The organism is Eleftheria terrae, assembly GCF_030419005.1.
Classification (GTDB): Bacteria; Pseudomonadota; Gammaproteobacteria; order Burkholderiales; family Burkholderiaceae_C; genus Caldimonas; species Caldimonas terrae.
This window is the reverse complement of the sequence record NZ_CP106951.1, coordinates 4,517,103-4,574,156: the sequence shown is the minus strand read 5'-3', so window position 1 is coordinate 4,574,156 and position 57,054 is coordinate 4,517,103. Positions and strand designations below refer to the sequence as shown.

Annotated in this window: 46 protein-coding genes (2 of these 46 running past the window's edge); 17 read left to right on the top strand and 29 right to left on the bottom strand. The window is 69.8% G+C overall.

Going from position 1 to position 57,054, the window contains the following annotated elements; translation table 11 throughout:
- The 6 genes from ubiE to N7L95_RS20405 all read right to left on the bottom strand — a co-directional run.
- Nucleotides 1–494, bottom strand: partial view of a bifunctional demethylmenaquinone methyltransferase/2-methoxy-6-polyprenyl-1,4-benzoquinol methylase UbiE gene (gene ubiE / locus N7L95_RS20430; protein WP_301257083.1) — the 5' portion only. The gene continues 238 nt to the left of window position 1, outside the view; only the first 494 of its 732 coding nucleotides appear in the window; it begins with the start codon at nucleotides 492–494; its stop codon lies off the left edge, out of view.
- A 135-nt stretch (nucleotides 495–629) separates the two neighbouring features.
- Nucleotides 630–1,046 carry a gamma-butyrobetaine hydroxylase family protein gene (locus tag N7L95_RS20425; protein ID WP_301257082.1) on the bottom strand — a complete coding sequence of 139 codons (417 nt, stop codon included), beginning with the start codon at nucleotides 1,044–1,046 and terminating at the stop codon, nucleotides 630–632.
- Between the two features lie 33 nt (nucleotides 1,047–1,079).
- A complete protein-coding gene (locus tag N7L95_RS20420; protein ID WP_301257081.1) occupies nucleotides 1,080–2,723 on the bottom strand; it encodes a ShlB/FhaC/HecB family hemolysin secretion/activation protein in 1,644 nt (547 codons plus the stop codon).
- Between the two features lie 32 nt (nucleotides 2,724–2,755).
- A complete protein-coding gene (locus tag N7L95_RS20415) occupies nucleotides 2,756–4,153 on the bottom strand; it encodes a FecR family protein (protein WP_301257080.1) in 1,398 nt (465 codons plus the stop codon).
- Nucleotides 4,140–7,958, bottom strand: coding sequence for a two-partner secretion domain-containing protein (locus tag N7L95_RS20410; protein WP_301257079.1), 3,819 nt, complete (start codon nucleotides 7,956–7,958; stop codon nucleotides 4,140–4,142). Before N7L95_RS20410 ends, N7L95_RS20415 begins: the two co-directional genes overlap by 14 nt.
- 165 nt (nucleotides 7,959–8,123) lie before the next feature.
- Nucleotides 8,124–8,597: an HIT family protein gene (locus N7L95_RS20405; RefSeq protein ID WP_301257078.1), complete on the bottom strand. Its 474-nt coding sequence runs from the start codon at nucleotides 8,595–8,597 to the stop codon at nucleotides 8,124–8,126.
- A 117-nt stretch (nucleotides 8,598–8,714) separates the two neighbouring features.
- Between N7L95_RS20405 and N7L95_RS20400 the strand changes: the two genes are divergently transcribed.
- Nucleotides 8,715–10,388: an O-linked N-acetylglucosamine transferase, SPINDLY family protein gene (locus N7L95_RS20400; RefSeq protein ID WP_301257077.1), complete on the top strand. Its 1,674-nt coding sequence runs from the start codon at nucleotides 8,715–8,717 to the stop codon at nucleotides 10,386–10,388.
- 126 nt (nucleotides 10,389–10,514) lie between these two features.
- Here N7L95_RS20400 and N7L95_RS20395 read toward each other — a convergent pair whose 3' ends face one another.
- Nucleotides 10,515–14,414: a DUF3683 domain-containing protein gene (locus tag N7L95_RS20395; protein WP_435870033.1), complete on the bottom strand. Its 3,900-nt coding sequence runs from the start codon at nucleotides 14,412–14,414 to the stop codon at nucleotides 10,515–10,517.
- A gap of 389 nt (nucleotides 14,415–14,803) precedes the next feature.
- On the opposite strand from N7L95_RS20395, the gene N7L95_RS20390 reads away from it, so the two are divergent.
- The 9 genes from N7L95_RS20390 (at nucleotide 14,804) to ugpQ (ending at nucleotide 26,417) form a co-directional block, all read left to right on the top strand.
- Nucleotides 14,804–18,022: an alpha-1,6-glucosidase domain-containing protein gene (locus N7L95_RS20390; protein WP_301257076.1), complete on the top strand. Its 3,219-nt coding sequence runs from the start codon at nucleotides 14,804–14,806 to the stop codon at nucleotides 18,020–18,022.
- A gap of 88 nt (nucleotides 18,023–18,110) precedes the next feature.
- Nucleotides 18,111–19,448, top strand: coding sequence for an amidohydrolase (locus N7L95_RS20385; protein ID WP_301257075.1), 1,338 nt, complete (start codon nucleotides 18,111–18,113; stop codon nucleotides 19,446–19,448).
- A gap of 100 nt (nucleotides 19,449–19,548) precedes the next feature.
- On the top strand, nucleotides 19,549–20,055 hold the full coding sequence (locus tag N7L95_RS20380; protein WP_301257074.1) for a CinA family protein: 507 nt from the start codon (nucleotides 19,549–19,551) through the stop codon (nucleotides 20,053–20,055).
- A 37-nt stretch (nucleotides 20,056–20,092) separates the two neighbouring features.
- Nucleotides 20,093–20,944, top strand: coding sequence for an NAD(+) synthase (gene nadE / locus N7L95_RS20375; protein ID WP_301257073.1), 852 nt, complete (start codon nucleotides 20,093–20,095; stop codon nucleotides 20,942–20,944).
- 355 nt (nucleotides 20,945–21,299) lie between these two features.
- On the top strand, nucleotides 21,300–22,613 hold the full coding sequence (ugpB, locus tag N7L95_RS20370; RefSeq protein ID WP_301257072.1) for a sn-glycerol-3-phosphate ABC transporter substrate-binding protein UgpB: 1,314 nt from the start codon (nucleotides 21,300–21,302) through the stop codon (nucleotides 22,611–22,613).
- Between the two features lie 149 nt (nucleotides 22,614–22,762).
- A complete protein-coding gene (ugpA, locus tag N7L95_RS20365) occupies nucleotides 22,763–23,644 on the top strand; it encodes a sn-glycerol-3-phosphate ABC transporter permease UgpA (protein WP_301257071.1) in 882 nt (293 codons plus the stop codon).
- Between the two features lie 21 nt (nucleotides 23,645–23,665).
- Entirely contained in the window at nucleotides 23,666–24,520 is an 855-nt protein-coding gene (ugpE, locus tag N7L95_RS20360) for a sn-glycerol-3-phosphate ABC transporter permease UgpE (RefSeq protein ID WP_301257070.1), read from the top strand.
- A 44-nt stretch (nucleotides 24,521–24,564) separates the two neighbouring features.
- A complete protein-coding gene (locus tag N7L95_RS20355) occupies nucleotides 24,565–25,632 on the top strand; it encodes a sn-glycerol-3-phosphate import ATP-binding protein UgpC (RefSeq protein ID WP_301257069.1) in 1,068 nt (355 codons plus the stop codon).
- Nucleotides 25,629–26,417, top strand: a complete 789-nt coding sequence (gene ugpQ, locus N7L95_RS20350) for a glycerophosphodiester phosphodiesterase (RefSeq protein ID WP_301257068.1) — start codon at nucleotides 25,629–25,631, stop codon at nucleotides 26,415–26,417. The genes N7L95_RS20355 and ugpQ overlap by 4 nt, the downstream gene beginning before the upstream one ends.
- A 276-nt stretch (nucleotides 26,418–26,693) precedes the next feature.
- Here the strand turns inward: ugpQ and N7L95_RS20345 are convergent, their stop codons facing one another.
- Complete coding sequence (locus tag N7L95_RS20345) at nucleotides 26,694–27,164, bottom strand: YqaA family protein (RefSeq protein ID WP_301257067.1); 471 nt, start codon at nucleotides 27,162–27,164, stop codon at nucleotides 26,694–26,696.
- Between the two features lie 175 nt (nucleotides 27,165–27,339).
- Between N7L95_RS20345 and dusB the strand changes: the two genes are divergently transcribed.
- The 6 genes from dusB to ruvC all read left to right on the top strand — a co-directional run bounded on the left by dusB (nucleotide 27,340) and on the right by ruvC (nucleotide 32,521).
- A complete protein-coding gene (dusB, locus tag N7L95_RS20340) occupies nucleotides 27,340–28,389 on the top strand; it encodes a tRNA dihydrouridine synthase DusB (protein WP_301257066.1) in 1,050 nt (349 codons plus the stop codon).
- Complete coding sequence (locus tag N7L95_RS20335; protein WP_265402632.1) at nucleotides 28,386–28,622, top strand: Fis family transcriptional regulator; 237 nt, start codon at nucleotides 28,386–28,388, stop codon at nucleotides 28,620–28,622. Before dusB ends, N7L95_RS20335 begins: the two co-directional genes overlap by 4 nt.
- Nucleotides 28,623–28,681: 59 nt before the next feature.
- Nucleotides 28,682–30,256: a bifunctional phosphoribosylaminoimidazolecarboxamide formyltransferase/IMP cyclohydrolase gene (purH, locus tag N7L95_RS20330; RefSeq protein WP_301260200.1), complete on the top strand. Its 1,575-nt coding sequence runs from the start codon at nucleotides 28,682–28,684 to the stop codon at nucleotides 30,254–30,256.
- Between the two features lie 104 nt (nucleotides 30,257–30,360).
- Nucleotides 30,361–30,987, top strand: a complete 627-nt coding sequence (locus N7L95_RS20325) for a lysophospholipid acyltransferase family protein (RefSeq protein WP_301257065.1) — start codon at nucleotides 30,361–30,363, stop codon at nucleotides 30,985–30,987.
- Between the two features lie 8 nt (nucleotides 30,988–30,995).
- A complete protein-coding gene (locus N7L95_RS20320) occupies nucleotides 30,996–31,973 on the top strand; it encodes a phosphatidate cytidylyltransferase (protein ID WP_301260199.1) in 978 nt (325 codons plus the stop codon).
- Nucleotides 31,970–32,521 carry a crossover junction endodeoxyribonuclease RuvC gene (gene ruvC / locus N7L95_RS20315; protein ID WP_301257064.1) on the top strand — a complete coding sequence of 184 codons (552 nt, stop codon included), beginning with the start codon at nucleotides 31,970–31,972 and terminating at the stop codon, nucleotides 32,519–32,521. The genes N7L95_RS20320 and ruvC overlap by 4 nt, the downstream gene beginning before the upstream one ends.
- 97 nt (nucleotides 32,522–32,618) lie before the next feature.
- Here ruvC and N7L95_RS20310 read toward each other — a convergent pair whose 3' ends face one another.
- The 19 genes from N7L95_RS20310 to mraZ form a co-directional block, all read right to left on the bottom strand.
- Nucleotides 32,619–33,476, bottom strand: a complete 858-nt coding sequence (locus tag N7L95_RS20310) for a PEP-CTERM sorting domain-containing protein (RefSeq protein WP_301257063.1) — start codon at nucleotides 33,474–33,476, stop codon at nucleotides 32,619–32,621.
- Nucleotides 33,477–33,601: 125 nt separating this feature from the next.
- Entirely contained in the window at nucleotides 33,602–33,781 is a 180-nt protein-coding gene (locus N7L95_RS20305) for a hypothetical protein (RefSeq protein ID WP_301257062.1), read from the bottom strand.
- A gap of 17 nt (nucleotides 33,782–33,798) precedes the next feature.
- Nucleotides 33,799–33,990 carry a hypothetical protein gene (locus N7L95_RS20300; RefSeq protein ID WP_301257061.1) on the bottom strand — a complete coding sequence of 64 codons (192 nt, stop codon included), beginning with the start codon at nucleotides 33,988–33,990 and terminating at the stop codon, nucleotides 33,799–33,801.
- Nucleotides 33,991–34,008: 18 nt separating this feature from the next.
- Entirely contained in the window at nucleotides 34,009–34,944 is a 936-nt protein-coding gene (gene lpxC / locus N7L95_RS20295) for a UDP-3-O-acyl-N-acetylglucosamine deacetylase (protein ID WP_301257060.1), read from the bottom strand.
- A gap of 193 nt (nucleotides 34,945–35,137) precedes the next feature.
- Nucleotides 35,138–36,352: a cell division protein FtsZ gene (ftsZ, locus tag N7L95_RS20290; RefSeq protein WP_301257059.1), complete on the bottom strand. Its 1,215-nt coding sequence runs from the start codon at nucleotides 36,350–36,352 to the stop codon at nucleotides 35,138–35,140.
- A 73-nt stretch (nucleotides 36,353–36,425) separates the two neighbouring features.
- Nucleotides 36,426–37,655, bottom strand: coding sequence for a cell division protein FtsA (ftsA, locus tag N7L95_RS20285; protein WP_301257058.1), 1,230 nt, complete (start codon nucleotides 37,653–37,655; stop codon nucleotides 36,426–36,428).
- A 7-nt stretch (nucleotides 37,656–37,662) separates the two neighbouring features.
- A complete protein-coding gene (locus N7L95_RS20280) occupies nucleotides 37,663–38,430 on the bottom strand; it encodes a cell division protein FtsQ/DivIB (protein ID WP_301257057.1) in 768 nt (255 codons plus the stop codon).
- A 25-nt stretch (nucleotides 38,431–38,455) separates the two neighbouring features.
- The gene (locus N7L95_RS20275; RefSeq protein WP_301257056.1) at nucleotides 38,456–39,412 is read right to left on the bottom strand and encodes a D-alanine--D-alanine ligase; all 957 of its coding nucleotides are present in this window, start codon (nucleotides 39,410–39,412) and stop codon (nucleotides 38,456–38,458) included.
- Nucleotides 39,409–40,821 (bottom strand): UDP-N-acetylmuramate--L-alanine ligase, encoded by a 1,413-nt coding sequence (murC, locus tag N7L95_RS20270; RefSeq protein ID WP_301257055.1) that lies wholly within the window; start codon nucleotides 40,819–40,821, stop codon nucleotides 39,409–39,411. The genes N7L95_RS20275 and murC overlap by 4 nt, the downstream gene beginning before the upstream one ends.
- A complete protein-coding gene (gene murG / locus N7L95_RS20265; RefSeq protein WP_301257054.1) occupies nucleotides 40,818–41,921 on the bottom strand; it encodes an undecaprenyldiphospho-muramoylpentapeptide beta-N-acetylglucosaminyltransferase in 1,104 nt (367 codons plus the stop codon). Before murG ends, murC begins: the two co-directional genes overlap by 4 nt.
- Nucleotides 41,918–43,183 (bottom strand): putative lipid II flippase FtsW, encoded by a 1,266-nt coding sequence (ftsW, locus tag N7L95_RS20260; RefSeq protein ID WP_301257053.1) that lies wholly within the window; start codon nucleotides 43,181–43,183, stop codon nucleotides 41,918–41,920. The genes murG and ftsW overlap by 4 nt, the downstream gene beginning before the upstream one ends.
- Nucleotides 43,180–45,135: a UDP-N-acetylmuramoyl-L-alanine--D-glutamate ligase gene (murD, locus tag N7L95_RS20255; RefSeq protein ID WP_301257052.1), complete on the bottom strand. Its 1,956-nt coding sequence runs from the start codon at nucleotides 45,133–45,135 to the stop codon at nucleotides 43,180–43,182. The genes ftsW and murD overlap by 4 nt, the downstream gene beginning before the upstream one ends.
- A 31-nt stretch (nucleotides 45,136–45,166) precedes the next feature.
- Entirely contained in the window at nucleotides 45,167–46,345 is a 1,179-nt protein-coding gene (gene mraY, locus N7L95_RS20250) for a phospho-N-acetylmuramoyl-pentapeptide-transferase (protein WP_301257051.1), read from the bottom strand.
- Nucleotides 46,339–47,763, bottom strand: coding sequence for a UDP-N-acetylmuramoyl-tripeptide--D-alanyl-D-alanine ligase (locus tag N7L95_RS20245; RefSeq protein WP_435870107.1), 1,425 nt, complete (start codon nucleotides 47,761–47,763; stop codon nucleotides 46,339–46,341). Before N7L95_RS20245 ends, mraY begins: the two co-directional genes overlap by 7 nt.
- Entirely contained in the window at nucleotides 47,763–49,277 is a 1,515-nt protein-coding gene (locus N7L95_RS20240) for a UDP-N-acetylmuramoyl-L-alanyl-D-glutamate--2,6-diaminopimelate ligase (protein WP_301257050.1), read from the bottom strand. Before N7L95_RS20240 ends, N7L95_RS20245 begins: the two co-directional genes overlap by 1 nt.
- Before the next feature lies 1 nt (nucleotide 49,278).
- Nucleotides 49,279–51,060: a peptidoglycan D,D-transpeptidase FtsI family protein gene (locus tag N7L95_RS20235; RefSeq protein ID WP_301257049.1), complete on the bottom strand. Its 1,782-nt coding sequence runs from the start codon at nucleotides 51,058–51,060 to the stop codon at nucleotides 49,279–49,281.
- Between the two features lie 32 nt (nucleotides 51,061–51,092).
- Nucleotides 51,093–51,434, bottom strand: a complete 342-nt coding sequence (gene ftsL, locus N7L95_RS20230) for a cell division protein FtsL (RefSeq protein ID WP_301257048.1) — start codon at nucleotides 51,432–51,434, stop codon at nucleotides 51,093–51,095.
- Nucleotides 51,431–52,366, bottom strand: a complete 936-nt coding sequence (gene rsmH / locus N7L95_RS20225; RefSeq protein ID WP_301260197.1) for a 16S rRNA (cytosine(1402)-N(4))-methyltransferase RsmH — start codon at nucleotides 52,364–52,366, stop codon at nucleotides 51,431–51,433. Before rsmH ends, ftsL begins: the two co-directional genes overlap by 4 nt.
- A 4-nt stretch (nucleotides 52,367–52,370) precedes the next feature.
- Nucleotides 52,371–52,811 carry a division/cell wall cluster transcriptional repressor MraZ gene (gene mraZ, locus N7L95_RS20220; protein WP_301257047.1) on the bottom strand — a complete coding sequence of 147 codons (441 nt, stop codon included), beginning with the start codon at nucleotides 52,809–52,811 and terminating at the stop codon, nucleotides 52,371–52,373.
- A 699-nt stretch (nucleotides 52,812–53,510) separates the two neighbouring features.
- On the opposite strand from mraZ, the gene N7L95_RS20215 reads away from it, so the two are divergent.
- Nucleotides 53,511–55,649 carry a hybrid sensor histidine kinase/response regulator gene (locus N7L95_RS20215; RefSeq protein ID WP_301257046.1) on the top strand — a complete coding sequence of 713 codons (2,139 nt, stop codon included), beginning with the start codon at nucleotides 53,511–53,513 and terminating at the stop codon, nucleotides 55,647–55,649.
- Between the two features lie 87 nt (nucleotides 55,650–55,736).
- Here the strand turns inward: N7L95_RS20215 and N7L95_RS20210 are convergent, their stop codons facing one another.
- On the bottom strand, nucleotides 55,737–56,234 hold the full coding sequence (locus tag N7L95_RS20210) for a host attachment protein (RefSeq protein WP_301257045.1): 498 nt from the start codon (nucleotides 56,232–56,234) through the stop codon (nucleotides 55,737–55,739).
- A gap of 143 nt (nucleotides 56,235–56,377) precedes the next feature.
- Nucleotides 56,378–57,054, bottom strand: partial view of a PepSY-associated TM helix domain-containing protein gene (locus N7L95_RS20205; protein ID WP_301257044.1) — the 3' portion only. It continues 415 nt past the right edge of the window; only the last 677 of its 1,092 coding nucleotides appear in the window; its start codon lies beyond the right edge, outside the window; its stop codon occupies nucleotides 56,378–56,380.

Here is a 57,054-nt window from a genome sequence, read left to right as displayed (position 1 = left end):
GAGAACTCGAGCACGAGCAGCTTGCCACCCTGTTTCAGCACCCGGCACATCTCGGCAAGCGCCTTGTCCTTGTGCGTCATGTTGCGCAGGCCGAAAGCCACGCTGACGATGTCGAAGCTGTTCGATGCGAAGGGCAGGGTCTCGGCGTCGCAGATGGAAGTGGGCAGCACGACGCCCTTGTCGAGCAGGCGATCACGCCCGACCCGCAGCATCGCCTCGTTGATGTCGGTGTGCACCACGCAGCCGCTGGCACCCACCCGCTTGGCGAAGGCCGCTGCCAGGTCGCCGGTGCCGCCGGCAATGTCGAGCACCCGGTGGCCCTCGCGCACGCCCGAGGCGCTGATGGTGTAGGTCTTCCATGCGCGGTGCAGACCCATGGACATCAGGTCGTTCATCAAGTCGTACTTGGAGGCGACCGAGTCGAACACGCCGCGCACGCGCTTGGCTTTTTCCGACTCGTCGACGGTCTGATATCCGAAATGGGTGCTGCTCATGGTCAAGTGATCTTAGATGTGCCCTTGCTGCTTTTTGCCACAACCTCACCGAGGGCTGGGGCCAGGCACTGCAATTCGAGGACGGGATGAGGGGAAAAACCGACACCGGCTGCCCTGAGGCGGCAGCCTGGGGCTTCAGTGCCCGCTGGCGCAGCCAGGGCCGGCCTTGCCGGCCATGGGCGCGTCGCGGTCCAGGCCGGCGGCTGCCAGGCGGGCCTGGTAGTCGGCCCAGAAACGGTCTTGCTCGGCGCCCAGACGGTAAAGGTAGTCCCAGGAGAACAGGCCGGAGTCGTGGCCGTCGCTGAAGACCGGACGGACGGCGTAGTTGCCGATCGGCTCCAGTGCCGTCACCAGCACCTCCCGCTTGCCGGTCTGCAGCACTTCCTGCCCTGGCCCGTGCCCCTGCACTTCGGCCGACGGCGAGCAGACCCGCATCAACTCGAAGGGAATGCGGAAGCTGGCGCCATCGGAAAAACCGATCTCGAGCACGCGCGACGCCTGGTGCACGGTGATCGAGGTGGGCGTGGGAGTGTTCTTGTCGAGGCCGGCCATAAGGGACGGCCCGCGCTCGGCGGGCCGCTCGGGTCAGAAGGTGTAGGAAACGCTGACGTGGAACTTGTCGTCGCCCTTTTCGGGCACCGACGGGTTTTCAGTGCTGTCGGCCCGGCTGCCGGTCACCACGTATCCGTAGTCCGCGCTCAGGCTGGCGCCGCTGGTGTGAGCATAGCGCAGCCCCATGCCAACGCTCGCCAGACGGTCCTTGCGGCGGCGCTCGGGCCGGTCGGTGACATGGCTGCGGATTGCACCCGCATCGACAAACGCCGACGCACGCAAGCCGGGCACCCACTGGGGAGAAAACGCCTCCAGCGTGCCGGAGAGCCCGGAGTCACCGTACAGCACACGGTCCGGCACGCCGCGGACGGAGCCGACGCCACCCAGGCCGAAGCCTTCGCCAGCGATGAGCAGGTCGGGACTCCACTGGCCCTGCACCCGACCCAGCACTTGCCAGCCGCCCGGCAGCTCACGCAGCACCGAGGCACCGCCACGCACGGCTTTCCAGCGCACGGAATCGATGTCGGCGTTCTCGGTCCGGTAGTCGGCGACCCGGTTGGCGCCGCCTGTGGTGACGTTGACGGCCAGTTCGGCGTTGTAGGCAGTGCGTTGCCGCTCGGCTTCCCGCATGCCCAGGTAGGACAGCGTCAGCGGCCGCGAGCGCCGGTCCCGGTTCAGCGGCACGCCGTCGACCGTGGTGCCCTTGTAGAGCTTGTCTTCCCAGGCCACGGTGGCATACGAGCGGAAGCCGCCGTCGGCCACGAAATAGTGGGCATAGCCGATCTTGGCGGTGCGGCCCGCGGCGGTGCTCTTGAATATGCCGTACTCGGTGCCGCTGCCGGTGACACCGAAGGTGCCAATGACGTCGGAATCGGAGAAGCTGGCGAACAGCACACCGCCCAGCGCGTAGAGCGGCGCGCGGTAAGTCAGCCCGATCTGCTTCACGTGCGAAGGCCGGTCCAGCGAGGTGGTGTAGGCCACCCCCAGGACGTGGTCGCGGTTGAACAGGTTGTTGTAGCTGGCCGCCAGCGACAGGCGGTCGCGGCCGGTCTCATGCGTGCCGTTGTTGTTCCAGACCACGCCGGCCGACCAGGGCGCCTTTTCGGTCACCCGCACGGTGGCCTGAATGCTCTCGTCCTCTGGCACCTGCTTGAGCGACACCACCAGCTGGCGAGACGGGTTTTCGTTGGCGACCGCGGTCTCGCGCGCCAGCCGGCGCAGATTGGGCGACTCGCCTTCGCGCAGCTCCGGCAGGGCCGCGCGCACGTTGCTGTCGTCGAAATGCGGGCCGTTGCCCTGCAGTTGCACCTTGCCGATCGAGAAGCGCACGACATTGAGGGTCACGGTGTCGCTCAGGGCCTGCGGTGGCAGCACCACCCGGTAGAGCGAGTAGCCGCGATCCTGCAGCGCCTTCTCCAGCGCCGCGGTGGCCCGCTGCAGCACTTCCAGCGTGGCATCCGACCGCAGGAACGGCGCCAGCACCGCACTCGTCTCGCCGCTGCCCAGCGGGTTGTCGCCGCTGATCGCAAAGCCCTTGATCGAGAAGACCGCCTCCGGCTGGGGCGCCGGCATGGCGCCGCCGGGCGCCTGGGCGGACGCTGCCGCAGCAACGGCCAGCATCGCAGCGGCCACGGCTGCCTGGCGGGGCTGGACAGCGCGTCGGGATGTGAGTTTCATCAATACGTCCCCCTCGGGATGGCAGGGCCGCTTCAACGGCACACCTCGGTGCCGGGCAGCAGATCGCTCAGCAGGCTGTACAGGGCCGGGTTCTCGACGTCCGGCATCGGCGTGCGGTCGAACTCGATGAACAGCGGCAGCGCGCTCGGGCGGGTGGTGTCGCCGGCCGGCGTGGCGTAGCCGGCCTCGCCGCGGCCGAGGTGCAGCACCTCGGTGCCGGTCTGGATTTCGACATGGCCGTCGCGCACATAGACGTACAGGCCTTCCGGATCGGCGCCGATCGGCGCGCTGCCGAACAGGGCCTCGAAGTCGACCTGCACCTCGTCGGGACGCGGCGCGTCGACCGCTGGCGCGGCATCGACCCGCTTCACGCCGTCGGCGCCGACGAACAGGCCCTGGCCCTGGGGCACCAGTTCCTCGCCAGTGCCGCCCGGCGCCACGGCCACCGTGCCCTCCCAGGTGTAGAGCGTGAAGCCGCTGCCCGGCTTGCCGGCCTCTTCGGCGCAAGGGCCGGTGCAGGTCAGGTCGAAGCCGGTGCCGCGGATGCCGATGGTGGCCGTGGCGGTGGCGATGCCGACCCGGCTCGGGTTGGCCTTGCCGATGACGCCGGTGAGCGCGCGCATCGAGCCGCGGGCCAGGCGCACCAGGAAGGAACCCTCGGACGGCGTTTTCGGATCGAAGACAAAGTTCTCGATCTTCAGGCGGCTGTTGGAGCCCAGCGCGGTGCGGCTCTGGTCGCGGAAGGCCAGCAGCGCAAAGGCGCTGCTGCCGGTCTCCACCAGGTCGCCCGGGTAGACGGCGCCGCCGATGGACAGGCGGCGGCGGTTGCCGCTGCCGTCAGCGGCGAAGACATCGCCCTTCAACACCGCGAGCTTGGCGCTTGCCTGCACCGCATTGGGCCGGGTGGGCTGCGACACGCGGGACGATTCCTCGCGGCAGTCGTTGGCGCACAGCCGCGCATCGAAGTCGGTGCCGCGGATGCCGATGGTGGCGGTGGCCGTCTGCACGCTGGCCGCCGAGGGCGCGTTCTTGTTGATGAGTCCCGTGACGGCGCGGAAGCCGCCGCGGAAGAGCTGCATCACCATCGAGTTGTCGCTGGCGTTCTCGCGGTAGCGGTAGGTGCGCAGCACGAGGTCGGAGTTGGGCCGCAGGGTCATGCGGGTGCCGTCCTGCAGCCGCACGATGGCGAACGAGGCGGCACCGGTGCTCAGGCGGTCGCCCTCGTTCAGTGGCAGGCCCTTGCCTAGCGTGCGGGGCGCTTGGCCTTGCAGCTGGGCAAAGCCGACGCCCCGGGCGAAATCGACCTCGCCGACCCGTTGCTGGGCCAGCGCCGGCGTGCCAAGCCCCGCCACCAGCAGTGCGCAGGCGAGCCCGCGCGCCCAGCGCCGGGGAGCCGCGGCGGAGGCCGCGAGGAAATCAACGACAGACATTCTCAGCCTCCACGGCGACCTTGCCGAAATGCTCCGGCTCCAAGACCCGCTGCAGGGCCACCAGCACCTGCAGCACCGGCATGTCCACCTGGCTGCCGTCGTTGCCCGGAAGGCCCGAGGGCGGGGGGGGGGGCGGCGGCGGAGGCGGCGGCGGGGGTGGCGCCTCCATCAGGGCAAAGCCGCGGTTGGTGACACCGTTGCTCAGCGGATCCTCGCTACCGTAGTCGCGGTTGCAGCTGTCGTCGCACTGCACGTTGTTGAGCACCGGCGCGTTCTGGCTGGCAGAGGGGTAGACGACCGCATCGGCGTCCGCGCCCGTACCGCGTTCGAACCGCACCGCCCCGCCGCCTTGCGGCATGTTGAGGGTCAGCGCGTTGCCATAGCGGATGGCGGCATAGGCGCCGTCCCCGGCGCCGCCCCTGAGCGTCAGGCTGGCGGCGTTGATGGTCATGCTGGCGCTTTCGACATGGGCGGCGGCGCCCTGCCCCTCGACGAGCACCTGGCCACCGGCCTGGATGTTCAGGCTTTGCGTGCCTTCGACGCGGGCGCCGATATCACGCCCGTGCACCGTCACGTCGCGGCCAGCCTCGATGCTCAGCGCCTGGTCGGCGAGGACGCTGGTGCCGTTCGTCGGGACGGCGGCCACCGCGCGCAGCGTTTCGCGCAGCAGCACCGGCTCCGGCACATCGGCGCCGATGATCACGTCGCGCGCCGCCTTGAGCGAGACGTCACCCGCCTGCACCTGGGCGCCGGTGCTCACGCGCAGGTCGCTCTTCTCGGACTGCAGGCCCAGCGACTGGTAGCCGCCAAGCGACCGGTCGATGGTCAGCGTGTCGGTGGCGATCAGCACGCCGCGAGAGAAGGTGCTGTCAGAGCCCTCGCTGACCGGTGTGAAGTCGACGTGTGCCGAGCGTCCCGCGCCTTCGAGCCGCAGGCCGAAGTCGCCGCCCAGGAGGGTGGTGGCCTTGATCTGGTCGTCCGCGTCGGAATCGAGCCGCACCGTGATGGCCTGGCCCGCACCGATGCCACCGATGCTGTTGCTCGCCCGCAGCTGCACCGAGCCGGCACCGCCCTCGTAGGCGTGCAGGCTGCCCTGGCCGGAGCTGCCGTTGAGGATGTTGCGGCCGCTGCCGACGTCGATGCGGCGGCCGGAGACCGCGCCGTCCACCACCACGTCGGTGCCGCTGTTGAGCTCGATCGAGCCGCCGCCCTCGGTCTCGCCGCCGTTGGCGGTGCCACCGGCCACCCGCATCGTGGTGCCACTGCCGATGGCGACCCGGCCGTCATGGAAGCCGTTGGCCGCGGCAGTGAAACTGACGTTGTCGATGCGGTTCTGGGTGCTGAAGAGTTCGATCGAGCCCGCCTCCAGGCGCAGGTCGCGGGCGCCGATGTACCCGCCCTGGTTGAGGATCCTGCCGGCGCTCAGCAGTTCGACACGGCCAATGCGGCCGCCGTCGTCCAGGTCGACGAAGGTGGACGCAGAGGCGCCTTCGATGCGGATGTCGCCCGGTGCAGCATCGCCACCGCCGCTGTGGTTGTCGATCACAAGCGTCTTGGCCGTGATACGGGCCAGCTCGTCGGAATTGAGCTGCAGCACCCCTTCTCCATCCGGCCGGACCGCATGCGTGTCGGCGTTCAGCACCACGGTCCGGGAGAAGTTGTTGATGAAGCTCACCTGGTCAGCCTGCAGGCTGCCGTCGCCCGGCAGGCCTTCGGCGCTGCGGGCGATCTCGAAGGAGTTGAGGCCGATCAAGCGAGCCTCGCCCCCCGCCTGCACCGCACCGACCAGGGCAACGCCGTGGTTCTCCTGGCCGTCGACTTCCAGCTTGCCAGCGACCTCCAGGCCGCGGACCACCACGCTGCCGCTGCCCTGCACCTCGGCCCCCAGACCGACCAGGTTCGAGGCCGTGAGCGTGAGGTCGCCGCCCACCGTGCCCCAGACATTGCCGTCGAAGTAGCCCAGGCTCACGTGGCCGGTCGGCGACGAGGTCTGCACATGCAGGACACCCGCCGGGCCGAAGCCGCCCTCGACGTCGCCGGAGCGGGTTTGCACGCTGCTGGCCGAAATGGCGCCCACCGCCTGCAGCTGGACGTCGCCGCCGTCGCTGCTGAGGTCGTTCAACTTCAGCGTGGCCAGCTGCGGCCCGCGGCTGGTGTCGCCATCGTCGCCGGCGATCAGCGTGATGTTGCCCAGGTAGGTGGAACCGGAGACGAAGCTGTTGGTGAGGACACGCGACGGCCCGTCGGTGGCCAGGTCGATGCCGCAGGCCAGCCCGGCGGCACAGCTGCCGTCGGTCGTGCGCAGGTAGAGCGACACGCCGGAATTGAGCGACAGCTCGCCTTCGCCGCCCCAGCCTTCGGTGGCGATGGCACGGGTGGCTTCGATGCTCAGCGTGCTGCCGAAACTGCCGAAGCGCTCGATCTCGTCCTCGTAGACGACGGTGGTGCCGCCCGGGTTCTCGTCGATCGGGATGCTGCCGTCCGAGAGCGTCGAGGTGGAGTTGCCACCGGCGCGGATCACCACCGCCTCCGGATCGAGCAGCCAGGTACCGCCCTGGCCCTTCGGCGCGGACACGTCCGGCAGGCCGCTGCGGCTGAGCGTCTTGCCGGAGGTCTCGACCTTGCCGCCATTGCCGCCTTGCGCGCCGCCGCGCGCGCTGATCGCACCATGGGCAGCGGTCTGTCCCTGGGACCACACCACCACCGTGCCGCCATCGCCGACCTCGATGGCGTCGGCCTTCAGGGTGGCGCCGCGGCGGACGCGGGTGGTCTGGGCGTTCTCGACCCGGCTGTCCTTGCCCTGCCAGCCGCCGCCCACCAGCACCTCGCCACCACCACGGGTGCCGGAGGCGTCGAGCAGCGCGCCGTCCTGCAGGTCGGTGCGCGGGCCGGTGACCACGATCTGTCCACCATGCTCGCCACGGCGGGCCGTCACGCTGCCGCTCACCTCGACGCTGTCCCTGGCCTTCAGCCAGACCTGGCCGTCGACGGTCTCGACGGCATTGGCCTGCACGCTGCCGCGGTGCTTCAGCGTGCCGGCAAACATGCCGACGGCGCCCGCCTCGACGGAGCCGAGGTTGAGCACGGTGTCGCTGGCGTTGGCGACTTCCAGCTGCACGCCTTCCAGGCCGCGACCGGTGATGGTCACCGACTGGCCCGCGGCCAGCACGGCATGGCCGTTCTCGACCTTGAGGGCACCTTCGTTGGTGATGTGAGGGGCCACCAGGTAGACGTCGCCGTGGGCCTGCACGACGCCGGTGATGGCGATGCCGCCGGGCACGCCGTCGGCCTGCAGGCGGATCTTGCCCGCCTTCCAGTCAGCGTCGCTGATGTTCAGGGTGGAGGCGGTGAAGCCCGCCGTGTCGATGACCGCACCGCGGCCGAACACCACGCCCGCGCTGTTGACGAGGAACACCCGGCCGTTGGAGCCGAGCGACCCGAGGATCTCGCTGGCCTTGCCACCGGTGACCCGGTTGAGCACCGCGCTGGCCGCGCTCTGCTGCTGGAAGTAGACGCTCTGTCCGCGGTCGATGCCGAAGCTCTGCCAGTTGATGATGGCACCCGGCGTATTGGCGATGTGCAGGTGCGAGCCCTGCTGGCTCACCTGCGCCTGCCCGTGCACCACCTGTGCCCCCTGCGGCAGCGCGTGCAGCACCGGTGCCGCAAAGCCAAGCGCGAGCGCCGCCACCAGCGGCTGTGCCGCGAAACGCCGGGCCGACCGCGGCGTGCGCCGCGCAGCAGGCAGGGACGGTGGTGTGCCGGCGCCGGCGGGCACGACAACCCGGGGCACCTTGGTAAACGACATACGTGCGGTCATTGAGCTCTCCCTCCGCGTCCCGGCGAAGGCGGGAACCAGCGGCGCGCGGCCATGACGACCCCTACCCCGGGGCCGCCGCGCAAAGCCCTGGGATTACATCACCGAAGCACGCCGCCTCCAACCCTTGTGTCAGGGATTTCGGGGAGGCCCCCCTCAATGGGGGACAAGCGCCTGCCGGATCGCCTCGTCCACCTCGGCCAGCGGGCGGGCCAGGCGCGGCAGCGCACCGCCAGCGACCTCGCGTTGCCTCTGGCCCCAAATGGGCTGGGGGAAGTGGCTGTCCCAGTCGAAGCGGGCGATCACGTGCCAGTGCAGGTGAGGCACCATGTTGCCCAGCGCCGCCAGGTTGACCTTGGTCGGTGCCAGGCAACGGCGCACCACCGTCTCGACGGCAGCCACGGCCTCCAGGCATTCCCGACGCTCGTCGGCGCCGAGATCGCTCAGTTCGGCGCGGTGCTCGTTCCAGATGACGCGCCAGAAGGCCGGGAAGTCGCGGTCCTCGGCGCGGATGACGCGCCAGCGGGGCTGCTGCAGCACCAGCAGCCCGCCCGGCGAGCGGCACAGTTCACAATCGCTGCTGTCGTGCCCGGCCGCCGGCCGCGCCTTGTCCTGCATCTCGTTTGCCATGGTGTTCTTCCAGTTTTCGAGCCGGGCCCGCCGGTTGCGGCGTGCGCCCGGCCTTGCCCGGCGCGACGGCCCGCATTATCGCGGCGCACGCGGGGCCGCCCCCGCAGGGAGCCGCCGATGACGGCGGCCGAGGCGCTCGCCCTCGCCCGCCAGGCCCTGGCGGGCGCGGACTTCCAGTCGGCCTGCCGGCTGTTCGAGGCGGTGCTCGATGCCCTGCCGCCCGAGCAGGTGACGCCTTCCATCTGGTTCGGCTATGGCTGCACGCTGGCTGCCATTGGCGAGCTGCGCGCCTCCACCGAGACGGTGCGCTACATCGCTGCCGAGGAACGGCATGCCCTGCTCGCCCACCCGCAGATCGACCGGGCGCTGTCCGAGGTGCTCGCCATTGGCTGGGACGCCCACCAGATCCAGGCCCTGCTGTGCGCCTTCGCGATGCGCCAGGGCCGCTGGGAGTACCGGCCCGCCTTCACGGCCGCCCTGCAGACCATCGCCGGCCAGCGGGCCGGCGTGCCGCTGCACCGCTCGCTGGTGTTCGACGCCTTCTCCTTCGGCCGCGAGGATGCCCTCATCGCCGCACTGTCACGCCGCTTCGCCGACGATTACCGCCCGGCCGCCCGGCCGGCGCCGCTGCCCCCGCCGCCTCCGGGCGAGGCCACGCGGCGCCTGCGCATCGCGCTGCTGTCAGGCGAATGGCGCCGCCATCCCACCTACTACCTGCATCGTGACCTGGTGGCCCGGCTCGACCGCCGCCAGCTGCACCTGACCGGCGTCTACCTCGACGCGCGCCAGGACCGCTACACCGAGGACATGCGCAGCCTGTGCGACGACTGGCGCGACTGGCCCGGGCTGGACGCCGCCGACATCGCCGAGCAACTGCGCGCCGAGCGCTTCGACATCCTCTGGGTGCTGGGCAGCTTCCAGGAAACACCGATTGCCGAGGTGCTGCCCTGGCGCCCGGTGCCGATTGCGATCAACGGACTGGCCTCCTACTACCCGCACGGCCGAGGCCTGGTCGACTACACCGCCTGCGACCCGCTGACCGTGCCGCCCGACGTGCGCCACCACTGGGACGAGGCGCTGATCGAGCTGCCGGCCACCACCTTCGTGCTGGGCGAACTGATGGAGCAGCGCCCGCAGCGTCCGAGCCGGGCCGAGCTGGGCCTGCCGGACGGCAAGCTGGTGCTGGCCGCCACCCACCAGAACTACAAGTGGTCGCCCGAATGCGCCGACCTGTGGGCGGCGGTGCTGCACCGCTGCCCCGATGCCGTGCTGTGGCGTGTGCGCGTGCGGCCGCACCCGGAGGCTGCCTGGCAGGCAGCGATGGCGCAGCGCGGCATCGGCCCGGAACGCCAGGTGGTGTGCCAGACGGTGGACTGGCCGGAACACATGGCGCGGCTCGGCCAGGCCGACCTCTTCCTCGACGCCACGCCGATGGGCGGCCACACCACCCTGCTGGAGGCGCTCTCGCAAGGACTGCCGGCCGTGTCGCTGCGCGGCAGCGGCCCGGCCGGGCGCATTGGCCACGCGATCCTGGACGCGATGGGACTGGGCGAGGCCTGCGTCGACACGCCACGCGCCTATGTCGACCTGGTGGCCCGATGGGCGGCCGACCCGGCGCTGCGCGAACGGTGGCGGCAGACGCTGCGCGAGCACCAGCCGGACGGCACCCGCCCCGGCGCCGCCCGCAACCCCGCCCTGCAGGCGCGCTGGTGGGAGCAGGCCTTCCGGCGCGCCTGGCTGCGCCATTGCCAGGGACTGCCACCACAGTCGTTCAGCGTGCGGCCGGAATGACAGGCGTGGAACGGGCGATTCGCTCATGCCCGCGCCAGACCCGACGACCAAGCGCGCGCCAGGCCGGTCCAACAATGAAAACGCCCCGCGGCTGCGGGGCGTCGCAAGGGGCGGCGCTTCGGCCGGTCAGACCAGCACGCGCTCGATGCCGCCGTCGTTGGCCTGCTTCACGTACTCGGGCAGCCACTGCTGGCCCAGGATCTGGCGCGCCATCTCGACCACGATGTAGTCGGCTTCCAGCAGCCCGTTGTTCAGGTCGTTGCCATACCGGCTGAGGCCTTGCAGGCAGCTCGGGCAGGAGGTGAGGATCTTCACGTTCTCCCGGGCGCCCACCGCGCCGCTGGCGCGCAGGGCGGCCTCGCCCTTGCGCAGCTCCTCTTCCTTGCGGAAGCGGATCTGGGTGGAGATGTCCGGCCGCGTCACGCCCAGCGTGCCGGACTCGCCGCAGCAGCGCTCGTTCTTCTGCACCTGCTCGCCGACCAGGGCTTTGACGGTCTTCATCGGGTCCTGCAGCTTCATCGGGCTGTGGCAGGGGTCGTGGTAGAGGTAGGCGCCCTTGGACTCGATCTTCAGGCCCTTCTCCAGCAGGAACTCGTGGATGTCGATGATGCGGCAGCCGGGGAAGATCTTCTCGAACTCATAGCCCTGCAGCTGGTCGTAGCAGGTGCCACAGCTGACCACCACGGTCTTGATGTCCAGGTAGTTCAAGGTGTTGGCCACGCGGTGGAACAGCACGCGGTTGTCCGTGATGATCTTCTCGGCCTTGTCGAACTGGCCCGAGCCGCGCTGCGGGTAGCCGCAGCACAGGTAGCCCGGCGGCAGCACCGTCTGCACACCGGCATGCCAGAGCATGGCCTGGGTGGCCAGCCCCACCTGCGAGAACAGCCGCTCCGAGCCGCAACCGGGGAAATAGAACACCGCCTCGCTGTCGGCGGTGGTCGACTTCGGGTTGCGGATGATGGGGACGTAGTCCTTGTCCTCGATGTCCAGCAGCGCCCGGGCGGTCTTCTTCGGCAGGCCGCCCGGCATCTTCTTGTTGATGAAGTGGATCACCTGCTCCTTGACCGGTGCCGGGCCCACGGTCGCCGGCGGCTTGGCCGTCTGCCGCCGGGCCAGCCCGCGCAGCACGTCGTTGGCCAGGCGCTGGGCCTTGAAGCCGACGTCCACCATCGCGGTGCGCAGCAGCTTGATGGTCTCGGGGCGGGTGGCATTGAGCATCATCATCGCCATCTTGTTGCCCGGGCGGAAGCTCTTCTTGCCCATCTTGCGCAGCAGGTTGCGCATGTTCATCGACACGTCGCCGAAGTCGATCTTCACCGGGCAGGGCGTGGCGCACTTGTGGCACACCGTGCAGTGGTCGCCGACGTCCTCGAACTCCTCCCAGTGCTTGATGGACACGCCGCGGCGCGTCTGCTCCTCATAGAGGAAGGCCTCGATCAGCAGCGAGGTGGCCAGGATCTTGTTGCGCGGGCTGTAGAGCAGGTTGGCACGCGGCACATGGGTGGCGCAGACCGGCTTGCACTTGCCGCAGCGCAGGCAGTCCTTGATGGAGTGCGAGATGGCGCCGATGTCCGACTGCTGCATGATCAGCGACTCATGCCCCATCAGCCCGAAGCTGGGCGTGTAGGCATTGGTCAGGTCGGCGAACAGGCCGGGCTCGCGCATCAGCTTGCCCTTGTTGAAGCGGCCCTCGGGATCGACCTTGCGCTTGTAGGCGGTGAAGTCGCGGATCTCCGCGTCGGTGAGGAACTCCAGCTTGGTGATGCCGATGCCGTGCTCGCCCGAGATCACGCCATCCAGGCTGCGCGCCAGCTTCATGATGCGGCCCACTGCCTCATGGGCGGTCTGCAGCATCTCGTAGTTGTCGCTGTTGACCGGGATGTTGGTGTGCACGTTGCCGTCGCCGGCATGCATGTGCAGCGCCACCCAGACGCGGCCGCGCAGCACGTCCTTGTGGATGCGCCGGCATTCCTCGATCACCGGCGCAAAGGCGGCACCCGCGAAGATGCCCTGCAGCGGCTTCAGCAGCTGGGTCTTCCAGGAGGCGCGCAGGCTGTAGTCCTGCAGCTGCGCGAAGTAGCTGCGGCCAGTGTCGGGCTGCACGCGGTCGAGCTGGGTCAGCCAGCGCTGCCACAGCCCGCCGACCTCGCGGATCACCGCCAGCGCCTGCTGCACCCGGTCTTCCAGCAGCTCGGCGCTAGGGATGTCGTTGGCGTCGTCGGTCTTGCCCAGCGGCAGGCTGCCGGCACAGAAGAAGGCGTCCAGCCGCTCGACCAGCGTGAGCTTGTTGCGCAGCGACAGCTCGACGTTGATGCGCTCGATGCCCTCGGTGTATTCGCCCATGCGGGGCAGCGGGATCACCACGTCCTCGTTGATCTTGAAGGCGTTGGTGTGGCGCGAGATGGCCGCAGTGCGCTTGCGGTCGAGCCAGAACTTCTTGCGCGCGTCGGGCGACACCGCCACGAAACCCTCGCCCGAGCGGCCGTTGGCCAGGCGCACCACCTCGGAGGCGGCGCGGGCCACCACGTCCGGATCGTCGCCGACGATGTCGCCGATCAGCACCATCTTCGGCAGGCCATTGCCGCCGACGTTGCGCTTGGACTTGGTGGCATAGCCCACCGCCTTCAGGTAGCGGTCGTCCAGGTGCTCCAGCCCGGCCAGGATGGCGCCGCCGCGCTTCTGCTCGGCGAACATGAAGTCCTTGATCTCGACGATGCTGGGCACCGCGTCCTTGGCGTTGCCGAAGAACTCCAGGCACACCGTGCGGGTGTGCGCCGGCATGCGGTGCACCACCCAGCGGGCGGAGGTGATCAGGCCGTCGCAGCCCTCCTTCTGGATGCCAGGCAGGCCGGCCAGGAACTTGTCGGTGACGTCCTTGCCCAGGCCCTCCTTGCGGAAGGTGCGGCCGGGGATGTCGAGCCGCTCCGTGCGCACCGGCGTCTTGCCGTCGGCCTCGAAGTAGCGCAGCTCGAAGCTGGCCACCTCGACGTCGTGGATCTTGCCCAGGTTGTGGTTCAGCCGCACCACCTCCAACCACTGGGCCTCGGGCGTCACCATGCGCCAGGAGGCCAGGTTGTCGAGCGCGGTGCCCCACAGCACGGCCTTCTTGCCGCCAGCGTTCATTGCGATGTTGCCGCCGATGCAGGAGGCCTCGGCCGAGGTCGGGTCGACCGCGAACACATGGCCGCCGCGCTCGGCCGCATCGGCCACCCGCTGCGTCACCACGCCGGCCTCCGTGTGGATGGTCGCCACGGGGCGGTCCACGCCCGGCAGCGCCACCAGCTCGACCTCGGTCATCGCTTCCAGCTTCTCGGTGTTGATGACGGCCGATTGCCAGGTCAGCGGGACCGCGCCACCGGTGTAGCCGGTGCCGCCGCCGCGCGGAATGATGGTCAGGCCCAGCTCGATGCAGCCCTTCACCAGCAGGGCCGTCTCGGCCTCGGTGTCGGGCGTGAGCACGACGAAGGGGTACTCCACCCGCCAGTCGGTCGCGTCCGTCACATGCGAGACGCGGCTCAGGCCATCGAACTTGATGTTGTCGCGTGCGGTATGCCGGCCCAGCACCTTGATGGCGCGGCGGCGCAGCTCGGCCACCGTCTCGAACTGGCGGGCGAAGCTGCCCACCGCCTCGCGGGCCACCAGCAGCAGCTCGCCCACCAGCGCGTCGCGCCCGGAGTCGGCCCCCGGCGTGCGGCGGCGCTCGACCTCCTTCAGGCGGTGGTGCAGCGCGTCGATCAGCAGCTGCCGGCGCCTCGGATTGTCGAGCAGGTCGTCTTGCAGGTAGGGGTTGCGCTGCACCACCCAGATGTCGCCCAGCACCTCGTAGAGCATGCGGGCGGAACGCCCGGTCTGGCGCTCCTCGCGCAGCCGGCTGAGCAACTCCCAGGCCCGCGGGCCGAGGATGCGGATGACGATCTCGCGGTCGGAGAACGAGGTGTAGTTATAGGGGATCTCGCGCAGCCGCGGCGATGCGTGGGCCGCATCCAGGTCGGCGGCGATGTCCTTGAGGGGGAGCGGGGCGTTCAAGGGGGCTCCGGGCGCGTGGGGGCGCGGTTGTAACGGCACTTAAACAGCAATCGTACCGCAGTGCAGCAGCTGCCCCCCGCACCGGGGCTTCTGCAAAAGTGCTTTGACCAAATGCTTCAGAGCTTCTGCAGTTGCCGAACCACTTCGTAATTTGGCTACTTAGTTAGCTGTCACTACAGCAACTACATAGGTAACCACTTGAGAAGGACTCGGGAAAACCTGAATGATGGCTGTAGTTCGGCTTCCTTAGCATGCCTGCACACCGGCTTGCCGCCCTTGCCCCGGGAGCCGACGCCGGTGCCGCGCCGGGCGGCCGCCAGTCCGCACCCACGAACAAGGAAGACACTTAGATGCCGACCCCTCCGTCCGCCTCACCGAGGCGTGCCCCCATGCCGCTGCTGTCGCTCACCGCCGCCTTGCTGCTGGCCGCCTGTGGCGGCGGCTCGGGCTCGGACCCGCAGGAGCCCGGGCCCGGCACGCCGCCCCCCGCCGAAACGCCTGCCGAGCTGGCCTTCTGCAATGCCAGCAGCACCGAGACTGTCCTGCACGCGGTGCCGGGCTCGGTGCCCGCCGTCGTCGGCACGCCGGACATCGAGACCGTGCGGGTGCACTACAAGCGGCGTGATGGCCAGTACCAGCGCTGGGGACTGCACCTGTGGGACGGCAACGGCATCGACCGCAGCCGCCTGCCGCTGCAAGACACCGAGCTCAACCAATGGGGCCAGCCGGTGCCGCTCAGCAAGATGCCCGGCTACACCGTCGACGGCGACGAGGCGGTGTTCGACATCCCCGTGCTCAACCCCACGGCCGACGCGCAACGCCAGGCCCTGAGCTTCATCATCCATGGCTTGCCGGGCGCCGGCAATCCGGGTGTCGACGACAAGGACGGGCGCGCCAGCGACACGGTGGTGCGCTTCGCCAACCTGAAGATCGAGGGCCGCGTGGGCCATGTCTGGGTGCTGCAGGAAGATGCCACCGTCTACCCGGCCGAGTCCGACATCGGCAAGCTGCAGCTCGGGCAGGCCAGCGCCGTCTGGCTGAACCGGCGGCTGCTGCAGTGGCCGGGCCAGGCCGCGGAGGGCACCTACAAGCTCTACCACTCGGCCACCGGGCAAATTGTGATCAACCGCGGCGCGCCGGTGCAGGGGGCTGACGGAGCGCTGCCCCTGCAAGCCGGTGCAAGCGTGCCGGCCCCGGCGGCGGAGCGCTTCAAGTACGTGGCAGCCGGCCCGATCCTGAGCGTGGGCGAAGCCGATCTCGCGCGCCTGGCGGGCCTGCGGTCCCACCAGCTCGTGCTGGTGCGCGAGGATGCCGGAGGCCGCGCCCTGGATGCCACCAGCACGCAGATCGCCGGTGCACTGGACGACCAGTTCGCCAGCGCGGCCGAGGTGCACGACCTGGGCGCCACGCCCGGCACCCCCGCCACCACCCTGAAGCTGTGGGCGCCGACCGCGCAGCGGGTGCTGGCCTGCGTGTACGACGACGGCAGCGCCGCAGCCCGCCAGGTGATGCCGATGCAGCGCGATGCGGCAACCGGCGTCTGGAGCCTGTCCGCCGCCGGCGACCTGGGTGGCCGTTACTACACCTACCTGGTGGAGGTGTTCGTCAACGGCGTCGGCGTGGTGCGCAACCGCGTCACCGACCCCTATGCGGTGAGCCTGACCACCGATTCCAGGCGCGCCTACATCGCCGACCTGAACGCGGCAGCCCTCAAGCCGGCCGGCTGGGATGAGCATGCCGCTCCCCGCCTGGCGGCGCAGGTCGACATGTCGATCTACGAGCTGCATGTGCGCGACTTCTCGATCAGCGACGACAGCGTGAGCCCGGCCCACCGCGGCAAGTACCTGGCCTTCACCGAAGCCGGCTCCAACGGCATGAAGCACCTCACCGGCCTGGCCCGCGCCGGCCTGACCGATGTGCACCTGCTGCCGGTGTACGACCTGGCCAGCGTGCCGGAAAGCGGCTGCACCACGCCGGCGCTCTCGGCCGACACGAGCGACTCCGCCGCCCCGCGCGACGCCCTCAAGGCCGTGAAGGACAGCGACTGCTACAACTGGGGCTACGACCCCTTCCACTACACCGCGCCGGAGGGCAGCTACGCCACCGATGCAGCCGACGGGGCCCGGCGCGTCCTGGAGTTCCGCCAGATGGTGCAGGCACTGCATGCGGCCGGCCTGCGGGTGGGCATGGACGTGGTCTACAACCACACCTTCGCCGCTGGCCAGAACGCACGCTCGGTGCTCGACCGCATCGTGCCCGGCTATTACCACCGCCTGGGCGCCCAGGGCGCGGTGGCCGACTCGACCTGCGGCGGCTGCGGCAACACCGCGACCGAGAACACCATGATGGCCAAGCTGATGATCGATTCGGTGCGTACCTGGGCCACCCAGTACCGCATCGACTCGTTCCGCTTCGACCTGATGGGCCACCAGCCGCGGGCGGTGATGGAGAAGCTGAAGGCGGAGGTGCGGGCGGCCACCGGCCGCGACATCCACCTGATCGGTGAAGGCTGGAACTTCGGCGAGGTGGCGGATGGCGCCCGCTTCGTGCAGGCCTCCCAGCTGTCGCTCAACGGCAGCGGCATCGGCACCTTCAGCGACCGGGCGCGCGACCGCATTCGCGGCGGCGGCTGCTGTGACGACGGTACGGCCTTCAAGCGGCAGGGCTGGGTCACCGGCCTCTTCTACGACCCGAACGAGTCGGCCAGCGGCCACACCGTGGAGGAGCTGATGGACCATGCCGACCTCATCCGCCTCGGCCTGGCCGGTTCCCTGCGCAGCTACAGCTTCCAGGCCCGCGACGGCAGCGTGAAGCGGGGCGACCAATTGCGCTACGGCGACGTGCCGGCCGGCTACGCCAGCGCCCCGGACGAGGTGGTGAACTACTACGAGAACCACGACAACCGCACCTTCTGGGACGGACTGGCCGCCAAGCTGCCGAAATCCACCAGCCTGGAGGACCGCGTGCGGGCCCAGGCGCTGGCGGCGGCGCTCAACAGCTTCAGCCAGGGCATCGCCTACTTCCATGCCGGCAGCGACGTGCTGCGCTCGAAGTCGATGGACAGCAACAGCTACAACTCGGGCGACTGGTTCAACCGCCTGGACTGGAGCTACGCCACCAACCACTTCGGCACCGGCCTGCCGCCCAGCGGCGACGAGGCGCTGGCCCGCGAGACGCTCGCACCGGCCCACCTGGCCCGGCTGCGGGCCGGGCGGCCCCAGATCGAGCAGGCCCGCGACATGTTCCGCGACCTGCTGCGCATCCGCGCCAGCAGCGCACTGTTCCGCCTGCGCAGCGCCGCCGAGGTGCAAGCCCGCCTGCGCTTCCACAACACCGGCCCGGCGCAGCAGCCGACCGTCATCGCCGGCCACCTCGACGGCCGCGGCCTGGACGGCGCGGGCTTCGACGACGTGCTGTACCTCATCAACGTCGACAAGGCCACGCATACGCTGACGATCGCGCCCGAGAAGGGCAAGGCCTATGGGCTGCACCCGGTGCACCTCGACGGCGCCGACCGCCGGCCCGCCGAGCAGGCCGCCTACGACGCGGCCACCGGCGCCTTCACGGTGCCGCCGCGCACCGCGCTGGTGTACGTGGTGAAGCGCTGAGACGGGCCCCTGGGGCACACCCTGAGCCGCACCGGGGGCGGCTCGCATAGCATCGCCTGGCCCGCCACGGAAAGAAGGAGTCCAGACGATGTTCGTTGCCATCCGCCCCCTGGCCTTGTGCCTGTTGCTCGCTGCGGCCGGCGCACCGCGGGCCGAGCCAGCCCCCTCGCTGGAGCCGGCCGTGCTGCAACTGCTGGACGAGCGCATCGCTGCCGCCACGCCGCACCTGGTCGAGTGGCGTCGCGACATCCATGCCCATCCCGAGCTGTCGGGCCAGGAGCAGCGCACCGCCCGGCTGGTGGCGGCCCACCTGCGCCGGCTCGGCCTGGAGGTGCAGACCGGCATCGGCGGCACCGGCGTGGTGGGCACGCTGCGGGGCGAGCTGCCCGGCAAGACGGTGGCCCTGCGGGCCGACATGGACGCCCTGCCGCTGCAGGAAGCCACCGGCCTGCCTTTTGCCTCCCGCGCCACCGGCATGCACCAGGGCCAGGCGACGCCGGTGATGCACGCCTGCGGGCACGACGGCCACACCGCCATCCTGATGGGCGTGGCCGAGGTGCTGGCTGGCCTGAAAGCCCGCCTGCCCGGCACCGTGCGCTTCATCTTCCAGCCTGCCGAGGAAGGCCAGCCCGACGGCGCGGACAGCGCGCCCGGGCGCAGCTGGGGCGCCAAGGCCATGGTGGAGCAAGGCGCGCTGAAGGACGTGCAGGCCATCTTCGGCCTGCACCTCACGGCCAACCTGCCGCTGCACACGGTGGGCTACCGCAGCGGCCCGCTGATGGCGGGCTCCGACGGCCTGCGTATCGTGGTCAACGGCCGCGGCACCCACGGCTCGGCGCCGTGGACCGGGGTGGACCCGGTGCTCGCCGCGGCCCAGATCGTCACCGGCCTGCAGGCGGTGGTCAGCCGCCAGCTCAACATCACCCAGGAGCCGGCGGTGCTGACCATCGCGTCCATCCACGGCGGCAACCGCAACAACATCATCCCCGACTCGGTGGAGATGCTGGGCACGCTGCGCACCTTCGACGAAGGGATGCGGGCAGATGCCAAGCAGCGCATCACGACGACCGCCGAGTCCATCGCCGCCGCCAGCGGCGCGCGGGCCAGCGTGAGCTTCAGCCCCACCGCCTACAGCGTGACGAGCAACCCGCCGGCCCTCGTCGACGCGATGCTGCCGGCCTTGACCCTGGCTGCGCGAGGCCGGTTGACGACGGTGCCCAAGATCAGCGGGTCGGAGGACTTCTCCGAGTTCCAGAAGGTGGTGCCGGGCTTCTTCTTCGTGCTGGGCGCCACGCCGGCCGGCAAGGAAGCGGCGAGCGCGCCGGCCAACCATTCGCCGGCCTTCGACTTCAACGAAGAGGCCCTGCCGACCGGCGTGCGCCTGCTGTCGGTGCTGGCGCTGGACTTCCTGCAGCGGCAGAGGTGAGGCGGGCCGGCATCGCCCCGTGTCGGTGTTTGGCCGATGGCGCGGCCGCCGCGTCGCGGCGAAGCTCGGCGATAGCACGAACCCGCTCCAGGAGGACCTCATGCCCCATCCGCTCGATGACGTCGTCGGCTTCATGAAAGCGCAGGAACTCCGGCTGGTGACCGCCGAGTCCTGCACCGCCGGCCTGATCGCCGCCACCCTGGCTGACGTGCCCGGCGCCGGCGCCCTGCTCGAGAGCGCCTACGTTGTGTATTCGCCCGAAGCCAAGCAGCGTTGCCTGGGCGTGCGGCCAGAGACCATCGAGCACCACAACCTCACCAGCGAGGAAGTGGCCCGCGAGATGGCCTGCGGCGCGCTGCGCCAGAGCCCGGCCAACGTGGCGATTGCCAACACCGGCGTGGCCGACGCGGTGGACGACGACATACCGGCCGGCACCCAGTGCTTCGCCTGGGCGTTCCGCGACGAGAATGTGCCGGACAAGCTGCGCGTTTTCTCGGAAACTCGCAGGTTCGACGGCAGCCGCAACGAGGTTCGCCAGCGCAGTGCCGAATACGCACTGCAGCGGCTGCCCTTCCATCACGGCCAAGCCGCCGGCCGGGCCGGCTGAGCGGCGGCCCTTGCCCACCTCACTCCAGGGAGAACCCATGTCTTCAGAGGCCAGCCCCCCGCAAGCCCCCGCACCCCACGTGCGCCAGGCCGAGATCGCCCGAGCGCTGGAAGTCGCCCCGACCTTCGATCCGGCACAGGAGATCGAGCGGCGGGTCGCCTTCCTGGCCGACTACACCCGCCAGGCGCGCGCCCGCGCGCTGGTGCTGGGCATCAGCGGCGGTGTGGATTCGACGGTCGCGGCACTGCTCGCGCAACGCGCCGTCGAGCGCTTGCGCAGCGAGGGCCACGAGGCCCGCTTCATCGCCATGCGGCTGCCCTATGGCGAGCAGCGCGACGAAGCCGACGCCCAGCGTGCGCTGAAAGTGATCGGGCCCGACGAGACGCTGACCGTCAACATCAAGGCGGCGGTCGACGGCATGGCGCAGGCGCTACGCGAGGCCGGCGTGACCTACCGCGACGCGGCGCACGAGGACTTCGTGGTCGGCAACGTCAAGGCACGCCAGCGCATGATCGCGCAGTACGCGGTGGCCGGCGCGCGGGGCGGCCTCGTGATCGGCACCGACCAAGCCGCCGAAGCCTTGATGGGCTTCTTCACCAAGCACGGCGACGGTGCCGCTGACCTGACCCCGCTGACCGGCCTCAACAAGCGCCGTGTGCGCGCCCTGGGGCAGGCGATGGGCGCGCCCGACGAGCTGGTCTACAAGGTGCCGACCGCCGACCTGGAGTCGCTCTCGCCGCTGAAGCCGGACGAGGCCGCCTTCGGCGTCACCTACGAGCAGATCGATGACTTCCTCGAAGGCAAGCCGGTCTCGCACGAGGCCGAGCTGATCATCCTGCGCACCTACGATGCGAGCGCGCACAAGCGCGCGCTGCCGGCCACTCCCTAAGCCGGGGCGTCCCCGGGGTGCCACCCGGGCCAGCGGCATCGCCGGCCAGCTGCTGGACAGTGCGCCTGCCGCACATCACCGGCAGGCAGGCGGTGCAGGGCGTCGCGACCCGGGTCGCCGGCCACCGCTGCGCCAGGGGGCTCGAATGCCGGCAAGCCGGCGCCAAGGCCGGCATCCCCGGGGAAGGGGCGGTGCTTCCGCGCCGCCGGCACCGGATCGCCACTGGGGCTAACCCGCTTGCCAGCCGGCAGCGATCCGTCAATAAACGGCGCTGTCATGAACCGCCCCTACCCTGTGCGGTTCATTCATCGACCAGGGGGCCTCAGCGGCCCCGCGTTGTGCTGGAGCCGTACCGATGAGATGCAAAGCCGCCCTGTGGGCGACCGCCCTGGCCGGGGCCCTGACCTCGGCCCCCGCCGTTGCGCAGACCGAGATCCAGTGGTGGCACTCGATGGGCGGAGCGCTCGGCGAATGGGTGAACGACCTGGCCCGGCAGTTCAACGAAAGCCAGCGCGACTACCGCATCGTGCCCACCTTCAAGGGCAGCTACGACGAGGCGATGACCGCGGCCGTGGCCGCCTTCCGGGCCGGCAATGCGCCGCATGTGCTGCAGGTCTTCGAGGTGGGCACCGCGACGATGATGTCTGCCAAGGGCGCCATCAAGCCGGTGGCCGACGTGATGAAGGAAGCCGGCCAGCCCTTCGATGTCACCGCCTACGTGCCTGCGGTGGCCGGCTACTACGCGGCGGCCGACGGCCGCCTGCTCAGCTTCCCGTTCAACAGCTCGACCACCGTCTTCCACTACAACAAGGACGCCTTCAAGGCCGCCGGCCTGGACCCCGCCCAGCCACCCCGCAGCTGGCCCGAGGTGGCGCTGGCCGCGGCCAAGCTGAAGGCGGCCGGCCACAAGTGCCCCTTCACGACCAGCTGGATCAGCTGGACCCAGCTGGAAAGCTTCTCGACCTGGCACAACACCGAGTTCGCCACGCTGCGCAACGGCTTTGGCGGCACCGCGGCCCGGCTGAGCTTCAACTCTCCGCTGCACGTGCGGCATTTCGAGAACCTGGCCAACATGGCCAAGCAGGGCCTGTTCGTCTACAAGGGGCGCGGCAATGCGGCCGACGCCACCTTTGTCTCCGGCGAGTGCGCGATGATGACCGGCTCCTCGGGCCTCTACGGCAACATCAAGCGCAATGCCAAGTTCTCGGCGGGCATCGGCACCCTGCCCTACTATCCGGACGTACCCGGCGCGCCCCAGAACACCGTGATCGGCGGCGCCAGCCTGTGGGTGATGGCCGGCAAGAAGCCGCAGGAATACCAGGGCGTGGCGCGCTTCTTTGCCTTCCTGTCGCGGCCCGAGGTCGCGGCCGCCAGCCACCAGCGCACCGGCTACCTGCCGGTCACGACGGCGGCCTTCCAGCTGACCGAGAAGGCCGGCTTCTATGCGCAGAACCCGGGCACCGACGTGGCGGTGGCCCAGATGATCCGCAAGACCACCGACAAGTCGCGCGGCATCCGGCTCGGCAACTTCGCGCAGATCCGCACCATCCTTGACGAGGAAACCGAGCAGCTGTGGGCCGGCCGCAAGTCGGCCAAGGAAGCGCTGGACAGCGCCGTCAAGCGCGGCAACGAACAGCTGCAGCGCTTCGAGCAGGCGAACCGGCGTTGAAGGCGTGGGCACCGGCCGCCTCGCTCGGGCGAGCCGGCCGGACTGCCCGCTGCCTCGCCCGCTTCCCTTTGGCAGGCAAGGCCAAGCGCGCCGGGCCGCCGGGGATGACGATATAAGGACCCACACGACCCCGCCTCACCGCAAGACCGATGGAAAAACGTGTCCGGTTCCGATCCAGGTGGCTGCCCTGGGCGCTGATCGCGCCGCAGATGGCGGTCGTGCTGGTGTTCTTCTTCTGGCCGGCGGCCCAGGCGCTCTACCAGAGCGTGCTGTCGCAGGACGCCTTCGGCCTGTCGGTGGAATACGTCGGCGCGGCCAATTTCGAGCGGCTGTTCGCCGACGAGGGCTACCTGCAGTCCTTCAAGACGACCGCGCTGTTCTCGCTGCTGGTGGCGGTCTGCGGCCTCGCCTTCGCACTGCTGCTGGCGGTGCTGGCCGACCGGGTGGTGCGCGGCGCCGCGGTGTACAAGACCTTGCTGATCTGGCCCTATGCGGTGGCGCCGGCGGTGGCCGGGGTGCTGTGGATGTTCCTGTTCGCGCCCTCCATCGGCGTGGTCAGCCATGCCCTGGGGCAGCTGGGCATCCAGTGGAACCACCTGCTCGATGCCGGCGACGCGATGGCGCTGATCGTCATCGCTGCGGTGTGGAAGCAGATCTCCTACAACTTCCTGTTCTTCCTGGCCGGGCTGCAGTCCATCCCGCGCTCGCTGATCGAGGCGGCCGCCATCGACGGCGCACGGCCCTGGCGGCGCTTCTGGACCATCGTGTTCCCGCTGCTGTCGCCCACCACTTTTTTCCTGCTGGTGATCAATGTGGTGTATGCCTTCTTCGACACCTTCGCCATCGTCGATGCAGCCACCCAGGGCGGGCCCGGCAAGGACACCGCCATCCTGGTCTACAAGCTCTACCACGACGGCTTCAAGGCGATGGACATGGGCGGCTCGGCGGCACAGTCGGTCATCCTGATGCTGATCGTCGTCGTGCTCACGGTGCTGCAGTTCCGCTATGTCGAGCGCAGGGTGCAGTACTGACGATGAGGGAGACACGCTGCCATGGTTGAACGCCGGCCGGTCCTGACGGCGCTGTCGCACCTGGTCCTGGTGCTGGGGGTGCTGATCGTCGCCTTTCCGGTGTGGGTGACCTTCGTCGCCTCCACCCACAGCGCCGAGCAGATCGCCCAGAGCCGGCCGCTGTCGCTGCTGCCGGGCACGCATTTCCTCGACACCTATGCCCGGGCACTGTTCGGCGGCATGGGCGAGTACGGCGGCATGAAGGCGCCGGTGGGCCGCATGATGTGGGTCAGCTTCGTCAGCGCGATGATCATCGCGGTGGGCAAGATCACGATCTCGCTGCTCTCTGCCTTCGCGGTGGTGTACTTCCGCTTTCCGCTGCGGCAGCTGTGCTTCTGGATGATCTTCGTCACGCTGATGCTGCCGGTGGAGGTGCGCATCGGCCCCACCTACGAGGTGGTGAGCCAGCTGCACCTGCTCAACAGCTACGCGGGCCTGACGGTGCCGCTGATCGCGTCGGCCACCGCGACCTTCCTGTTCCGGCAGTTCTTCCTGACCGTGCCGGACGAGCTGGTGGAAGCCGCCCGCATCGACGGTGCCGGGCCGATGCGCTTCTTCAAGGACGTGCTGCTGCCGCTGTCGCGCACCTCCATCGCCGCGCTGTTCGTGATCCAGTTCATCTACGGCTGGAACCAGTACCTGTGGCCGCTGCTGGTCACCACCACCGAGGACATGACCCCGGTGGTGATGGGCATCAAGCGCCTGGTGGCCGGCGAGGCCTACACCGAATGGAACGTGGTGATGGCCACCGCCCTGCTGGCCATGCTGCCGCCGGCGCTGGTGGTGCTGCTGATGCAGAAGTGGTTCGTCAAGGGCTTGGTGGATTCCGAAAAATAGACGCAGCCGGCCCGGCCGGCGCACCAGGAAGGTACTCATCCAGGATGGCATCCCTCTCGATACGCAAGGTCGTCAAGCGCTACGGCTCGGGCCCGCGGGCGGCGCAGGTGATCCACGGCGTCAGTGCCGAGATCGCCGACGGCGAGTTCATCGTGATCGTCGGCCCGTCGGGTTGCGGCAAGTCCACGCTGCTGCGCATGGTGGCCGGCCTGGAGGAAGTGAGCGAAGGCGAGATCGCGATCGGCCCCCGGGTGGTCAACCAGCTGGAGCCCTCCGAGCGCGACATCGCCATGGTGTTCCAGAACTATGCGCTCTACCCGCACATGAGCGTCTACGACAACATGGCCTACGGGCTCAAGATCCAGGGCCTGCCGCGCGACGCCATCCGCCAGCGGGTGGAGAAGGCGGCGGCCATCCTGGAGCTGGGCGCGCTGCTGCAGCGCAAGCCGCGCGAGCTCTCCGGCGGGCAGCGCCAGCGGGTGGCGATGGGGCGGGCCATCGTGCGCCAGCCGCAGGTCTTCCTGTTCGACGAACCCCTGTCGAACCTGGACGCCAAGCTGCGGGTGCAGACCCGGCTGGAAATCCAGAAGCTGCACCGCGAGCTGGGCATCACCTCGCTGTTCGTGACCCACGACCAGGTCGAGGCGATGACGCTTGCGCAGCGCATGATCGTGATGAACGCCGGCCGCATCGAGCAGATCGGCACCCCCGAGGCGGTGTATGCCAGCCCGGCCACCACCTTCGTGGCCAGCTTCATCGGCTCGCCGCCGATGAATTTGATCGAGGGACATCCCGAGGGCCTGTTCTTCATGGCCGGCGGCGAGCGCCTGGCCCTGCCCGCCGGCACCGAGCTGCCGCTGGCCGGTGCCACCCTGGGCGTGCGGCCCGAGCACCTGGCGGTGGGCGACAGCGGCTGGCCAGTGACCGTCGAGATGGTGGAAGTCCTGGGCGCCGAGCGGCTGCTGTACGTGAAGCTGGGCAGCACCTCGCTGGTGGTGCGCACCGACGACGCCCAGCTGCGCCCGCAGGTCGGCGACCGCCTGCATGTGCGGCCACACGCCGGCAAGCTGCACTGGTTCCATCCCACCACCCACCAGCGGCTGGACGCATGAACGACACCGTTGCGCCAATGGCCATCGACTGGCCCTACCCCTTCTGGCTGGCCCATCGGGGCGCCGGCCGGCTGGCACCCGAGAACACCCTGGCTGCCTTCCGGCACGGGGCGTCCTTTGGCTGGCGCATGTTCGAATGCGATGTGAAGCTCAGTGCCGACGGCCAGCTGTTTCTGCTGCACGACAGCACCCTGGAGCGCACCACCGACGGCCGCGGCATCGCCGGCGAGCAGCCCTGGCCGGCGCTGAGCCGGCTGGATGCCGGCGGCTGGCACAGCCGGCAATTCGCGGGGGAGCCGTTGCCGACCCTGGACGCCATTGCACGCTATGTGCTGCGCAACGGCTTCCACCTGAACGTCGAGATCAAGCCAACACCCGGCACCGAGCGGGCCACCGGCGCGGCCGTGGCGCAGCGCTGCGCCGCGCTGTGGCGCGAGCAGCACCGGCCAGCGCCGGCCAGCCTGCCCTTGCTGACCTCCTTCCAGCCCGACGCCTTGCAGGCGGCCCTTGACACCGAGCCCACGCTGCCCCGCGGCCTCTTGCTCGACCACTGGCGCGAAGGCTGGCTGGCCGAGGCAGCGACACTGCGTTGCGCCGCGGTGGTGGCCCACTGCGCGATGCTCGACGCCGCGGCCATCGCCCAGATCCATGCCGAAGGCATGCGGGTGCTGAGCTACACGGTGAACGACCCGGGCGAGGCCGAGCGGCTGCTGGCCGCCGGGATCGACGGGCTGATCACCGACGCGGTGGACCGGTTCTCGCCAGCAGGCGGCATTTCAGGCTGAGAGAAGCGGACGGGAAGCGCATCGAAGACGCCGGCAGCCCAGGGTTGCTGCGGGGACGGCGTGGTTCTCGGGCAGCCCCGGGAAGAAGACGCGACACACCGACGCAGATCGGATGAAGCCTCAGCCGCAGTCCTCACCACGCTTGCGTGCCGACCACCGAGCCCGCCGCTGACCCCGGCCCGCCCGCAGCGGCACCTGCCCTTCCTGCCCTTCACCCCAGAACCGACCGCAAGGACCGATGCAGCGCTTCCTGCCGGCCGCAGTGCCGCGGCGCCCTCACGCCGGAAAGAACCACAGCAAGGCGAACGTCATCCCCAGGTAGCGCAGCAGCTTGCCGATGGCCATGTAGAACAGGCAGCGCCAGAACGGCATCTCCAGCCATCCCGCCACCCCGCACAGCGGGTCGCCGACGATCGGCAGCCATGACAACAGCAGTGACTTCGGCCCCAGCCTGCCCAGCCAGTTCAGCAGCCGCGCCTTCGGGTGCTTGTGGGTGAGGTGCTCGTAGGCCTTCTCGGCGCCGTAGCCCATCCAGTAGGTGATGACGCCGCCCAGCGTGTTGCCGGCGGTGGCCACCGCGATCGCCGGCCACAGCAGGTGCGGGCTGAGCTGGATCAGCCCGAACAGGGCCGGCTCCGAGCCCAGCGGCAGCAGGGTCGCCGACACCAGCGCCACCAGGAACAAGGTGCTCAGACCGTATTCCGGCAGCGCCAGCATCGCGAGCAATGGGTTCAGCCACTCTTCCATGGGGCGCGATTATCGGGAGTCGACCCCGGCGCCGCCGTCGGCCAGCCACCGACGCATCCGCCGGCCGGCCCGTGTCCAGGCGCGCTGCGCTGGGAGCAGGGCTTCGTTGCCGGCGCGGTCCCGCCAACCGCTATACTCTGCCTCCTTTTTCAGCACTCCCACACCCTTTTCCCGCATGCGCATCGGCCCGTTCGAGTTGGCGAACACGCTTTTTGTCGCGCCCATGGCAGGCGTCACGGACCGGCCGTTCCGCCGGCTGTGCAAGCGCCTGGGCGCCGGCTACGCGGTCAGCGAGATGGTGACGTCGCGCAAGGACTTGTGGGACAGCCTGAAGACCTCCCGGCGTGCCAACCACGACGGCGAGGTGGCCCCCATCGCGGTGCAGATTGCCGGCACCGAGCCCATCATGATGGCCGAGGCCGCCGCCTACAACATCGCCCGCGGCGCGCAGATCATCGACATCAACATGGGCTGCCCGGCCAAGAAGGTGTGCAACAAGTGGGCCGGCTCGGCGCTGATGCAGGACGAGACCCTCGCGCTGCGCATCGTCGAGGCGGTCGTCACCGCCTGCGCACCGCATGGCGTGCCGGTCACCCTCAAGATGCGCACGGGCTGGTGCCAGCAGCACAAGAACGCGCTGGCCATCGCCCGCGCGGCCGAATCCGCCGGCATCGCGATGCTGACCGTGCATGGCCGCACCCGCGAGCAAGGCTACAAGGGCGAGGCCGAGTACGACACCATCGCCGCGGTGAAGGCCGCCTTGTCGATCCCGGTGGTCGCCAACGGCGACATCACCAGCCCCGCCAAGGCGCGCGCGGTGCTGCAGGCCACCGGGGCCGATGCGCTGATGATCGGCCGGGCCGCCCAGGGCCGGCCGTGGATCTTCCGCGAGATCGCCCACTTCCTCGCCACCGGCGAGGTACTGCCGCCGCCGCGCGTGCGCGACGTGCAGGCCTGGCTCACCGAGCACCTGCACGACCACTACGACCTGTACGGCGAGTTCACCGGCGTGCGCACCGCCCGCAAGCACATCGGCTGGTATGTGCGCGCATTGCCGGGCGGTGAAGAGTTTCGCGCCCACATGAACACGCTGCAGACCTGCGAGCAACAGCTGCTGGCAGTGTCTGACTTCTTCAATCGACTGGCTGCGTCCCAGGAGCGCCTGCCCACCGCGGGCGCCCCGCTGGCCGACGAAGCCGAGCCCCAGACCCGGGAAGCCGCATGAGCAAGAAAAACATAGAAGAGTGCATCCGCAGCAGCTTGGAGTCCTACTTCAAGGACCTGCGCGGCGAAGAGCCGCATTCGATGTACGACATGATCCTCACCATCGTCGAGAAACCGCTGCTGGAAGTGGTGATGCAGCAGGCCGACGGCAACCAGTCGCGCGCCGCCGAATGGCTGGGCATCAACCGCAACACGCTGCGGCGCAAGCTCGTCGAGCACAAGCTGCTCAAGTAGCCGCCTCCTTTCCTCCTGCAGCGGTCCCCGCCCGCTTTTTCTCCTCCCTACCCAGGCCCCTGATCATGCAAGCCCTGCTCTCCGTATCCGACAAGACCGGCATCGTCGAATTCGCCCAAGCCCTGCACGCCCAAGGCGTGAAGCTGCTGTCCACCGGGGGCACGGCCAAGCTGCTGGCCGAGAAGGGCCTGCCCGTGACCGAAGTGGCCGAAGTCACCGGCTTCCCCGAGATGCTCGACGGCCGGGTGAAGACGCTGCACCCCCGCATTCATGGCGGCCTGCTGGCACGGCGCGACCTGCCCGAGCACATGGCGGCGCTCAAGAGCCACGGCATCGGCACCATCGACCTGCTGATCGTCAACCTCTATCCCTTCAAGCAGGCCACCGCCCGGCCTGACTGCACGCTGGAAGACGCCATCGAGAACATCGACATCGGCGGCCCCGCGATGCTGCGCGCCGCGGCCAAGAACTGGCAGGACGTGGCGGTGGTGATCGACCCGGTGGACTACGAGCGGGTGCTGGGCGAGCTGAAGGCCGGCAAGATCGAGCGGGCCACCAAGTTCATGCTGGCCAAGAAAGTGTTCGCGCACACCGCCGCCTACGACGGCATGATCACCAACTACCTCACCGCGCTGGAAGACGGCGCCGAGAGTGCCACGGCCGAGGTCCCCAAGCGCGCCGACTGGCCGGCGGTGTTCAACCTGCAGCTGCACAAGACGCAGGACATGCGCTACGGCGAGAACCCGCACCAGGGCGCGGCCTTCTATCGCGACGCCGCACCGGTGGCCGGCAGCCTGGCCCACTGGCGCCAGCTGCAGGGCAAGGAGCTGTCGTACAACAACATCGCCGATGCCGACGCCGCCTGGGAATGCGTGAAGACCTTCGACGCGCCGGCCTGCGTGATCATCAAGCACGCCAACCCCTGCGGCGTGGCGGTGGCCGGCAACGCGGCCGAAGCCTATGCCAAGGCCTTCAAGACCGATTCGACCTCGGCCTTCGGCGGCATCATCGCCTTCAACCAGACGCTGGACAAGGCCGCCGCCGAGCAGGTGGCCAAGCAGTTCGTCGAGGTGCTGATCGCCCCCGGCTACAGCCCCGAGGCGCTGGAGATCTTCAAGGCCAAGCAGAACGTGCGCCTGCTGCAGGTGCCGATGGCGCGTGAACCGAATCCCTTCGACCTCAAGCGCGTGGGCGGCGGCGTGCTGCTGCAGTCGGCCGATGCCAAGAACGTCAGCGCTGGCGAGCTGCGCGTGGTCACGACCAAGCAGCCCACCCACGAGCAGATGCAGGACCTGCTGTTCGCCTGGAAGGTGGCCAAGTTCGTCAAGAGCAACGCCATCGTCTTCTGCGCTGGCGGCATGACGCTCGGCGTGGGCGCGGGGCAGATGAGCCGCATCGACTCGGCCCGCATCGCCTCCATCAAGGCCGACAACGCCGGCCTGTCGCTGGCCGGCTCGGCAGTGGCGAGCGATGCCTTCTTCCCGTTCCGCGACGGGCTGGACGTGGTCTGCGACGCCGGCGCGACCTGCGTGATCCAGCCGGGCGGCAGCATGCGTGACGACGAAGTCATCGCGGCAGCCAATGAGCGCGGCATCGCCATGGTGCTGACCGGCACGCGCCACTTCCGCCATTGATCCGCGGCAACTGAGCCTGCGGCCCGGGGGGCGGCGGCCCCCACCCCCGGGGGATCGGCCGGCCCCCTTCATTTTTGTGCGGCCCTGGCCGCTACCATGCCTGCATGAGCCTGTCCAACACCACGGGACTGCTGCTGTCCTTCATCGCGCGCCTGGTCACCGGCGCGCAAGGCCACTGGTACGGATGCGTGCCGAAGGCCGAGCAGCGGATCTATTTCGCCAACCACCAGAGCCACCTCGACTGGGTGCTGATCTGGTGTGCCCTGCCTCGCGAGCTGCGGTCCCACACCCGGCCCATCGCGGCCAAGGACTACTGGACCTCCACGCCCTTCAAGCACTGGCTGACGCGGGAGGTCTTCAACGCCGTCTATGTCAACCGCCAGCGCACCGATGACCAGGACCCGCTGGAGCCGCTGGTCGAGGCGCTGCGCAACGGCGACTCGCTGGTGATCTTTCCCGAGGGCACGCGCAGCAACCTGGGCGACCCGCAGGCCTTCAAGTCCGGCCTCTACCACCTGGCGCGGCAGTTCCCCGAGGTGCAGCTGATTCCCGCCTGGATCGACAACGTGCAGCGTGTCATGCCCAAGGGCGAAGTGGTGCCGGTGCCCATCCTCTGCTCGGTCACCTTCGGTGCGCCGATGCAGCTGCTGCCCGACGAGGACAAGCGGGCCTTCCTCGACCGCGCCCGCGAGGCCGTGACCTCGCTGCGCAAGCTGGGCCGGAGCGCGTGATGAGCGACATGCTGAAATACCTGCGCAACCTGAGCGCCGGCGAGCAGATCGGCTGGTTGTTCGTCATCGTCTTCGGCATCCTGGGCCTGGCCACGGTGCTCGGCATCGCGCTGAGCATCAAGGCCGCCGACGAGTCCCAGCAGGAGGCGGCCGAGCGCTTCAAGCGCCAGCTGCGCACCTCCTGGATCATGGTGACCGTGTTCTGGATGGCCTGGATCGCCGGCACCTTCGTCTCGGTGCTGCTGTTCGGCACGCTGTCCTTCCTGGCGCTGCGCGAGATCATCACGCTTTCGCACACCCGCCGTGGCGACCACCGCAGCCTGATCGTGGCCTTCTTCGTCGTGCTGCCCGTGCAGTACTACCTGGTGGGGGCGCGCTACTTCGACCTGTTCTCGGTCTTCATCCCGGTCTATGTGTTCTTCGCCATCCCGGTGATCAGCGCCGTGGCCAACGACCCGGAGCGCTTCCTGGAGCGCAATGCCAACATCCAGTGGGGCATCATGGTCTGCATCTACGGGCTGAGCCATGCGCCGGCGCTGCTGCGGCTGGACTTCCCGCGCTATGAGGACCGGGGCGCCTTCCTGGTGTTCTTCCTGGTGTTTGTCGTGCAATCCTGCATGGTGGTGCAGGGCTATGTCGCGCGAAACTATCGCTCGCTCAAGCCGGTGGCGCCGCGCATCAGCGCGTCGTTTTCCTGGGGTTCGGCCTGGGCCGGGGTGATCGCGGGCGGGCTGATCGGCACGCTGTTGTACTGGATCACGCCCTTCAAGCCGGGGCAGGCGCTGGGCATGTCGCTGATCGCCTGTGCCGCCGGCACGCTGGGGCATTTCGTCATGAAGGCATTGAAGAAGGACGCGGGCGTGCACTACTGGGGCAACGAAGGCCGGCTGGTGACCGGCGCGGTGGGCCTGCTCGACCGGGTGGCGGCGATCTGCTTCGCGGCGCCGGTGTTCTTCCACTCGGTGCGCTGGTACTTCAACATATGAGGGTGCTTGGCATCGACCCCGGCCTGCAATGCACCGGCTTCGGCCTGGTGGATGTGGAAGGGGCGCAGCTGCACTACGTGGCCAGCGGCACCATCAAGACCCGCGACGCCGCTTTGGGCGACCTGCCGGGGCGGCTGAAGATCATCTTCGACGGCGTGCAGGAAGTGGTGCGCCGCTACCAGCCCACCGCGGCCTCGGTGGAGATCGTCTTCGTCAACGTCAACCCGCAGTCCACCCTGCTGCTGGGCCAGGCGCGTGGCGCGGCGCTGGCCGGGCTGGTGAGCTGCTCGCTGCCGGTGAGCGAATACACCGCGCTGCAGATGAAGAAGGCGATCACTGGCCACGGCCTGGCCCGCAAGGAGCAGATCCAGGAGATGGTGGCCCGGCTGCTGAAGCTGCCGGCCGCGCCAGGCAAGGACGCGGCCGACGCGCTCGGCATCGCCATCTGCCATGCGCATGCGAGCCGCTCGTTCGACGCGATCACGCGCAATGGCGGGACGATGGCGCGGCGCACGCACGCGCAGTTCAAGGGGGGGCGGACCTACTGAGTCCGCTCAGTGGAAGGCCGGCCTGACCGGCCCGGCCCCCGGCGCCCTCCAGCTGGGACGCTTGAGGGCGCCGCCACATACCGGCGGGCTCTGCGGCTCACGCGGCTGCGCGCCGCCGTCTTGCGAGCAGCACCCCACCCAGCCCCGCCAGCATCAAGGCATACGTCGACGGCTCCGGCACCGCCGCCGCAAACCCGTAGGCCGAGGCCTGGAAGTCCACCAGCGCATACACCGTCGCGCCGCTGCGGTTCTCGAAGGTCACCGACAGGCTGTCGCTCGATTGCTGCTGCAGCAGCGAGCCGGGCGCATCGGCCGGCGTGCTCTCCACGCGCAGGTTGTGCAGGTCGGAGACGGTCTGCAGCGCCTCGTTCAGCGACGGCGCGCGGAACAGGGCCAGCGACAGCGCCGTGGTGCCCTGTGCTGCGGCGCAGAACACGCCGGTGCTGCAGTCGGCCACGGTGTTCACGCCCAGCAGCGACTCGGCCGAGATCGTCAGGCTGCTGCCGGCCTGGATGGCAATGAAGCTCTGCCCGTAGTTGCGCGACGCCAGCTCGGCACTCACGCTCAGGTTCATGCCCGGCCGGGTGTCGTCCAGCTCGGCCAGCAGGGAGCCGGCGGTGGCCCCCATCTCGGCCCGGCTGCGGTGCCAGACACCTGGTGCACCGTGCTCGTCGGCGGCGCTTGGCAGGGCGGAGGTTTCGTCGATGTCGCCGGTGCTGGTTCCCACCTGCAGGGGGTCGTCGACCCTCGTGTGCATCGACCAGGCATGCGCGCTCAGCCGATGGTTCAGGTCCAGCGAGGGCACCCGGCCATCACCCGGATCCAGGTCGACCACCTCGAAGCGCAGGTTGCTGAGTTCGGCACTCACCACATGGGCCTGGGCGGCCCCCATCGACAGCGCGGCCGCGGCGGCCAGGGTCACCAGCCGCAGGCTGGCAGGCATACGCAAGGGCATGGACACTCCTTGTTGAAGAGAAGGAGTGCGAACGCTAACCAACTCGGGGTGGCATGGCAAGCCACATGTGCAGGGCGGGCCATGGCTCCCCTGGCGCCGGCCCTGTGCTTCTCAGCCGAGGTTGCTCAGCCAAGGCCGCCGACCATGGCTGCCATCATGAGCAGGGAAAGCACGGCAGGCAGGGCCAGCAGCGCCACGAGCCCGACGGCGAACCACCCGCGCCCGGATTTCACGAGCAGGACCAGGCACCACACCAGCAAGCCGCCGCCACCCAGTCCCAGCAAGACGTAGGCAGGCCAGTACATGTCCGTCGGACGCCGGGCTAGAACCGCCCGTCCAGCAGCATCTCGGCCGCCAGCACCCCAAAGAACACCAACCCCGCGATCACCGTCCACTTGACGATGGCGAGCCCGATGCGGAAGTAATGCGGCCGCCGCGTGACGAGGTAGAGCCCGAAGCAGCCGACCGCGCCCACCAGCAGCAAGGCCACCAGCACGCGAACGACCGCGAACATGCCGTGCCGCCCCGCCGCCTACCAGGCGGGCGCGAGCTGCGCAAAGCCGCTCGGCGCCTGCGCCTCGTCCTCGAAGCTGACGATCTCGTAGGCGCTGGCGTCGGCCAGCACCGCGCGCAGCAGCTTGTTGTTGAGCGCGTGGCCGGACTTGAACGCGCTGTAGGCCGCCAGCAAGGGCTTGCCGACGACATAGAGGTCGCCGATGGCGTCCAGGATCTTGTGCTTCACGAACTCGTCGTCGTAGCGCAGGCCGTCGGCATTCAGCACGCGGTAGTCGTCCACGACGATCGCGTTGTCCATGCTGCCGCCCAGGCCGAGGCCGCGGGTGCGCATCATCTCGACGTCCTTCGTGAAGCCGAAGGTGCGGGCGCGGGCGATATCGCGGGTATAGCGCCCGGAAGCGAAATCGAACACCACCCGCTGGCCGGTCTGGTCGACGGCGGGATGGTCGAAGTCGATCTCGAAGGAAAGCTTGTAGCCGTGGTAGGGATCGAGTCGGGCCCACTTGAGCGATGGGCCCTCCCCTTCACGCACTTCCACCGGCTTCTTGATGCGCAGGAAGCGCTTGGGCACGCCCTGGAGTTCGATCCCGGCGCTCTGCAAGAGGTAGACGAAGGAGGCTGCAGAGCCGTCCAGGATCGGGACTTCCTCGGCCGTGATGTCGACATACAGGTTGTCGAGACCCAAGCCTGCGCAGGCAGACATCAAATGCTCCACCGTGTGCACCTTCGGCGCGCCGGGGTCGCCCCCGACCGACAGCGTGGAGGCCATCCGCGTGTCGCTGATCGCCGTCGCCGACACCGGGATCTCGACCGGCACCGGCAGGTCGATCCGCCGGAACACGATGCCGGTGTCAGGCGCCGCCGGCCGCAGCGTCAGTTCGACGCGCTGGCCGCTGTGCAGGCCGACGCCGACGGCCCGCGTCAGCGATTGGAGTGTGCGTTGTTGGAGCATGTCCGCATTCTAGGGAGTCGGCTCGCGCCCTGGGTTTGAGGCTGTTGATCGCCACGATTGAGGCGCCGGGCCGCAGGGCCGGCAGCCGTCAGGCGTGCGGAATTGCACGGACCACCCGTGCAGCCCCCAGCCTGACGGCCGCTGCCGTCCCTCCTGCCTGCGGCGCCCCGCCAGGGCTGGCCGAAGCACCGGCTCAGTCCGCCTGCTTGCGCAGGAAGGCCGGGATCTCGATCTCGTCCATCCCGTTGCTGGCCAGCGCATCGACCTTGGCAGCCGCCTGGGTGCGGCCCGAGCGCCAGACGCTCGGGGTGTTCAGGCTGCTGTAGTCGTGCGTGGTGTGGCCGCCGACATGACCGGTGTGCACCGGGCTGTTGAGCACCGGGATGTTGTCGGTGCCGGTGCGCAGCGCCGGCTGCGAGTGCACCACGCTGATCGGCGCCTGCTGGCGGCGGGCGTTGCCCGACAGGCCGGTGGCGATCACCGTCACGCGCAGCTGGTCGCCCAGGCTGTCGTCGTAGGCCGTGCCGTAGATCACATGTGCATCATCGGCGGCATAGCGACGGATGGTGTTCATCGCGTTGCGGCTCTCGCTGAGCTTGAAGGTGCCGCGCGCCGCGGCGATCAGCACCAGCACGCCACGGGCGCCAGACAGGTCGATGCCTTCCAGCAGCGGGCAGGCCACGGCCGATTCCGCCGCCTTGTGGGCGCGGTCCGGGCCCTGTGCCACGGCGGTGCCCATCATGGCCTTGCCGGGCTCGCTCATCACGGTCTTGACGTCCTCGAAGTCGACGTTCACCAGGCCCGGGATGTGGATGATGTCGCTGATGCCGCCGACCGCGTTCTTCAGCACGTCGTTGGCCTGCGCGAAGGCCTGGTCCTGGGTGACGTCGTCGCCCAGCACTTCCAGCAGCTTCTCGTTGAGCACGACGATCAGCGAGTCGACGTTGGCCTCCAGCTCGTTCATGCCGGCGTCGGCCTGCTTCATGCGGCGGTTGCCTTCGAACTCGAAGGGCTTGGTCACCACGCCGACCGTCAGGATGCCCATGTCCTTGGCCACCCGGGCGATCACCGGTGCGGCGCCGGTGCCGGTGCCGCCGCCCATGCCGGCGGTGATGAACAGCATGTTGGCGCCGTCGATGGCGTCACGGATGCGGTCCACCGCTTCCTCGGCCGCGGCCTTGCCGGCCTCGGGTTTGGCGCCGGCGCCCAGGCCGGTGGTGCCCAGCTGGATCAGCTTGTGCGCCGAAGAACGGTTGAGCGCCTGCGCATCGGTGTTGGCGCAGATGAACTCCACGCCCTGCACGCCCTGGGCCATCATGTGCTCGACGGCGTTGCCGCCACCGCCACCGACGCCGATCACCTTGATCTGCGTTCCCAGGTTGAACTCTTCGATCATCTCAATAGGCATTTGGACCTCCTTCGTCACTAGCTTCGCCTACACACTCTCAAAACGCATCCGGCGGGCGCCTTGCGCACACCGCTCAGAAATTCCCTATGAACCAGTCCTTCACGCGGCCGAACAGCGTCTTCACCGAGCCGGCCTGCTGGGCCGCCCGGTGTCCCCGCACGCGGGCCAGCCGCGCCTCCTCCAAGAGTCCCATCACGGTGGCCGAGCGTGGATTGGCCACCATGTCGTGCAAGGCCCCCGAATAGGTCGGGATGCCCTTGCGCACGGGTTTTAGAAAGATGTCCTCGCCCAGCTCCACCATGCCGGGCATCACCGCCGAGCCACCCGCCAGCACGATGCCGGAGGACAGCAGCTCCTCGTAGCCGCTCTCGCGGATGACTTGGTGCACCAGTGAAAAGATTTCTTCAACCCGTGGCTCGATCACCCCGGCCAGTGCCTGGCGTGAAAGCATTCGGGGTGCCCGGTCGCCGAGGCCCGGCACCTCGACCTGCTCGTCCGGGTCAGCCAGCAGCTGCTTGGCCACGCCGAAGTCGACCTTGATCTCTTCGGCATCCTTGGTCGGCGTGCGCAGCGCCATCGCGATGTCGCTGGTGATCAGGTCGCCAGCGATGGGGATCACCGCGGTATGGCGGATCGCGCCGTCGGTGAAGATCGCCACGTCGGTGGTGCCGGCGCCGATGTCCACCAGCGCCACGCCCAGGTCCTTCTCGTCCTCGGTCAGCACCGACAGGCTGGAGGCCGACGGGTTCAGCACCAGCTGCTCCACCTCCAGGCCACAGCGGCGCACGCACTTCACGATGTTCTCGGCCGCGCTCTGCGCGCCGGTGACGATGTGCACCTTGACCTCGAGGCGGCCGCCGCTCATGCCGATCGGCTCCTTCACCTCGTGGCCGTCGATCACGAACTCCTGCGGCTCCACCAGCAGCAGCTTCTGGTCGTTGGGGATGTTGATGGCCTTGGCCGTCTCGACCACGCGGGCCACGTCGATGGGCGTGACCTCCTTGTCCCGCACGATCACCATGCCGGTCGAATTCTGCCCGCGAATGTGGCTGCCGGTGATGCCGGTGTAGACCCTCGTGATCTTGCAGTCGGCCATCATCTCGGCCTCTTTCAGGGCCTGCTGGATGGACTGCACCGTGGCATCGATGTTGACCACCACGCCGCGCTTGAGCCCATGCGACGGCGCCACGCCCAGACCGGCCACCCGCAGCTCCCCGCTGGGCAACACCTCGGACACCACCGCCATCACCTTGGCGGTGCCGATGTCGAGCCCGACGACGAGATCCTTGTATTCCTTGGCCATCTTGCCCTCAGTTCCTTTTCGCTGCGGCCGGTGCCACCTGGGTCGTGATGCCCTTGATGCGCACGGCATAGCCGTTGTGATGCCGCAGGTCGGCATACTCCAGCGGCCCCGGATAGCTGGCCGTCACCTGTGCCCAGGTGGCGACGAAACGCTCTAGCCGATTCAACACTTCGTTCGAGTCACCACGGCCCATCTCGATCTCGGCGCCGTTGTCCAGCTCAGCCGTCCAGGAGCCGCGCTCCGACAGGCTCAGCCGCTCGACCTTGGCGCCCAGGCGGCGCACCGCCTCGCTGACCGGCCCCCACAGGTGCAGCAGCTGGGGCGCGCTGCCCTCCGGCCCCTGCAGCGTGGGCAGGTTCTCTTCCTCGACATCGCCCAGGTTGGCCTCGAAGACCTCGCCGTAGGTGTTGACCAGGCGGTTCTCGCCCCAGTAGGCCGCCACCTTGTGCTCCTCGATGCGCACCGCCAGCCGGTTGGGCCAGATGCGCTGCACCGCGGCCCGCCGCACCCAGGGCACCGACTGGAAGGCCTGCCGGCTTTCTTCCAGGTCGATGCTGAAAAAATTGCCATGCAGCTTCGGCAAGGCATTCGCACGGATGGTGGTCGCCGTGCTGCGCTGCAGCTCGTTGTCGATGCGGATGGCCTCGATCGAGAACACCGGCCAGCCCGTCACCCAGGTCACCGCCAGCCAGGCGCACCCCAGCGCGGCCAGCGTGAAGAGCAGGGCGGCGGTGGCGTTCATCAGGCGGATGTCCAGGGGCTTGGCGGTTCGCATGGCACGGGGTTCTGTCGACCCCTTCTCAAAGGTTGAGCGAAGCCTGGGCGCACAGCCACAGGCACAGCTGCTCGTAGCTGATGCCGGCCGCGCGGGCCGACATCGGCACCAGCGAATGGCCGGTCATGCCGGGCGAGGTGTTGATCTCCAGCAGGAAGGGCTTGCGGTCGCTGGCGCGGATCATCACGTCTGCGCGCGCCCAGCCCTTGCACCCCAGCGTGCGGAAGGCCTCCACGACGAGGCGCTGGATCTCGCGCTCCTCGGCCTCGGGCAGGCCCGAGGGGCAGTGGTACTGGGTGACGTCGGTGAAGTACTTGTTCTGGTAGTCGTAGTTGCCCTCGGGCGCCACGATGCGGATCACTGGCAGCGCCTCGGCACCGGCGCCCTGCCCCAGCACCGGGCAGGTGGTCTCGTCGCCGGCGATGAATTCCTCGCACAGCACTTCGGGGTCGTGGCGGGCCGCCAGCGCGTAGGCGGCCTCGCATTCCTCGACCGTGGTGACCTTGCTCAGGCCGATGGTGGAGCCCTCGCGCGAGGGCTTGACGATCATCGGCGCACCCAGCGCGGCGAAGGCGGCGCGGGCGTCGTCGGCGCTGGACACCAGCCGCCAGTCGGGCGTGGGCAGGCCTTCGAAGCGCCAGATGCGCTTGGTCATGATCTTGTCCATCGCGATGCTGGAGGCCATCACGCCGGAGCCGGTGTAGGGCAGGCCGAGCAGCTCCAGCGCGCCCTGCACCGTGCCGTCCTCGCCGTAGCGGCCATGCAGCGCGATGAAGCAGCGGGCATAGCCGTCGCGCTTGAGTTCGCCCAGGTCGCGCTGCTCCGGGTCGAAGGCATGGGCGTCCACGCCCTGCGCCTTCAGCGCATTGAGGACGCCGGTGCCCGACATCAGCGACACCTCGCGCTCGGCGGAATGGCCGCCCATCAGCACGGCCACCTTGCCGAGCGCCTGGGGATCGATGGCAGAGAGATCGAGCTTCATGCGTCGGCACCTTTCTTCAGGAGTTCGCAGACCTGGGCCGGCACGCCGCCGATGGACCCGGCCCCCATCGTGATGACCACGTCACCGTCGCGCGCCTGCTCGGCGATGACCTGCGGCAGTGCCGCGATGTCGTCGACGAACAGCGGGTCGACCTTGCCCGCCACGCGCAGCGCGCGCACCATGGCACGGCCGTCGGCCGCGACGATGGGCGCTTCGCCGGCGGCATACACCTCGGCCAGCAGCACCAGGTCGGCGCTGCCGATCACCTTCACGAAGTCCTCGAAGCAGTCGCGGGTGCGGGTGTAGCGGTGCGGCTGGAAGGCCAGCACCAGCCGCCGGCCGGGGAAGGCGCCGCGCGCCGCGGCCAGCGTCGCGGCCATCTCCACCGGGTGGTGGCCGTAGTCGTCCACCAGCGTGAAGCTGCCGCCGCCGGGCAGCGCCACCTCGCCATAGCGCTGGAAGCGCCGGCCCACGCCGCGGAACTCCGCCAGCGCCTTGAGCACCGGCTCATCGGGCAGCTCCAGCTCGGTGGTCAGCGCGATGACCGACAGCGCGTTCAGCACGTTGTGCTCGCCCGGCAGGTTGAGCGTCACGTCCAGCTCGGGCATCGTCACGCCGTTGCGGCGGTGGCAGGTGAAGCGCATCTGGCCGCCCTCGGCCCGCACGGCGGTGGCCCGCACCTGTGCGTCTTCGCCGAAGCCGTAGGTGATGACGGGCCGCGACACCATCGGGATGATCGAGCGCACGCCCGGATCGTCGCTGCACAGGATGGCCGCGCCGTAGAACGGCATGCGGTGCAGGAAGTCGATGAAGGCCGCCTTCAGCCGCGCATAGTCATGGCCGTAGGTGTCCATGTGGTCGGCGTCGATGTTGGTGACGACCGAGACAATGGGCATCAGGTTCAGGAAGGAGGCGTCCGACTCGTCGGCCTCCACCACGATGTAGTCGCCGGTGCCCAGGCGCGAGTTGGCGCCGGCGCTGTTCAGGCGGCCGCCGATCACGAAGGTGGGGTCGGCCCCCGCCTCGGCCAGCGCGCTGGCCACCAGGCTGGTGGTGGTGGTCTTGCCGTGGGTGCCGGCGATGGCGATGCCGCGCTTGAGCCGCATCAGCTCGGCCAGCATCACCGCCCGCGGCACGACCGGCACGCGCTTGCTGCGCGCGGCGATGACCTCGGGGTTGTCGCCTCGCACGGCGGTGGACGTGACGATGGCGTCGGCGCCCTGGATGTGGGCCGCTTCATGGCCCAGCATCACGGTGATGCCGAGCGACGCCAGGCGGCGCAGGGTGGCGCTGTCGCTCTGGTCGGAGCCGGAGATGGTGTAGCCGAGGTTGAACAGCACCTCTGCAATGCCGCTCATGCCGGCGCCGCCGATGCCGACGAAATGAATGTGCTTGACTGCGTGTTTCATGCCACGCCTTCCTTCTTGTTGACCAGCTTCTCGATCTCGTCGGCCACCTTCGCGGCGGCGCGCGGACGAGCCAGGGTGCGGGCCTTCTCGGCCATGGCCTGCAGCCCGGCGCGGTCCAGGCCGCGCAGCAGTTGGGCCAGGCCCTCGGGGCTCAGTTCGGCCTGCGGCAGGTGGTGGGCCGCGCCGTGCTGGGCCATGTAGAGCGCGTTGTCGCGCTGGTGCGAGGTGGTGCTGACGATCAGCGGCACCAGCACGCTCGCCACGCCGGCCGCACACAGCTCGCTGACGGTCACGGCACCGGCGCGGCAGACGATCACGTCGCACTCGGCCAGTCGGCGGGCCATGTCGTCGATGAAGGGCAGCACCTCGACGTCGCGCTCGGCGTCGATGCCCTGCGCCTGGTAGAGCGCCTTGACCGCGTCGCGGTTGAGCTGGCCGGTCTGGTGCGTCACGCGTGGCCGCTGTGCGGGATCGAGCAGCGCCAGCGCCTTGGGCAGCGTCTCGTTGAGCACCCGCGCACCCAGGCTGCCGCCGACCACCAGCACCCGCAGCGGGCCCTCGCGGCCGGCGAAGCGCTCAGCCGGCGGCGCGATCCCCTCGATCTCGGCGCGCACCGGGTTGCCGGTGACGATGGCGCGCTTGTGCACCGTGGCGGCGGCGCCGTCGAAGCCGAAAGCCACGCTGTCGGCCACCGGCAGCAGCGCGCGGTTGCTCATCAGCAGCGCCGCATCGGCATTCACCAGCATCAGCGGGCGCAGCCGGGCGGCGGCCATCAGGCCGCCGGGGAAGCAGACATAGCCGCCCATGCCCAGCACCGCGTCGGCCTTGCGGGCGCGCAGGATGCGCCAGCAGGCCGCGAAGGCGGCCAGCATGCGCAGCCCGCCGGTGAGGGTGTGCAGCAGGCCCTTGCCGCGCAGGCCGCTGAAGCCGATGGTGTCCAGCGGAATGCCGGCGGCCGGCACCATGCGGTTCTCCATGCCCTGCCGGGTGCCGAGCCAGCTCACGGTCCAGCCGCGGCGCTGCATCTCCTGCGCCACCGCGAGGCCGGGGATGATGTGGCCGCCGGTACCGGCCGCCATGACGACGAGGTGGCGGCTCATGCGCGCCCTCCCCGCATCAGCTGGCGGTTTTCCATGTCCACGCGCAGCACCAGGGCCATCGCGACGCAGTTCATCAGGATGGCGGATCCGCCATAGCTCATCAGCGGCAAGGTCAGTCCCTTGGTGGGCAGCACGCCGAGGTTCACGCCCATGTTGATGAAGGCCTGCCCGCCCATCCAGATGCCGATGCCCTGGGCCACCAGGCCGGAGAACACGCGGTCCAGCGCGATGGCCTGGCGGCCGATGTGAAAGATGCGGCGGGTCAGCCAGAAGAAGGCGAAGATCACGGCCGCCACGCCGGCGAAGCCCAGCTCCTCGCCGATGACGGCCAGCAGGAAGTCGGTGTGCGCCTCGGGCAGGTAGTGCAGCTTCTCCAGGCTGGAGCCCAGGCCCTGGCCGAACAGCTCGCCACGACCGAAGGCGATCAGCGAATGCGACAGCTGGTAGGCCTTGCCGAGGGTGTACTTCTCTTCCCACGGGTTGAGGTAGGCGAAGATGCGCTCGCGCCGCCAGTCGCTGAAGCTGATCATCAGCACGAAAGCGCCGACCAGCACCGCGGTGATCAGGAAGAACATGCGCCCGTTGACGCCGCCGAGGAACAGGATGCCCATGGCGATCGCGGCGATCACCATGAAGGCGCCCATGTCGGGCTCGGCCAGCAGCAGCAGGCCCACCACCGCGACGGCCACCGCCATCGGCATCACGGCCCGGAAGAAGCGCTCCTTCACCTCCATCTTGCGCACCATGTAGTCGGCCGCATAGAGGGCGATGGCCAGCTTGGCCAGCTCCGAGGGCTGGAAGTTGAGGAAGCCCAGCGCGATCCAGCGCCGCGCGCCGTTGACGCCCTTGCCGATCCACGGCAGCAGCACCACCACCAGCAGCAGCAGCGCGGCCACGAAGAGCCACGGCGCGTACTTCTCCCACACCTGCATCGGCACCTGCAGCGCCAGCAAGGCGACGACGAAGGAGATGCCGAGGAACATCACGTGGCGCATCAGGAAGTGCCCGTGCTGGTAGTTGGCGAAGCGCGGGTTGTCCGGCAGCGCAATGGAGGCCGAATACACCATGACCATGCCGAGCGCGAGCAGCGCAACGACCACCCACATCAGCGCCTGGTCGAAGCCCTGCGGCCGGCCCGGCTGGCCGGTGGAGACCCAGTCGCGCACTGGCAGCTCCGGCCCGCGCTGCAGCAGCGAGCCGAGGCCGGCGCCCAAGCGTGCCTTCAGCGCCTCCCAGCCGAAACGGGCCTGCGGCTCGCTCATCCCGCCATCTCCCCGGCCTCGGTGGCCAGTGCCTGCACCTCGGCGACGAAGACCTCGGCCCGATGCGCATAGTTGCGGAACATGTCCAGGCTGGCGCAGGCCGGGCTCAGCAGCACCGCATCGCCGGCACGGGCCCGCTCGGCGCAGGCGCGGGTGGCCGCCGGCAGGGTCTCGAAGTGCTGGTAGGGCACGCCTGTGCCGGCCAGCGCCTGCGCGAGCTGCGGCGCATCGCGCCCGATCAGCGCCACGAAGCGCGCATGGCGGGCCAGCGGCTCGGCCAGCGGCGCGAAGTCCTGCCCCTTGCCGTCGCCGCCGAGGATCACCAGCAGCCGGGCCGGCGCGCGGTCCAGCCCCAGGCCGGACAAGGCGGCCACCGTCGCGCCCACGTTGGTGCCCTTGCTGTCGTCGAAGAAGTCGACCTCGGCCACCGTCGCGACGAACTCGACCCGGTGCGGCTCACCGGCGTATTCGCGCAGGCCATGCAGCATCGGCGCCAGCGGGCAGCCGATGGCGGTGGCCAGCGCCAGCGCCGCCAGGGCATTGGCCGCGTTGTGGCGCCCACGCACGCGCAGCGCGTCGGCCGGCATCAGTCGCTGGATGTGCAGCTCCTCCGGCTCGGCGTCGTCGCGCTTGCGGCCGCGGCCGGTCTTCAGGGTCTCGTCGGCCTCCAGCGCCCGCACCAGCCAGGCCATGCCGTTCTGGGTGATCAGGCCGTAGTCGCCGGGACGGCGCGGTGCGTCGAGCCCGAAGCGCACCACCGCGCGCTCGACCTTGCGCGCCGGGCGGCCCCGCACATTCGACTTGATGAACTGCGGTGGCGGCACCATGGCCTCGGTGGCCGGGTCGTCGCGGTTGATGACCATCACCGCCTGCTCGCCGAAGATGCGGGCCTTGGCTGCCGCATAGGCGGCCATGCTGCCGTGCCAGTCGAGGTGGTCGTCGGTGACGTTGAGCACGGTGGCGGCACTCGGCTCGAAGCCCTGCACGCCATCGAGCTGGAAGCTCGACAGCTCCAGCACCCAGACCTCGGGCAGGTGCTCGAACACCGGTGCGGCCGGCGGCGGCGGGGCCAGTTGCAGCGCCGGGCCGTCGTCGTCCTCGTCGGGGGCGGCCGGCGGCTGCGCGGCCGTGCCGGCCTCGCCCTCGGCGTCCGTGGCAACGAAGGCGTCACCCTGTGCATCGCCCGCGTCGGCAGCCGCCTCGGCCGCGGCGTCATCGCCCGCCGCGTCGGCGGACGGCAGGCCGTCGAGGGCCGCCAGGTCGGCCAGGTCCTCGTCGGTCGCGGTGCCGCCATGTGCCGGTGTGTCGATGGCGTCGTCGGCCATCGCCGCCTCGGCGGGCAGCGCCACGGACCCGGCCGCCACGGACGGGCCGGCAGCCACCGCTGGCAGCGCGGGGGTGCCCTCTTCGGCGGCGGCAGCCGGTGTCACGGGCGCCGGCTCGCGGTCGAGCGCATCGCTGAGCGTCTGCAGCATGGTCGGCCCGATGTTGCCGGCAATGCCCACACGCCGGCCGGCCCGCTCGATCAGCAGCGCGGCCATCGAGGTGGTGGTGGTCTTGCCGTTGGTGCCGGTGATGGCCACCACCTTCGGCGCATAGCCGCGCTCGGCCTTCAGGTCGGCCAGCGCCTGGGCGAACAGGTCCAGCTCGCCCTGCACCCGCAGGTCGCGTTCGGCGGCCCACGCATACAGCGCGGCCAGCCGGGTGTCCTGGGGTGCCAGGCCGGGGCTCTTGTAGAGGCGTTGCACGCCTTCCAGCACAGCGCCCTCCAGCGGCCCCGACAGCAGCTGTGCGCCGGGCACCGCCTCGCGCAGCGCGGCGGCTTGCGGCGGCGCCTCGCGCGAGTCCCAGACGCGCACCACGGCGCCGCCACGGGCGCACCAGCGCGCCATGGCCAGGCCCGAGTCGCCCAGACCCAGCACGAGAACGGTGATGCCTTGGAGATCCTTCATCGAATGGTGTCTTGTAGGGAGCCGGCCGGCGTCAACGCAGCTTCAACGACGACAGGCCGACCAGGCACAGCAGCATCGTGATGATCCAGAAGCGCACGACGACCTGCGTCTCCTTCCAGCCGGACTTCTCGAAGTGGTGGTGCAGCGGCGCCATCTTCAGGATGCGGCGCCCTTCGCCATACCGTTTCTTGGTGAACTTGAAATAGCTGACCTGCACCATCACCGACAGTGCCTCGACCACGAAGATGCCGCCCATCACCGCCAGCAGGATCTCCTGCCGTGTGATGATGGCGATGGTGCCCAGCGCGCCGCCCAGCGCCAGCGCGCCGACGTCGCCCATGAAAACCTGGGCCGGGTGGGTGTTGAACCACAGGAAGGCCAGGCCCGCGCCGGCCATCGCCGCACAGAAGATCAGCAGCTCGCCGGCACCGGGGATGTAGGGAAAGATCAGGTACTTCGAGTACACCGAGCTGCCCACCACGTAGGCGAACACGCCCAGCGCGGAGCCCACCATCACCACCGGCATGATGGCCAGGCCGTCCAGCCCGTCGGTCAGGTTGACCGCGTTGCTGGAGCCGACGATGACCAGGTAGGTCAGGATCATGAAGCCGTAGACACCCAGCGGGTAGCTGATGGTCTTGAAGAAGGGCACGAACAGGTCGGCGTTCGGCGGCAGCGGATTGGAGAAGCCCGACTGCACCCAGCGCACGAACAGCTCCAGCACCCGCAGGTTGGAGGTCTCCGACACGCAGAAGGCCAGGTAGATCGCCGCCAGCAGACCGATCACCGACTGCCAGAAGTACTTCTCGCGCGAGCGCATGCCCTCGGGGTTCTTGTGCACCACCTTGCGCCAGTCGTCGGCCCAGCCGATGGCGCCCATGCCGAGTGTGACGGCCAGCACGATCCAGACGAAGCGGTTGGTCCAGTCGAACCACAGCAGCGTGGACACCGCGATGCTCAGCAGGATCAGCACGCCGCCCATGGTCGGCGTGCCGCTCTTGGCCAGGTGGGCCTGCACGCCGTATTCGCGGATCGGCTGGCCGATCTTCAGCTCGGTGAGCCGGCGGATCACCCACGGCCCGAAGCCCAGCCCGATCAGCAGCGCCGTCATCGCCGCCATCACCGCACGGAAGGTCAGGTACTGGAACACGCGCAGGAAGCTCCAGTCCGGCTGCAGCGTTTGCAGCCATTGCGCGAGGCCGATCAGCATCGGGGCTCCTGTGTGCCGGGGGCGGCCGGCGTCGGGGTCGGGTTGTCGTTCTGGGAGCCGCCAGCGGACGGCGCCAGCAGCGCCTCCACCACCTGTTCCATCTTCATGAAGCGGGAGCCCTTCACCAGCACGCAGCCGGCCTGCGGCTGCTGGGGCAGTGCCGCGACCAGCGCGGCGGTGTCGTCGAAATGGCGGGCGCCACCATAGGCAGTGGCGGCATGGCGCATCTGTGCGCCGCAGGTCCACAGCGTGTCGATGCCGCGGCTGCGGGCATAGGCGCCGACCTCGGCGTGGAAAGCCTCGCCGTGCTCGCCGACCTCGCCCATGTCGCCCAGCACCAGCCAGCGCGGGCCCGGCATGGCCGCCAGCACGTCGACCGCGGCGCGCACGGAGTCGGGGTTGGCGTTGTAGGTGTCGTCCACCAGCGTGACGGCCCGGCCGCCGCGCTGGAAGGACTTGACCTGCGAGCGGCCCTTGACCGGCTCGAAGGCCTGCAGGCCGCGCGCCACCGCCTCCAGCGGCACGCCGGCCGCCAGGGCGCAGGCAGTGGCGGCCAGCGCGTTCTTGATGTTGTGGGCCCCGGCGATGCGCAAGGCCGCCTCGGCCTCGCCGGCCGGCGTGCGCAGGCTCAGGCGCCAGTGGTCGCCCGCCCATTGGCCGCTGCCGGTGACGTCGGCCGGCCCCTGGCTGGCGAAGGTCAGCACCGGGCGGGCACCGGCCAGGGCGCGCCATACCGCGGTGTGTTCCTCGTCGGCCGGGAAGACGGCGGTGCCGTCGGCCGGCAACGCCTCGATCACCGAGCCGTTCTCGCGGGCGACCGCCTCCACGCTTTCCATGAATTCCTGGTGCTCGCGCTGCGCGTTGTTGACCAGCGCCACGGTGGGCGCGGCAATGCGCGACAGGTAGGCGATCTCGCCGGGATGGTTCATGCCCAGCTCCACCACACCTGCACCATGCTCGGCGCGCAGGCGCAGCAGGGTCAGCGGCAGGCCGATGTCGTTGTTGAAGTTGCCCTGGGTCGAGAACGCGGCATCGCCCAGCCAGGCGCGCAGGATGGCCGCGATCATCTGCGTGACCGTGGTCTTGCCGTTGCTGCCGGTGACGGCGATCAGCGGCAGGCCAAAGCGCGCGCGCCAGCCGGCGGCCAGCTCGCCAAGGGCCAGCCGGGTGTCGGCCACCTGCAGGCCGGGCAGGCCGGCCTCGGCCAGCCCGTGGTGGGCCAGCGCCGCCACGGCGCCAGCGGCCTTGGCCTGGCTGAGGAAATCATGGGCGTCGAAGCGCTCGCCCTTGAGCGCGACGAAGAGGTCCCCGGGCCGCAGGCTGCGGGTGTCGCTGTGCACCCGCTCGATGGCCACCTCGGCATCGCCGACCAGCGTGGCGTCCTTCAACAGGCTGTGTGCCAGAGCCAGCTTCATCATCATGCGGCAGCCCTCCTTTGCAATGCGGCGGCGGCTTCCTCGACGTCGGAGAAGTGGTGCTTCTGCCCGGCGATGTCCTGGTAGTCCTCATGGCCCTTGCCGGCGATGAGCACCACGTCGCGGGCACCGGCCTCCGACAGCGCCTGCCCGATGGCGGCACGCCGGTCGGCCAGCACCGCCGCGGCGCCCGGCCGCGCCATGCCGGCCACGATGTGGCCGAGGATGGTGTCGGGCACCTCGGTGCGCGGGTTGTCGCTGGTCACCACCACCCGCTCGGCCAGCCGCTCGGCGATGGCGCCCATCAGGGGTCGCTTGGTGGCGTCACGGTCACCGCCGCAGCCGAACACGCACCACAGCCGCCCGCCGCGCTCGCGGGCGAGTGGCAGCAGCGCCTGTAGCGCCTTCTCCAGCGCGTCGGGCGTGTGGGCGTAATCGACCACCGCCAGCGGGCCGCCGGCCTCGCCAACGCGCTGCATGCGGCCGGCCACCGGCGTCAGCTCGGCACACACCGCCGCGGCTTCGGCCAGGCCGACGCCCAGGGCCCGCAGGCCGCCGATCACGCCCAGCAGGTTGGCCACGTTGTAGTCGCCGATCAGCGCGGTGCGCACCTCGGCCGAGCGGTCGCCCTCGTGCAGCGTGAAGCACAGGCCGCCGTCGCGGTAGGCGACGTCGCGGGCGCGCAGCTCGCCGCCTTCGTCCAGCGTGTAGCCCAGCACCCGCAGCCGGCCTTCGCCGCGCAAGCGCTGCGCGAGCTCGGCGCCCTTGGGGTCGTCCAGGTTGAGCACCGCCGCGCGCAGGCCGTCCCAGCCGAACAGCTCGGCCTTGGCGCTCCAGTAGGCGTCCATGCCGCCGTGGTAGTCGAGGTGGTCGCGGGTGAAGTTGGTGAACAGTGCCACCTCGATGCGCAGGCCGTCCAGCCGCCGCTCGACGATGCCGATGGACGAGGCCTCGATGGCGCAAGCCTTCAGCCCGGCGTCGGCGAAGCGGCGCAGCGAGGCGTGCAGCGTCACCGGATCCGGCGTGGTCAGGCCGGTCGCCTCGATGCGGGCGCCCGGCGCCGCGCGCGACGGCGGCTCGCCCACGCCCAGCGTGCCGACCACCGCGCAACGCTGGCCCAGCAGGCTCAGCGCCTGCGCCAGCCACCAGGCACTGGAGGTCTTGCCGTTGGTGCCGGTGACGGCCAGCATGCGCAGCGAGCGCGACGGCTCGCCATAGTAGGCGTCGGCGATCGGGCCGGTGGCCGCCTTGAGGCCGCGCACCGCGGCCACGCGGCCCTGGAATTCAGCGGCATCGAAGCCGAAGGCGTCCACGCCCTCGGCTTCCACCAGGCAGGCGGCCGCGCCGGCCTTCAGGGCCGCGGCGACAAAGCGGCGGCCGTCGTTCGCGTAGCCGGGCCAGGCCACGAAGCCGTCGCCCGCGCCGAGCCGGCGGCTGTCGGTGCCCAGCACGCCGGTGACGCGCGAGCGCAGCCAGTCGGCCGCCGCCTGGGGCGAAGTGAGCATGGCAAGCGCCATTTCAGAAACTCTCCTCCACCGCCGGCGCCTGTCGCTGCTCGGCGATGATCTGCGGTTGCACCGCGATATCGGGCTGCACACCCATCATGCGCAGCGTCTGCTGCACCACTTCGCTGAAGACCGGTGCGGCCACGTCGCCGCCGAAGTACTTGCCGTTGTTGGGTTCGTCCACCATCACGGCCACCACGATGCGCGGCTTGTCCACCGGCGCCAGGCCGACGAACCACGAGCGGTACTTGCGCTCCGCGTACCCCTTGCCTTCCTGCTTGTGCGCCGTGCCGCTCTTGCCGCCCACCGAATAACCGATGGTCTGCGCCTTCGGTGCGGTGCCGCCCGGCGCGCACACCGTCTGCAGCATCTGGCGCATGGCGCGCGCGGTGGCGGCCGAGAAGACGCGGATGCCCTCGACCCGCTGCGAGTGCCGCACCAGCGACACCGGGATCAGCTCGCCGTCACGCGCGAACACGGTGTAGGCCCGCGCCAGCTGGAACAGGGAGGCCGACAGCCCGTAGCCATAGCTCATGGTGGCCTGCTCGATAGGCCGCCAGCTCTTGTACGGCCTCAGCCGGCCCGACACCACGCCGGGGAACGGCAGCTGCGGCCGCTGGCCGAGGCCGATGCTGGAGAACATCTCCCACATCTCCTTGGCCGGCATCTGCATCGCCATCTTCACCGTGCCGACGTTGCTCGACTTCTGGATCACCTGCGCCACCGTGAGGATGTCGTGCGGGTGCGCGTCGCGGATGGTCGAACCGGTGATCATCATCCAGCCGGGCGAGGTGTTGATGGCCGTGTCGGGCCGCACCTGGCCCCGGTCCATCGCCAGCGAGGCGATGAAGGGTTTCATGGTCGAGCCGGGCTCGAAGGTGTCGGTCAGTGCACGGTTGCGCAGCTGGCCGCCGCCGAGCTTCTGGCGGTCGCCCGGCGCGTAGCTGGGGTAGTTGGCCAGGGCCAGCACCTCCCCGGTCTCGACGTCGAGCACCACCACCGAACCGGCCTTGGCCTTGTGCTCGGCGACGGCGTCGCGCACGCGCTGGTAGGCGAAGAACTGCACCTTGGAATCGATCGACAGCTCGATGTCGCGCCCGTCCGACGGCATCACGCTTTCGCCCAGGTCCTCGACCACCCGGCCCAGCCGGTCCTTGATGACGCGGCGCGTGCCGTCGCGGCCCGAGAGCTGCCCCTGGAAGGCCAGCTCGATGCCTTCCTGGCCCCGGTTCTCCACGTTGGTGAAGCCCACCACGTGCGCCGCCGCTTCGCCCTCGGGGTACTTGCGCTTGTATTCCTTGACCTGGTGGACGCCCTTCAGGCCGAGTGCCTTCACCTGCTCGCCGACGCTTTCGTCGACCTGGCGTTTGAGCCAGACGAAGTTGGGGTTGTCGTTCAGGCGCTTGTTCAGGTCGGCGGTGGTCATGCCGAGCAGCCGCGCCAGCTCGCGGCGCTGCGCCGGGCCGGCTTCCAGGTCCTTGGGGATGGCCCAGATGGACGGCGCCGGCACGCTGGACGCCAGGATCAGGCCGTTGCGGTCGATGATGCGGCCACGGTTGGCGGGCAGCTCCAGCGTGCGCGCATAGCGGCTCTCGCCCTGGCGCTGGTAGAAGTCGGTGCCGATGATCTGGATATAGACCGCCCGGCCCACCAGCAGGCAGAAACCGAGGCCGATGCAGGCCACCAGGAACTTCGAGCGCCACGGCGGCGTCTTGGAAGCCAGCAACGGGCTGGTCGAGTACATCACCGTGCGCACGGCGTGCGGGCGGGCGCCACGCTCTGCCCCGCTCTTCATCGACCTGCCTTGGCGCCCGAACGGCCAGAACTTCACGGCTGACTCCCGGCAGCAGCAGGTGCCTGCGCCGCAGAAGCCGCCGGCCGCGGCGCGGCGGCACTGGCGGCGGCGGCCGGCAAGGTCACGTAGTGGGTGACGGCCGCCGAGGGGATGCGCATCTGCAGCTTCTCGCGGGCGGTCTTCTCGACCCGCAGCGGCGTCGCCTCGGCGCGCTTGTCCAGCTCGAGTTGCTCGAACTCGGTGTCCAGTGCGTGGGCCTCGTTCTGGCTGCGCTCCACCTCGACGAACAGGCGCCGCGCCTCGTAGGACACCCGCACGAGGTAGAGCCCGCTGAGCACCAGCGCAATGAACAGCAGCAGGTTGAAGCGGGTCATGCCGGCGCTCCGGTGCGCTCGGCCACCCGCAGCACCGCGGAGCGCGCGCGCGGGTTGCCCGCCACTTCGGCATCACCCGGTTTGATGCGGGCCAGCGCCTTGAGCTTGGGCTCCGGCACCGGCGCGAACGGTGCGCGGCGGTCGATCTCGCTGCGGCTGTGGCGCACGATGAACTGCTTGACGATGCGATCTTCCAGCGAGTGGAAGCTGATGACCACCAGCCGCCCGCCCGGCTTCAGCAGCGCGAGCGCGGCCTCTAGGCCTTGCTCGAGCTCCTCGAGCTCCGCATTGACGTGAATCCGAAGAGCTTGAAAGGTGCGCGTGGCAGGGTCCTGGCCCGCTTCGCGGGTCTTGACCGAACGAGCCACGAGTTGAGACAGCTCGGCGGTGGTGCGAACGGGACTGCCGCTTTGCCGGCGAGCCACAAGCGCCTTTGCAATCGACACAGCAAACCGTTCTTCGCCATAGTTGCGTATCACCTCCGCGATCTGGCGCTCGTCGGCGCGCGCCAGGAAGTCGGCCGCGCTTTCGCCGCGGGTCGTGTCCATGCGCATGTCCAGCGGACCGTCGAAACGGAAGCTGAAGCCGCGCTCGGGGGTATCGATCTGGGGCGAGGACACGCCCAGGTCGAGCAGCACGCCGTCGAGCCGCTCGATGCCGCGCTCGGCACAGGCGCGCGACATGCCGGCGAAGCTGTCGTGCTCGATGGCAAAACGCGGGTCCTGGACCCGCGTGCTGGCTGCGATCGCCTCGGGATCCTTGTCGAAGGCCAGCAAGCGCCCCCGTTCTGAGAGCCGCGACAGCAGCAGGCTGGAATGCCCGCCGCGCCCGAAGGTGCCGTCGACATACTGGCCGTCGGGATCATGGACGAGCGCATCCACCGCCTCATGCAACAAGACGGTGCGGTGCTGGCGGCTGACCTCCCCGTTCATCGCCTTAGAAGGTGAAGTCCTTGAGCACATCGGGCATGCCTTGCTGCATGACCTCGGCCTCGTGGGCGGCATAGCGGGCGGCGTCCCACAGCTCGAAGTGGCTGCCCATGCCGAGCAGCATCACATCCTTGCTGAGGCCGGCGGCGGCGCGCAGCTCCGGCGAGATGAGCACGCGCGAGGCGGAATCGATCTCCACATCCATCGCGTTGCCCAGGAAAACGCGTTTCCAGCCGCTGGCCGACATGGGCAGCGCCGCGATCTTGTCGCGGAATGCCTCCCAGGCCGGTCGCGGAAACACCATCAGGCAGCCCTCCGGGTGCTTGGTGATCGTCAGTTGTCCGCTTGCCATGGCAGCCAGGACGTCGCGATGGCGCGCAGGAACGGACAACCGCCCCTTGGCATCCAGCGTCAACGCTGAGGCTCCCTGGAAAACGAAGTTCGACACGAACACCCACTAATCTGCACTTTGTCCCACTTTAACTTGGCACTCCTGCCGGGTCAAGGCGAGACGTAAAAAATGTCTAATTAAATCAAGCACTTACATCCAAACGCTCACCCCCCTAGTTTCGAAAAACCGTTGAAAAATAAGGACTTGCGATTTCCTGTGAAAGTTTTCGGTGAGCTGGTGCTCGCGAAAACCGAGAACAGAAGTGAGAAGAAGTTGGCAAGGAAGGGGTAAGTAGAAGAAACACAAACCGAGGGAAATCCCAGGGGTCCAAGGGCTCCCACGGTCCACCGGCGCGCCGCCGGCCGCTGATGCCTCGCTGCGCCGGACGAGCACTGGCGCGACGCCGCGATCACCCCGTGCCGCCTGCGGGGTCACCAGCGACCTACCTCATCGGGCAGGGCCCTGCCGGCACCTGGCGTTGTGCAGATGCATCAACCGCTGCTCGCAGACCGCACGGAAGCCCGGGCCTCGCCTGGCGCGGCGTCCCGCGGCACGAGGCGGCGTGGCACTCGGCTGCGGGCGCGGCGGAATCGTAAGCGAATGCAAATACTACATGGGCAAATCGCCCACCAGCGCTTCGCCAGCTGACACTGCGCGCAGTGCGCAAAGACGCACCCCGATGCGGACGCCGTCAAAGCCTGGGAGGGCTGCGGCGTGCCACAGCTCTTTTTCCCTGCGCGACGGAGAGCGCCACCCATGAACCCACCCATCGATGCCCCGGCCCCCACGGGCCGGGCAGAAGCACAGCTGCGCGTGCTCGAACGCGCCATCGCCCTGCTGTCGTCCACCGCCACGCTGGACGACGCGCTGGGCAGCACGCTGGACGCGTGCCTGCCCGTGCTGGGCGACTTCGGCCACTTCGACGTGGTGGTCGGTGACGAGGTGCACCGGGTGGCTCGTGCCGCCGACGACGAGCCGGCGGCCACGGCATTGCGCCAGCAGCGCTGGCGCCGCCGGCCCCCGGAAGCCACAGAGCTGTCGGCCTTGTGCAGCGGCTGGCCGGTGCTGCACCCGGAGATGGACGCGGCCTGGTACCAGGCGATGGCCACCGGGGACGACGAGGAGCTGGACGCCTGGCGCCGCCTGGGTGCGGTTTCGATGCTGTCGGTGCCGCTGCGTCACGCAGGCGAACTGGTCGGCGCCCTCAGCCTCTTCATGGGAAGTTCGGGGCGGCGGCATGGCGCGGACGAGCTGGAGTTCGCCGGACTGCTGGCGGCGCTGGCCGCACCGCCGGTCGTCAGCGCACGCCTGCGCGAGGCGCAGCACCGGGCCGAGGCGGCCTGGCGCGCCAGCGAGGAGCGCCTGCGCCTCGCACTGGAAGCCGGCCGGCTGGGCCTGTGGGAGTGGAACGTGGCCGACGACCGCTTCAGCGGCTGCGAGCGGTTCTACCAGCTGCACGGCCTGGTGCCCGGCGCCTTCGGCGGCCGGCTGGCCGACTTCCAGGCGCTGGTGCATCCGGAGGACCGGGAAGCAATGGCCCGGCAGATGCAGCGCGCGCTGGACACCGGCACCGGGTTCGCGGCCGAATTCCGCGTGCTCCACCCCGGCAACGAGACACGCTGGCTGGCCACCTATGCCAAGGTCCACCCAACCACGCCGGACGGTCGGCCGCTGCGACTGGCCGGCGCCAGCTACGACGCGACCGAGCGCCTGCAGCTGCTGGCGGCCGAGCGCACCGCACGGGCCGATGCCGAGGCGGCCCGCGGCGATGCCGAGGCGGCCAACCGCGCGAAGGACGAATTCCTGGCCATGCTCGGGCATGAGTTGCGCAACCCGTTGGCGCCCATCGTGACTGCCTTGCACCTGATGGAGCTGCGCGGCGAGAGCAGCACGCTGCCCGAGCGGGAGCTGATTGCGCGGCAGGTGGCCCACCTGTCGCGGCTGGTCGACGATCTGCTCGACGTCTCACGCATCACGCAGGGCAAGGTGGCCTTGAAGCTGGAACGGCTGGACATCGCTGCGGTCGTGCGCAAGGCGGTCGAGCAGGTCTGGCCGGCGTTGGAGAAGCGCAGCCTGCATTTCGAGGCCAGCCTGCCCTGCGACCCGCTGCAGGTGCAGGGCGACGCGGTGCGGCTGGCCCAGGTGCTGAGCAACCTGCTCGGCAATGCCGCGAAGTTCACACCCGCCGGCGGCCAAGTGACCCTCGCGGTGACGGCCGACGAGGCCGAGGTGCAGGTGGCGGTGCGGGACAGCGGCGTCGGCATTGCGCCGGAGTTGCTGCCGCGGGTGTTCGACCTGTTCGTGCAGGGCCCGCAGCGACTCGACCGCATCGAGGGTGGGCTGGGCCTGGGGCTGGCGATCGCCCGCACGCTGGTGCAGATGCACCAGGGGCGCATCGCCGCGGACAGCCCGGGGCCCGGCATGGGCAGCGTCTTCACGGTGACGCTTCCGCGTGCCGCACCGGCTGACGCCGCACCGCCGCGGCCAGCAGAACCAGGCCCTCGCCCGGCCGCAGCCCGCCTGCTGGTGGTGGACGACAACGAGGACGCGGCCGAGATGCTGACGCAACTCCTCATGCTGGCCGGCCACGAGGTGCGCAGCGCGCCGGACGGACCGTCGGCACTCGCCTTGGTGCAGACCTACCTGCCCGACGTCGCGGTGCTGGACATCGGCCTGCCAGGCATGGACGGCTACATGCTGGCCCGCCAGCTCAAGGCCCAGCCGCAGCTGGCCGGCATGCGACTGGTGGCGCTGACCGGCTATGGCCGCGAACCCGACCGCGAACGAGCGCATGCCGCCGGGTTCGACGAACACCTCGTCAAGCCGGTGGACCCGCAACGCCTGCTGCAGGTGCTGGCGGCACTGGTCGAGGCCCGGCGGCAAACGCCGCTCTAGCGCGGCGACCGGCCGTGGCTGCAGCGGGGCGCGCTGCAACCACGGCTGCGGCTACCGCCGCGCCGTGGCCAGGCGCCGCAGGCCGGCTCAGCGAGGCGCGCCGCCCGCGGCCGGCCGCGGGAAGAGCCGCTGGGTGATCTCGCGGTTCTCGAGATGGATGAGGTCCTTGTCCAGCTCGTCGGCGACCGCCCGGCTCAATTCGTGGCCCATGGCTTTGCGCAGCATGCCGAGGAAGCGCGGGGCCGCGACGATGCGGAGTTCGTCGAAGCGCTTCTTGTGCAAGGCATCGGTGAGGTGCTCCACCACCCGCCGCGCGAAGCCTTCGGCCTCCAGGTGCTGCGGGTCTTCGCCGGCCGAGGACGTGATGCTCGAGACGGGATGCAAGCGCCCGGCATTGCCCGGCTGGGGTGCCTGCGAGGTGGTGGTGCTGCGACGACCATAGGCATCCCGCTCGAGTGCCGCAGTGCTCGCATGTGCAGCCGCGTCGGTGAGCTCCTCGACGCTTTCCAGTTCGTCGCCGTCCTCCGGCATCTGCAGGATGCGAACGATGCCTTCGTCGGCCACCAGTACCCAGGTTTTCTTCATGGACTGCTCCTTGTGTCGTGGTGCGGGCCTGCGCCGGTGCGCGCGCCCTGGCTACCAGAGCGGGCAACCGGCATGCCACGAAGGGCGGGCCGCCCAGTGCGGGGCCGCCGCCGCCCGGCCGCCAGGCGCGCGAGCGAGCCGCTTCAGGCGCCGCGCCGCGCGCGCCGCCGCCGCCACCAGAGCCACACCCCGCTCACGCCCAGCCCCGCCAGCGCCAGGCCGAACGTGGCATTCAGCACCAGGTGCCAAGGCCCGCCCAGCCGGCCGATGTGCAAGGGGTAGATCCAGGCATAGGCACGCGCACCGGGGTCCAGCTGCTGCCACGGGTGCAGGGCCAGCAGGCGGCCGTCGCGCGGATCGAACCAGGCGGAACTCAGCCCGTTGGGATGCGGATCGTCCGGCATGCGAAAGCGAATGCGGCCAGGGCTGCCCACGCGCGCCGGCCATTGCACATAACCGAGCTGGCCCCCCGGGAAGTGGCGCGCCGCCTCGGCCACCACCGCGTCCAATGACGGCGCCGGGCCCGTGCCGGCCGCCGTCGGCGCCAGTGCCGGTGGGGCCGACGCGGTGGCGCCCGCCGCGGCGGAGACCCAGCCGGAGAGCGGCCGCCAGGCCATGTAGGCGCCGGTCAGTACCGACACGGCAATGCCGAGGCCCAGCAGGGCGCCCGCCACCCGGTGCAGGTCGAACAAGGCGCGCGTCAGCCCGGCCACCCAGCGCACGCTGAAGGCGTGCCGCCAGCGGGCCGGCCACCACAACACCAGGCCGGACAGCAGCAGCACCAGGTAGGCCAGCACGGCGCTGGCCAGCACCGCGCGCC

What these genes read in the sequence shown, in the direction of transcription:
- N7L95_RS20325 (WP_301257065.1), top strand. Translation starts at nt 30,361, where the DNA reads ATGAGCCTGTCCAACACCACGGGACTGCTGCTGTCCTTCATCGCGCGC.
- N7L95_RS20400 (WP_301257077.1), top strand. Translation starts at nt 8,715, where the DNA reads ATGACGGCGGCCGAGGCGCTCGCCCTCGCCCGCCAGGCCCTGGCGGGC.
- N7L95_RS20310 (WP_301257063.1), bottom strand. Translation starts at nt 33,476, where the DNA reads ATGCCCTTGCGTATGCCTGCCAGCCTGCGGCTGGTGACCCTGGCCGCC.
- ugpB (WP_301257072.1), top strand. Translation starts at nt 21,300, where the DNA reads ATGAGATGCAAAGCCGCCCTGTGGGCGACCGCCCTGGCCGGGGCCCTG.
- N7L95_RS20280 (WP_301257057.1), bottom strand. Translation starts at nt 38,430, where the DNA reads ATGCGAACCGCCAAGCCCCTGGACATCCGCCTGATGAACGCCACCGCC.
- N7L95_RS20210 (WP_301257045.1), bottom strand. Translation starts at nt 56,234, where the DNA reads ATGAAGAAAACCTGGGTACTGGTGGCCGACGAAGGCATCGTTCGCATC.
- N7L95_RS20240 (WP_301257050.1), bottom strand. Translation starts at nt 49,277, where the DNA reads ATGGCGCTTGCCATGCTCACTTCGCCCCAGGCGGCGGCCGACTGGCTG.
- ftsW (WP_301257053.1), bottom strand. Translation starts at nt 43,183, where the DNA reads ATGAGCGAGCCGCAGGCCCGTTTCGGCTGGGAGGCGCTGAAGGCACGC.
- N7L95_RS20275 (WP_301257056.1), bottom strand. Translation starts at nt 39,412, where the DNA reads ATGAAGCTCGATCTCTCTGCCATCGATCCCCAGGCGCTCGGCAAGGTG.
- N7L95_RS20385 (WP_301257075.1), top strand. Translation starts at nt 18,111, where the DNA reads ATGTTCGTTGCCATCCGCCCCCTGGCCTTGTGCCTGTTGCTCGCTGCG.
- N7L95_RS20420 (WP_301257081.1), bottom strand. Translation starts at nt 2,723, where the DNA reads ATGAAACTCACATCCCGACGCGCTGTCCAGCCCCGCCAGGCAGCCGTG.
- ugpE (WP_301257070.1), top strand. Translation starts at nt 23,666, where the DNA reads ATGGTTGAACGCCGGCCGGTCCTGACGGCGCTGTCGCACCTGGTCCTG.
- N7L95_RS20380 (WP_301257074.1), top strand. Translation starts at nt 19,549, where the DNA reads ATGCCCCATCCGCTCGATGACGTCGTCGGCTTCATGAAAGCGCAGGAA.
- N7L95_RS20415 (WP_301257080.1), bottom strand. Translation starts at nt 4,153, where the DNA reads ATGTCTGTCGTTGATTTCCTCGCGGCCTCCGCCGCGGCTCCCCGGCGC.
- N7L95_RS20355 (WP_301257069.1), top strand. Translation starts at nt 24,565, where the DNA reads ATGGCATCCCTCTCGATACGCAAGGTCGTCAAGCGCTACGGCTCGGGC.
- N7L95_RS20300 (WP_301257061.1), bottom strand. Translation starts at nt 33,990, where the DNA reads ATGTTCGCGGTCGTTCGCGTGCTGGTGGCCTTGCTGCTGGTGGGCGCG.
- N7L95_RS20390 (WP_301257076.1), top strand. Translation starts at nt 14,804, where the DNA reads ATGCCGCTGCTGTCGCTCACCGCCGCCTTGCTGCTGGCCGCCTGTGGC.
- murC (WP_301257055.1), bottom strand. Translation starts at nt 40,821, where the DNA reads ATGAAACACGCAGTCAAGCACATTCATTTCGTCGGCATCGGCGGCGCC.
- lpxC (WP_301257060.1), bottom strand. Translation starts at nt 34,944, where the DNA reads ATGCTCCAACAACGCACACTCCAATCGCTGACGCGGGCCGTCGGCGTC.
- nadE (WP_301257073.1), top strand. Translation starts at nt 20,093, where the DNA reads ATGTCTTCAGAGGCCAGCCCCCCGCAAGCCCCCGCACCCCACGTGCGC.
- ftsL (WP_301257048.1), bottom strand. Translation starts at nt 51,434, where the DNA reads ATGACCCGCTTCAACCTGCTGCTGTTCATTGCGCTGGTGCTCAGCGGG.
- ftsZ (WP_301257059.1), bottom strand. Translation starts at nt 36,352, where the DNA reads ATGCCTATTGAGATGATCGAAGAGTTCAACCTGGGAACGCAGATCAAG.
- N7L95_RS20425 (WP_301257082.1), bottom strand. Translation starts at nt 1,046, where the DNA reads ATGGCCGGCCTCGACAAGAACACTCCCACGCCCACCTCGATCACCGTG.
- murD (WP_301257052.1), bottom strand. Translation starts at nt 45,135, where the DNA reads ATGAAGGATCTCCAAGGCATCACCGTTCTCGTGCTGGGTCTGGGCGAC.
- N7L95_RS20215 (WP_301257046.1), top strand. Translation starts at nt 53,511, where the DNA reads ATGAACCCACCCATCGATGCCCCGGCCCCCACGGGCCGGGCAGAAGCA.
- ruvC (WP_301257064.1), top strand. Translation starts at nt 31,970, where the DNA reads ATGAGGGTGCTTGGCATCGACCCCGGCCTGCAATGCACCGGCTTCGGC.
- dusB (WP_301257066.1), top strand. Translation starts at nt 27,340, where the DNA reads ATGCGCATCGGCCCGTTCGAGTTGGCGAACACGCTTTTTGTCGCGCCC.
- N7L95_RS20235 (WP_301257049.1), bottom strand. Translation starts at nt 51,060, where the DNA reads ATGAAGAGCGGGGCAGAGCGTGGCGCCCGCCCGCACGCCGTGCGCACG.
- rsmH (WP_301260197.1), bottom strand. Translation starts at nt 52,366, where the DNA reads ATGAACGGGGAGGTCAGCCGCCAGCACCGCACCGTCTTGTTGCATGAG.
- N7L95_RS20320 (WP_301260199.1), top strand. Translation starts at nt 30,996, where the DNA reads ATGCTGAAATACCTGCGCAACCTGAGCGCCGGCGAGCAGATCGGCTGG.
- ugpA (WP_301257071.1), top strand. Translation starts at nt 22,763, where the DNA reads ATGGAAAAACGTGTCCGGTTCCGATCCAGGTGGCTGCCCTGGGCGCTG.
- N7L95_RS20245 (WP_435870107.1), bottom strand. Translation starts at nt 47,763, where the DNA reads ATGATGAAGCTGGCTCTGGCACACAGCCTGTTGAAGGACGCCACGCTG.
- N7L95_RS20345 (WP_301257067.1), bottom strand. Translation starts at nt 27,164, where the DNA reads ATGGAAGAGTGGCTGAACCCATTGCTCGCGATGCTGGCGCTGCCGGAA.
- N7L95_RS20405 (WP_301257078.1), bottom strand. Translation starts at nt 8,597, where the DNA reads ATGGCAAACGAGATGCAGGACAAGGCGCGGCCGGCGGCCGGGCACGAC.
- ftsA (WP_301257058.1), bottom strand. Translation starts at nt 37,655, where the DNA reads ATGGCCAAGGAATACAAGGATCTCGTCGTCGGGCTCGACATCGGCACC.
- N7L95_RS20305 (WP_301257062.1), bottom strand. Translation starts at nt 33,781, where the DNA reads ATGTACTGGCCTGCCTACGTCTTGCTGGGACTGGGTGGCGGCGGCTTG.
- mraY (WP_301257051.1), bottom strand. Translation starts at nt 46,345, where the DNA reads ATGCTGATCGGCCTCGCGCAATGGCTGCAAACGCTGCAGCCGGACTGG.
- ugpQ (WP_301257068.1), top strand. Translation starts at nt 25,629, where the DNA reads ATGAACGACACCGTTGCGCCAATGGCCATCGACTGGCCCTACCCCTTC.
- N7L95_RS20335 (WP_265402632.1), top strand. Translation starts at nt 28,386, where the DNA reads ATGAGCAAGAAAAACATAGAAGAGTGCATCCGCAGCAGCTTGGAGTCC.
- murG (WP_301257054.1), bottom strand. Translation starts at nt 41,921, where the DNA reads ATGAGCCGCCACCTCGTCGTCATGGCGGCCGGTACCGGCGGCCACATC.
- N7L95_RS20410 (WP_301257079.1), bottom strand. Translation starts at nt 7,958, where the DNA reads ATGTCGTTTACCAAGGTGCCCCGGGTTGTCGTGCCCGCCGGCGCCGGC.